This window comes from Actinosynnema sp. ALI-1.44 (assembly GCF_001984155.1).
Lineage (GTDB): Bacteria > Actinomycetota > Actinomycetes > Mycobacteriales > Pseudonocardiaceae > Kibdelosporangium.
In genome coordinates, this window is the sequence record NZ_MTQO01000049.1 from 519044 (window position 1) to 576714 (window position 57671).

Sequence of the window (57671 nt, forward strand, 5' to 3'; positions counted from 1 at the left end):
CGGGCCCGCACAGGCGGGTGGCACGATCTGCAGGGTGACGTTCGGCAGCTGCGCGCACTTGATCAGCTTCGCCAGCTGGTCATCGTCCACTCCGTGGCCCAGCACAGACTCATGTATCAAGGCGTGGAACTCCAGCACCGGTTCCGCGATGAGCCGCTCCTGTTGCCGCTTCAGGAACGCCACCCGCTTGGCCACCAGCGACGGGCACTGTTTCGCGATGGTGATGCGTGCGTAGGCCTCGGTGTGCAGAAGGGCCGGGAGCTGGCTGAGTTGATACTCGACCTTCCGGCTGGCGTAGTCCTCCAGCCGGATGTAGCGAACGTCGTCGAGGTTGAACTCGTGCCACCACGGCCGTTGCTTCGCCTGTTTCCACAACTCGGTGTACGGCGTGTAATCACAACTCGGAACCCCGTAAGCGTCCAACAAGATGATCAGCTCGTGATACGTCGGCAGCTGGCGCCGTTCGAGCCGACCGAGCTTCTTCGGGTCCAGGAATACACGCTCGCCCGCCTGGCCCTGGGTCAACCTGTTCTGCTCTCGCAGCTTCTTCAACACTCGCGCGAGCTTGCGGCCGTAGTAGTTCAACTCCAGATTGCCGCTCATACAAGCTCCCTGAGCGCAGGCGCCGGATATTCGGTGATAGGCATGATGTCGCGTTTCGTATCCGTAGTGGACAGTTGTGTCGCAGAGGGTTGGGTCGTGTCGGCGAGGTCGAGCACCGGCCGCTGCTGATCAGTAACGGGAAATATCCACGCGACCGCGAGCAAACAGCACTCCGGGCACAGACGGTGCGACGTGAGCGGCCGCTGCTCCCACACTTGCTCGACAGGAAGCCCACACAAGGAGGTCCACGGATACTCACGCGACACCGCATGCACCCGCCCGGCGTAGTACGCACTGCATTCCGGATTGGTCCCCCACCACACGACCCCGACGGCGCCCACGTGATCACCCGCCAACCGCCATCACCCGGGCCGATCGTTGACAGGCGTTCCACGTCCGCTGCCACAACTCCGACGAACATTGACCCAGCTGCCACAGGAAAGCTTGGAACGCCTCGCGCGGCGCCGACAGATTCACCCGCAGAACAACGTGCGGCTCGACCGCGTCCGGATCGTAGTACCAGCTGAACAGCTCACCGGGCAGCAACACGACACGCATGGAGTCGGAAACCACGCAGTGGTACTCCAGCAACGAAGTGAACACATCGAAGCTGCCGTCGACGGAGAACGGGAACAGCCGCTGATGGAAGCGTACGGTGGTATGCCACCCACCGTCCACATGACTCCCGATGCTCAGTCCCTCGAATCCACACTCGGCCGAGTTGAACCGGACAACAGCCTCACGCAGCAGCCGAAGGTTGTTCGCGGTGTGATCATTCGCTTCGTCGAACCAGCGCCGCGGTGTCAGGCACAACGCCGCCGCAGCCGCGAGGTCGTCCAGCGCGCAGGTGTTGGCGTGTCCGTAGGTGATGCTCCAGTCGTTCACCGCACCACGCAGCCACCGATTCCCTGTCACCGCGAACGCCACCCGCGAGGTCAGCAGAACCATGCGCGGTGACACCACATCCAACGTCCACGCACTCATCCCACCCAACGACGAGTCACCAACATCGACACCGGTGAGCGCGCCCATCGGGACGGTGTCGAACTCGATGACCTCGGTGTGACAACTCTCGATCCCGGACACGTCGGAGAACACGAACACCGGCCGGTCCGGGTGATCCCTGTTGTGCCGCAACACGACGCCAGCTAGATCGCGAGCACGTCGCTGGGTAAGTACCTGCCCGGTCAGCGGATTCACCACCGGCAGAACCACCGCACGCGCCCCATCACCATCACGACCGAGCCATTCGGCAAGTACCGGACCAGTCAACTCCTCGACAACATCAGTCACACAGCCATACCCGACGGCAGCGTCCAGCAATGCGCGGTCGATCCCCACCGGAGCGAGAAGAACCGCGCCGTCACTGGCAACGTCGTGCTGGCTGCCCACCGCTGACACGAACGACAGGAACAAGCCGTCAACACCCGCTCTATACGCCGCCACATCCATCGGTGTCGCAGGTACACCATGCTGCCGAAAGTACGCCGCAGCGAACGCACGCGCCTCCTCGTCACCAAAGATGCCGCCGTGCACGAGAAGTTCACGCTGTAGCAGACATGTCAGATAGCCGTCGTGTTCGGCATCCGCAGCCAGTACGTCGAACACCGCCTGTGTGGAAACGACCGGCGAGGCTTGCTCGTCAAACACGCTCAGGGCGTCACGGCTCGTGTCCTCGATACTCGACGATCCGTGCTCGATGGCATAAGCAAGCAGCCCTCGCCGACTCTGGTGCACCCACTGGATGAAGGCGGTCGGTTCGGCCGGAGCATCGCAGAACAGGTTGGCTTCGCCGTCGAGGCGCAGCACAGCATGTTGTGCGGCAACACGATGAATGGCGTTGTACACTGTGTCGCGCAACCTTCCTCGCGCAGACGTCATGATCCACTTCCTTTGCTTGGCGTTCATAGGGGAAACGATGGAGCCCGATCCGCACGGCCGCGGTGGTGGTTGCGGGCCACATCAGCCGTGCGGATCGGCGGGTTGACGCAGAGCAGGCGGTCTCAACGCGACAGACGTCGGCGAATCGTCCTGCGGAGCCACTACCTGCTCGACACAGCGCCTACCCCACCACGCGGCAGATATTCCTGCCGCCGCTGGCCGCCATCCTGAGGCAAGGGATGACGACCACGTTCATTCCACTCACCAGCAATCACGATCCGGACCGTTCCCGCCGCGTGCAAGCAGCACCCGGAGCAGACGGACGCGTTGCTTCATCCGGCGCTCGCGGCCTTCGCCGGATGTCGCACGCCCGATCCTGCACCTCAACAAGACGAACACGCGCCACTCGCCGTTCGACCACACGGCTGCGTGCCCAGGCAACTGCACCTGCAGCCACAAGGAACAGGACGAACACGACCGCCACAAGACCGACTGCTTCGCTCCACCGGTCGGCGGCAGCACCGATTGAGAATCTCGAATTCGGGAAACCCGACAGTGAGAGTTCGCCGATCCCGCTGAACACATTCGCTCCATCCGGACGCATGAATCGTGGGTGTTGCTACATACGACCAAAGGAATCGGCGCTCCGAAACGGGGCAACTCAGAATCTGAGGTAGTTGCACCCATCAGCCTTGCGGAACGGACTACCCATCAGTGTGCGCGAAACCAACAGGTCCGTCCAGGGTCGGCCCTCGCCACCTGACAACCGGGGCCCACCTGCAACGACGTCGATGTACAGGCTGATACACCGTTGCCTCGACCGGGTGTACCAGGAACACAACTAGCGCTCTTCGTCGACCAATGGACTATGGTGGCGACACCATCCTTCCGGAATATCTTCTATCCCGTAGCAGATTTGCGAGCAACGCAAGGAGAGCATGGTGAGCGCCGACGAAAGGACCGTCGCCACGAGTCCTGACTCTGCCGCAGAGCGTCTCGCATCCGAGATCCGCAGGCTGCGACGGAAATCCGGACTGAGCCAAGTCGACCTCGCAGCTGCGGCTGGCTACACCAGACAATACGTATCGCAAGCCGAGATACCCCGCAGGAACCTCCCCTCACTGGACTTGATTCGCACACTCGATGACGTCTTGACCGCCGAAGGACAACTGGTCGCCCTCCGCGAAGACGCACTGGTTGAGCGACAAGGACGGCGTGTTGTACTGCGCAAGCAACAGACAGCAGGATCCGGCGCTTCACCGGGCCCGACCATCGCCTCCAGCAGGGGCACGGCGACCGCAACGGAAACCGACTCCATCACGACGCGCAAGATGGTCCGGGCATCCGCGCAGGACGCACGGTGGATCAGCTCCTGGATGGCCGCCACGAACGCCGGTGCACACGCAATCCAGATGTACCGCGATTGCCTGAAAGCATCATCCGCCGACTTCCTGCACCGACCTGCTGCCGAGGTGTTCAGCGATCTGGACAACATCCGGCGAGAACTGTTCAGCGACATCGAGGCTCGCCGTCATCACCCCCGGCACGACCACGAACTGCTCATGCTGCTCGGCATGACCTCCGTTGTGCTCGCCCATGCCTCCCACCTGCTCGGACACCCGAACGAGGGCATGACGCAGACTCGCCTCGCCCTGCAGTGCGCTGAGCAGATCGACCACGTAGAACTCGGAGCATGGGCATACGGCACCCAAGCACTCATCGCCGAAGGCCGAGGTAACCTTCATGAGGCGATCAGTCATGTCCGCCGGGCCCGTCAACACCTGGCCAGGTCCCGGATACCGGGCAGCGCCACCACGCAGTGTTCCCTGGCGACGGTCGAGCAGGCACAGGAAGTTCTGCGGCAAACGAACGAAGTAGCAGACCTCGACGACATCGGCGGGATCCTCGAGTTCCCAGCACCCAAAGCCTCGATGTACGCCGGCCAAGTGCACACGCTGATCAACCAGCCTCAACTAGCCGAACAGCACGCCCAATCAGCCATCGACAGCTACCTCTCCGGCGAGCCCGAGTTGCGTTCGTACGGCGACATCGCGCTAGCCCGGATCGACATCGCCACGGCGCGACTCACAGCACGCGACCTGACCGGCGTCCACGACGCCCTCACCCCCGTCTTCAGCCTGCCCGTAGCCCTGCGCACCGAACACCTGCGGCCTTCACTCACTGCCTTGGCAACTGCCCTGACGTCAAAGTCAGGCAAAACCTCAGTCGGCGCCATCGAACTCCAGCAGAAGATCACGGCCTTCGCCGTCATGCCTTGCGTCGAATAGGTGCGAGCACGAAAATCGAGGCTTGTGGCCAACCCCATCAGGAACGCCAGCGCTACGACCGAGATGCGCAATCGCCTGCAAACAGCGTGCTCGCACACCGGCCTACCCGCGTCCGGTGCGCAACTGCTGCACCACTACGCCAACGCAGTGTGGTTGCTACCCGAACATCCCGCCATCATCCGGATCACCGACTCCGCATTCGCTCATCAGAAGGCGACCACGAACATCGCAGTCTGCCGATGGCTTGTCCAACACCAGCAGTTCCCGGCAACCGCACCGCTGACCACGGACGTGATCCCCTTGGACGAGCACGCGGTCGCCACAGTGTGGACCTATTATCCCCAGCCACCCGACCTGTCCCCCACATCCACCGACCTCGCCGGTCTGCTTCGTCAGTTGCATGCGCTACCGTCACCACCATTCGAACTGCCTCGGTGGACGGCTTTGACCAGCCTGGAAGGGGTACTCAGAGACACCACGCGCCCCATCGCAATCGACGACTCGGACCGCCGGTGGCTCCTACAACGCATCGATTATTTACGCGACGAGCTTGCCCGTCTGGACTGGCGTTTGGGCGACGGGCACATCCACGGCGACGCGTGGGCGGGAAATCTACTGTGGAACGACACGGCCAACCCGAGAACGGTCCTACTCGGCGACTGGGACTCGGTCTCTTGGGGCCCGCGGGAGGTTGACCTGATCCCCACTTGGCACGCGGCGACCCGATTCGGCCGCGGACAGCAGTGGTCCGACGACTTCGCAGCCGAGTACGGATACGACCTCGCCCAATGGTCCGGCCTCCCCACCCTGTTCGCCATCCGAGACCTCGTGCAGCTTGTGGCGCTGCTCCGTCAAGTGCCGCGCCGACCAGGACTGGCAGGCGCGCTACGGCAACGTCTTAGCGACATCAGGACAGCTCACGGAACCGCTGTATGGAAGTCTTTCTAACTAACCTATTCGTCAGCCCCGGCGAAATCGTCTGGAATAGACCTATGGCGACCGGCAAACCACACTAGTGGTCACGGCCGGTTCGACAGCTTGACGCGCCTACGCCACCACGTGGGCACGTGAACAACGCTTTACAGTAGCATCGCATGCAACGACCCAACAGAGTTAATCAAGGCAGAGGTATGCCCTCCTGGCAAGTGAATGGGCTATCGTTACGCAACAACTGATCTGAAGCAACCGCAGGCCGGTCACGGACTCGTGGAGACCTCTAGGAGCACGGCGTGGGTGGTAACGACAATCCCAGCACCCCGGAGCCGAACTCAGCGGCAGATCGCCTCGCAGCCGAGGTCAAAAGGCTACGACTGGGAGCTGGCTGGAGCCAAGTCGATCTCGCCGCCAGGGCTGGCTACACGCGGCAGTACGTGTCGCATGCCGAAGTAGCTCGCAGGAACCTTCCTTCGCTGGACTTGATACAGACACTCGACAATGTCCTGAACGCAAGCGGAAGCCTGCTCAAGCTCCGCGAGGAAGCATTGGTCGAGCAACGACAGCGCCGTGTAACGTCACACGACCGGTCGGCAGGAACATCGCGTCACCACAACACGACGATGGCGCAGGCCTTCACCAGTCCCGCCGTACGCGAGTTCATCCAGACCGCCATACGCCTCTCCGACAACTCATCGCCCCTCAACGACGGTAATGCCACCGAGGTACTCGGACCCGACATCGCCGAGAACGTTCGGCGAAGTCAGGAACAGTGGATTCGTGTGCGCCGCGCACCTGGCGCGCATGGGCGGGAACTGGCGGAACTCGCGGCGTGGCTGTACCCCAAAAGCCACTGGGCGCCCGGAGGCCACGCGCTGGTGGGGTCCGATTGGCTCCTGGACAAGCCAGTGGAACTGGACTCCGTCCGGCTGACGTTCACCGACGCCGGACATTCCACTCCGACGATCGAACCGAATGACCGGGTGCTGCCGTTGACGGCTCGTGGCAACCGCTACTCCAGCTACAGCAGGGCTGTCAGAGATCTCGTCCGTCCTCGCTTGCTGGAGAACCGGCTCAGTTACCGGCTCCTCGAGATATCGCAGCGGGGTGGGTTGTCGATGACGTTCGGCACTACCACGTTCTTCGAGGTGTTCGACGTCAAGGAATACCTCGCCCACGAGTTCAAAGCCGCCTGGCTGGCGTCCGGTGGATCGGTGCCGAGTTGGGACAGCCTGCCCTTGCGCCAATCCGTAAGTGACCCCTTCGATCCGGTCCGGCTGCTGATGTCGCCGGGAATCAGCACCTTGACCATCCGTAAGGATCGCCGCGGCGAGCACCGATTCGTCATGCACCAGCGCGACGGAAAAGCAGTGGCTGACGGCGGAAGCATGTGCACCGTCATGCCTTCCGGCGAATTTCAGCCTTCATCGCTCGCCACAGTGGACGTGCACAACGACTTCTCTCTGTGGCGCAACATCATGCGGGAGTACTCGGAAGAGTTCTACGGCAACCCGGAACACGACGGTAGTAGCGCCCGCTCGATCAACTACGCCGAGGAGGAGCCGTTTCGCAACTTCGAACAAGCACGTACCCAGGGCAGCTTCCAGCTATGGCACTATGGCCTTGTCATGGACGCTCTCACTCTCGGTGTGAACCAGCAAACCGTTGCAGTGATCGACGGTGACGTCTTTGACCAGCTGTTCGCCGGCCTTGTGCCGAGCAATGACGAGGGGCGCGTGATCGGCGAAGGCAGCCGCGCGGACTTGCCGTTCACCAGCGAAGCGATCGACCGGCTCAATCCTCGACTTTCGGCCAGTTCGCTGACGCTTCTCCGTCTGGCCTGGCGAGATCGACAGATTTTGCTGGCGCAGTGACATCAGCATGGGGTCGTGCCTGCTTGCCGAGTTCCCACCAACTGAACCTGTTGCAATCACTGCTGGCACAACGTGTTTCGCCTGCGGGGCCTGTTCGCCCGGTCGTCCTCGGACAGGGGCGCAGGCCTGTCGCCGGTGCCCTCGTGGGCAGGTCACCGGCGACAGGCAAGGATTCACAGTGCAGGCTTACAGGGCCGCGTTGGCGATCCGCCAGTGCCGTGCCCGCTCGTACTGGCGGCTGATGCGCGCGAACGTCCCGTCCGTACGCATCAGCTCCGCAGGCGTGCCGTGCTCGACAACGCGTCCCTCGTCCAGTGACACGACGTAGTCCGCAGCGGCCAAAGTGGCCGGTCGGTGCGCGATCACGATCACGGTGCGGTTGGGGTCGTCACCGAGGTTGGCGATGGCCTGCGTGACCGCGGCCTCGTTCTCCGGGTCGAGCGCGGAGCTGGCCTCGTCGACGAGCACGATGCGCGCCCGCTTGAGCATCGCGCGGGCGATCGCCACGCGCTGGCGCTCACCACCCGACAACTGGGCGCCCGCCTCGCCGACGCGTGTGCCCCAGCCGTCCGGCAGGCGCTGGATCACCTCGTCGAGCCGCGCCGACCTGGCCGCCTGCTCCATCTCGTCCCACGTCGCGTCCGGGTGCGCGAGGCGCAGGTTGTTCTCGATGGTGTCGTCGAACAGGTAGACGTCCTGGAAGACGATCGCGATCTCGTCGAGCAGGACGCTCGGGTCCAGGTCGCGCACGTCGACACCGCCGACCCTGACGTGACCCGACTCGACGTCGAAGAACCGGGCGATCAGCCGGGTCACCGTCGTCTTGCCTGACCCCGACGGCCCCACCAACGCGGTGGTGGTGCCCGGCTGGCAACGCATGACCACGCCACGCAGCGCCGGGTCTTCGCTGCCGGGATAGGTGAAGTCCACATTGGACAGCTCGACCACGGCCTCGTCGATCTTGCCGACCGGGTCTTCCCGCACCGGCAGCGCGGGAGTCTTCAGCAGGTCCTCGATGCGCGCGATCTTGTTCGTCATCGCGCGCAGTGCGCCGATGAGGTTGATGAGGTTGCCAAGCGGCTCAAGGAAACGCGCGGCCAGCACAAGCAGCGCGACCGCTTCGGCGGCACTGATGCTGTCAGTCAGCACGAGCTGCGCGACCAGCGCGAGCACCGCGATGAATCCGGCCATGACCACGGCGGTGTAGGTGAAGAACGGCCGCCGCGCACGGCGCATGCCGTCCCGGTAGGTCTCGCGATGATCCTCAAGCGCGGCTTGCATCCGCGGTGTGCCGTCGGCGTAGCCCGCGGCACGCAGGACCGGCTGGGCCTGGCCGAGTTCGATCGCCCGGCTGGCGACCCCGGCAGACGCTCGCTCCAGTTCGATCTCGGCGATCTCCGCGATGTACGCGGCGCGCCGCAGCGCCACGTACGCGACGAGCGCGATCACGCACAACAGCACCGCCATGCGCCAGTCGATGAAGAGCGTCACGGTGACGACCGTCGCGGGCAGCAGCGTCGAGGTGATCGCGGGCCCGGCGACCGTGACGGCCAGGTGCGCGGCGTCACCGACGTCCGCGGTCACGCCGCGAGCGAGCCGCGCCTTGTGCTCGGAGGTGAACCACCCGAGTGGCAGCGTCGCCACGTGGCGCATCAATGTTCGCCGCAGTTGTGCCGCGAGCACACCGGCCGCCTTGAATCCGATCGGGTCGGCGATGATGCTGAGCACCACGTACGCGACGGCGCCGATCACGCCGAGCACGAGCCACGGAGTGGCGGCGGCGATGTCGGGCTCGGGGCGCACGAGACAACCGAGGATCGGGACGAGCAGGCCGAGCAACAGTCCTTGCAGGACCGCCTGCGCCGCCGTGAGTGACCACAGGCCGGCCAGGATCTTCGGCTCCGGCCAGAGCCGGTACAACCGGCGGATCATGCGAGAATCCCTTCCTGTGCGGCCCACATCCGGGCGTACAACCCGCCGTGTGCCAGCAAATCATCGTGGTGGCCCTGCTCGACCAGCCGTCCGTTGTCGAGTACGAGGATCTGGTTGGCGCCCGCGATCGTGTGCAGCCGGTGGGCGATCACGATCACCGTCTTGCCGACAGCCAACGTGGCCAGCGCGTCCTGCACCGCCGCTTCGCTGTCGGGATCCAACGCGGCCGTCGCCTCGTCCAGTACGACGATCGGCGCCCCGGACAGGATCGCCCGCGCGATCGTCAGCCGCTGGCGCTCGCCCCCGGACAGACTTCCCCCGCCCGCGTCGAGCAGCGTGTCGTAACCGTGGGGCAGGCCCTCGATCACGTCGTGGATGTGTGCGGCCTTCGCCGCCTCGCGGACCTCCGCGTCGGTGGCGTCCGGCCTGCCGATGCGGATGTTCTCCACCACGCTGTCGCGCAGCAGCGCGACATCCTGGAACACCAGCGACATCGACGCCAGCAAGTTCTTCGACGGGATCGAGCGCACGTCGACACCGCCGATCCGGATGGCGCCGTCCGACACGTCGTAGAAGCGCGGCAGCAGGCTCGCGAGCGTCGTCTTGCCCGCCCCGGACGGCCCCACGATCGCGGTCACCTGACCCTGCGGACAGGTGGCCGTGATGTTCTCGACCGCGTTGTGCTCGCCGTCGTAGGAGAACGTGACGCGGTCGAACTCAACGCCGTGACTACTCGGCGTTTGCGGGCGCTCCGGCTCGGGCAGCGGCGCACGCGACAGCAGCCGTTCGATGTTGGCCGCGCCCATCCGGCCCTTGCGTACTCCCTGGAACGCTTGCACGGCAGGCATGACCGAGTTCGGCAGCCCGATCGCGACGACCAGGAAGGCGACCAGGTCCGCCACACCGAGCGACCCGTTCCGCAGGAAGATCAACCCGGCGACGGTCACGGTGACGAGGATGGCCATCTCCGAGCCGAGCACGCGTGTGACCGCCGAGCTGTAGCGCACCTCGGCGACCCACGCCGCGAACGCCTGGGTGTGCTCGTCCACGGCTTCGTCGAACCGGCGCAGCACCCGGCCCCCGGTGCCGAACGTCTTGACCACCTGGATCCCGTCGCCGTATTCGACGCTCGCGGCACTGATCCGTGTCTCAGCAGCGATCAAACGGTTCATGTGAACCGTCATCGACCGCATCGAGACGCGGTAGACGATCGCCATCAGGACCAGGACACCGAGCGTGACCAGCGCAAGGGGAACGTCGACGAACAGCAGGTAGCCCGCGCCGACCACTGTCACCGTGATCGCTCCGGTGAGCTGGCCCAGCGCGTGCGCGATCACCTCGTGCATCTCTTCGATGTCGCCCGTCATCGCCCGCTTGACCTTGCCGGACCCCACCGAGCGGAACCAGCCGAGAGGCAACGCGCCGAGGCAGCGCACGATCCGCGTCCGCAGTTCGTACGTGATCGCCGCGTCGGCGTAGTGCCCGACGCGAGAGGACTGCACGAACAACAACAGCCACACGCCCGCGGCCGCGGCACCGATGCCGACCCACGTCCAGATCCTCGCGGGCTCCGCCACCGGGCCTTCGAGCATGACCCGAGCGATCTCGGCGAAAGCGATGTAGGGCACGATCCCCGCCGCCGCGCTCAGGGTCGACAGGATCGCGCAGATCACTAGGTGGGTCCGGATCGGAGCGAGCAGGCGCGCCAACGCGCCCGGCCCTGCCAGCCCCGGCGCCTCCGGCGCTGCTGATGGTTTCATTAGGGTAGCCTAACACGCCGACTGAGGCTCATTCAATAACACCTGTGCGCCGTGGAACAGCGCATACATCGCAGGGTCTAAGACGGTTTGCATCGCCAGGTGGTAGCCCGTGCGGCACCGATCCGGCATCGTGAGATCACGAGACGCCGAAGCACGAGTCAGCTCGGTCGGACCACCCCGAACCTACTCGTATCCCCTTGCGCCCCAACGCTCTCCGTTGTCCATCCGACTGAACCCGGGAGGAGAACATTGTCCACCGACACCGACTGCCCCGTTGCCGACATCGACCTGTGGAGTGACAGCGCACTCGCCGACCCCTACCCGTTGTGGGCCGAACTGCGGGCGCTCGGCCCGATCGTGCGGCTCAATCCCTACGGCTTCTACGCCGCCCCTCGCTTCGCCTCTTCTCGCGCCGTCCTGGCCAGCTGGCAGGACTTCTCCTCGGCCAGCGGAGTCATGCTCAACGACGAGACCAACAAGGAGCAAGCAGGCGCCACGCTGCACAGCGACCCTCCGCAGCACACCCTGCTGCGCAAGATCATCAGCCGGCCGCTGACCCCGTCGTCGCTGAAGGCCGTCTGCGGCACGATCCACGACGAGGCGGAGGCACTCGCCGACCGCCTCGTGGGCCGCGTGCGCTTCGACGGAGTCGTGGATCTGGCCAGGTACCTGCCGATGACCGTCGTTTCCCGGCTGGTCGGGCTGCCGGAGTCCGGCAGGGAAAGCATGCTCGCGTGGGCCGCGGCGGCATTCGACTACTCGGGACCACCGAACGACCGGGCCCGAGCGGCGCTCCCGGTCGTGCGAGAGGCTTTCGAGTACTCGTTCGACCCGCGGCTGCGGGAACGACTGGATCCGGACGGGTGGAGTGCCCAACTCTGGCGTGCGGCCGAAGCGGGCGAGATCGACGACACCCAGTGCCACACGCTGCTGCTCGACTACTGGGGCCCGGCGCTGGACACCACGATCTCCGCGATCGCGGGCGCTGTCTGGCTGTTCGGCCGTTTCCCCGCACAATGGCGACTGCTGCGGGACGATCCGCGACTGCTCTCGCACGCGGTCAACGAGGTACTGCGCTACGAGTCGCCCACCCCGTACTTCTCCCGGGTGACCACTCGGGACGTCGAACTCGGCGACCAACGGATACCCGCCGGATCGCGGGTGCTGGTGATGTACGGCTCGGCCAACCGGGACGAGCGCAAGTGGGACCACCCCGAGGTCTTCGACATCCGGCGCAACCCGACCGATCACCTCGCCTTCGGCCACGGAGTCCACATGTGCGCGGGCATGCACCTGGGCAGGATGCAGCTCCTCGCTGTCCTCGGCGCACTGCTGCCCCGGGTCGAGCGGTTCGAAGTCCACTCGGCCGAAGTGCTGCGGAACAACATGATTCGCCAGCTCCGGCGCCTCGACGTGTCGGCTCACCCCGCATCGGGCCACCAGGCACAGAGGACTTCGACGTGAACAACCACGAACCACCGGCTCCCGCGCAGGCGGACCCGGCCGCCCTCCGCCTCCTCGATCTGATCTCGGGGTATTGGCGGGCAGGCGTGGTCAGCACCTTCGCGGAACTCGGTATCGCCGACTCCCTTGGCTCGGAGTGCCTGCCACCGGCAGAGGTCGCGCTGCGACTGGGGCTCGACGGCTCGACGTGCGCACGCTTCTGCCGGGCCGCGGCCGCCATCGGACTCCTGACCCGCACGCCTGAGGGTGCCGTCTCGTTGACCGACCTTGGTCGCGCGCTCATGACGGACGCGCCCGGCTCGGTGCGCGACGTCGCCCGCTGGTCCGGCTCGATCGCCGAGCGGGCGACGTGGACCCAGCTGGACGCGGCCGTACGCACCGGCCACTCACGTTTCTCCGCAGTCCACGGCCACGACATCTGGGACTTCTTCGACTCCCATCCCGCCGTGGGAGCGGTGTTCGACGCGGCGATGACGGACCTGTCGCGGACAGTCATCGCGGCGGTCGCGGACGTGCTGGATCTGGCTGGTGTCACCACTGTCACCGATGTCGGGGGTGGACGCGGTGGGCTGCTCGCGGCGATGCTCACCCGTGCCCCGCATGTGCGGGGTGTGCTTTTCGACCAGCCTGAGGTCGTCGCACTCGCACCCGAGGTCTTCCTGGCGGCAGGCGTCGAAGATCGGGTCACCATCACCGCGGGTTCCTTCTTCGACGCCATCCCGGCAGGCAGCGACCTGTTCGTCATCTCGAACGTCCTGCACAACTGGGACGACGACCGGACTCGAGCCATCCTGCGGTCCGTCGCATCGGCCATGAAGGCAGGCGACCAGCTTGCCATCGTCGAGGCACTGCCGGATGTCGACCCGCGCTTCGACGAGCTGGTCGCGCTGATGGACATGGACATGCTCGTGCTGTGCGCAGGCAAGCAGCGCACCATCGACGACTACCGCGCGTTGCTCGCCGAAGTGGACATCGAGATCACCGGTGTGGACCGGGCCGGGCTGGAGTCCGTCGTCCGCGCCACGAAGATCCACCCAGTCTTCGACTGAAGGAGAAACATGGACACGCTTTCGAGCCCGCGCGTCGCCGACGTCTTGACCGCGTTGTTCGACGACGCCGTCACCGCCGACCAGTCGATGGCGCAGAAGTCCGACGACGTACTGATCGACGACGACATGATGAGCTGGGCCATCGCCGAGGAGCGCCGGGACTACAAGGCGTTCTACCAGTCGTACCCCGGGAACTACTGGTGCATCGCCCCGGAGTTCGGCCGCCTGCTCTACGTGCTCGCACGGGCCTGCGGTGCGCGACGGATCGTCGAATTCGGTACGTCCTTCGGCGTCTCGACGATCCACCTCGCGAGCGCGTTGCGCGACGCCGGTGGCGGCGGCAAGGTGATCACCACGGAGATCGTGCCTGAGAAATCCGCGCGAGCACGACAGAACCTCGCCGCGGCAGGACTGGACGACCTCGTCGAGTTCCGGGTAGGTGACGCGCTCGAGACGCTGCAGGACGGCTTCGACGGCCCGGTGGACCTGCTGCTGCTCGATGGCGCGTTCAGCCTCTACCACCCGGTCCTGCGACTGGTCGAGCCGTACTTGCGGCCGGGCTCGCTGGTCCTCGGCGAGAACGCGCTGGAAACCGCAGGTCCCTTCCTGGACTACGTCCGCGACCCGGCGAACGGTTACGCCGGGCTCACGCTGCCGTTCGAGCCGTCGCGAGGCAACCACCTGGCAGTGCGCACCGGGTGAGCCCTGCGGCCGACACCGCGAACTCCCCCGACACGTCGGATCTTGCTGATGACGCGTGGCTTCGTTAGGGTAACCTAACAGCCTCGACTGAGGCTCATTCGACAATGCCGGTCGTCGCCACTTCGGTGCCACTGGACGACTGACCGTGAAAGGGGACCCGCTTCGTGCGCCAGGTGCACCCTGACCACCGGACACGAGGTCCGAACCGGCTCCTGGCCGCCACGCTCAGCGCACTCGCCCTCGCGGCAGCAGGATGCGCGGGTCAGGACGCCGGTTCGAGCCAGGCCGCCGGACCGGGCAGGATCAGCTTCACGTCCTGCGGCCAGACCATCACGCTCGACCGCGCCCCGCAACGCGTGGTGATCACCAACGACGCCATCGCCGACGCGCTGTTCGCACTGGGTGTCGGCGACCGGATCGTCGCCAAGACGCGGGGCGAGTCCGCCCCCTCCCCCGCGCTCAAGGCACGCCTGGAGTCCCTGCCCAACCTGGGAGTGCGCAACCCGAGCACAGAGGCGCTGATCGCCGCCAAGCCCGATCTGCTGATCACCGATCAGCTCGACAAGGTCTCCGGCAGCAACGGCGGCCCTACCGTCGACGAGCTGAAACAGCTGGGAGTCGCGACCTTCGTCGTCGGCGGCGACTGTGTCAGGGACATCGCCGAGGACAGCGCGGGGCTCGACGCGCTGGACGCCGACCTCGACCAGTTCGGCAAGGTCTTCGAGGTGCAGACGGCCGCACGCGCACTCGCGGACCAGTTGCGCGCCCGGCTCGACGACACCCGGCGACGCACCGCCCAGCAGCCCAAGGTCGGCATCGTCGAGGTGGCGCAGGTCGCGGGTCAGCTCTACGTCACCACCGGCGGCCTGTCGAACGACGTGATGCAGCGAGCGGGCGGCAAGAACCTGTTCGGCGAGCTGCCAGGGCAGTTCACGCCGATCAGCCCCGAACAGATCATCGCCCGCAACCCGCAGGCGATCATCATCGACGACTTCACTGCGTCGGCCGACGGACAGCGTGACTCGATCGCCTACCTGACCCGAACGTTCCCCACGACCGACGCCGTCAAACAGCAGCGCATCCTCGCGATCGACGCGGCAAGGACCGGCGCGCGTGGCAGCACCAGACCGGTGGACGGCGTCGTGGAACTCGCGCGCTTCCTGCACCCGAACGCCTTTCCCGCTCAGTAGACCTCCTCGATGCCGAACAAGACACTGCCCGTCGCCGGCCCCGACAAGCCGTCGCGTACGCGACTCTCCCTCCCGGTCACCGCGCCCGCTCTGCTGCTGGTGCTCATCGTCATGGTCTGCGTGGCTGTTTCGATCGGCTCAGTCGGCGTGCGGCTGGACACCGTCGCCATGGTCATCCGTGATCACCTGATCGGCGCCAAGCCCGCCGCCAGCGCCGTGGACGACCGGATCGTGTGGCACCTGCGGCTGCCCCGCGTCCTGCTGGCCGCCGTAGTCGGCGCGGGACTCGCCGCCGTGGGTGTCGCCCTGCAGGCGACGGTCCGCAACCCGCTCGCCGATCCGTACGTGCTCGGTGTCTCCGCGGGCGCCGGGTTGCTGGCCAGCGTCGCGATCACGCTCGGATCAGTGGCGGTGGCGGGGTTGTCGACGTCGGCAGCGGCCTTCGTCGGTGCGCTGGTCGCGACGATGGCGGTCCTGATGTTGTCACGCAGGGCCGGTCGTGTCGTGCCGGGTCGGCTGGTCCTCGCCGGGGTGACGCTGTCCTATCTGTTCAGCGGGGCCACCAGTTTCGTCATCTTCCGCAGTTCCGATCCGAACGCGGCGCACTCGGTGTTGTTCTGGCTGCTCGGTTCGCTGTCGGAGTCGTCGTGGAAGAACCTGACGCTGCCCGCCGCGGCCGTGGTGGTCAGCGGCGTCTACCTGATCCTGCAGGCCCGGACGCTCAACGCGCTCGCCGCGGGCGACGACGCGGCGCTGTCGCTCGGCGTTTCCGTGCACCGCACGCGGATCCAGCTGCTGGTCGCGGCGTCGCTGCTGACCGGTGTGCTCGTCGCGGTGTCCGGCGGGATCGGGTTCGTCGGGCTCATCGTCCCGCACGTCGTGCGGCTGGTCATCGGCCCCGACCACCGGCGGCTGCTGCCGACCGCGATGCTCGTCGGCGCGATCTACCTCGTCGCCGTCGACATGGTGTGCCGTATCGCCGTTCGCCCAGAGGAGCTGCCCATCGGGATCGTCACCGCCGTACTCGGCGCACCGGTGTTCCTGTGGCTGCTGCGCCGTTCGGAGGCATCGTGAGACTCTCGTTGTCCGGGGTGAGCGTCCAGCTCGGCGCCACCCCCGTCGTCTCCGACTGCGACCTGGCGGTCGGCGACGGCGAACGCGTCGGCCTCGTCGGCCCCAACGGAAGCGGCAAAACCTCGCTGTTGCGCACCATCCACCGCGCGATCGATCCGGTCGCGGGCAGTGTGGCACTGGACGGCGACGACGTGCGTGGCCTCGGTCAACGCCAGATCTCCCGGCGTGCGGCCCTCGTCGCGCAGGACAGCGCCCCGGACTTCGACTTCACCGTCGAGGAAGTCGTGGCCATGGGTCGCGGCCCGTGGCTGGGGCCGTTCGACCGGACTTCGGCACGCGACAAGGCCACGATCGTGGGCGCGCTGGAACGGGTCGAGCTGGCGAACCACCGCACAAGACGGCTGTCCACCTTGTCCGGTGGCGAGCGGCAACGGGCACTGGTCGCCCGTGCCCTCGCCCAGGAAAGCCCGCTGCTCCTGCTCGACGAGCCGACCAACCACCTCGACGTGTACGCCGCGCTCGAACTGCTCGAACTGGTCCGCGACCTCGGCCGGGCGACGCTGTGCGTGCTGCATGACCTGAACCTCGCGGCCACGTACTGCGACCGGATCTACGTCCTGCACCGCGGACGGCTCGTCGCCCATGGCCCGCCCGTGGAGGTGCTCAGCCCGGACCTGGTCCAGGAGGTCTTCGGCGTCACGTGCACGCACGTGACGCACCCGGTCACCGGCGGGCTGCTCCTCGCGTTCTCCCCGCGCAAGGTCGCCGACCTCTGAACGGATGCTGTGCAACCAATGTGGCCTTCGTTGCGTTTTTCGCAACGAAGGCCACATTGGTTGCCAAGAGTGGCGACGCCGTTCACCGGCGGTTTTCCTGCTGGTCCGCTCTGGACACCTGGGCGTTGTAGCTTCCTGCGGTGTCAAGGATTTCCGTGATCATCTGCAGTGTCGCCGCCGCCGCGCTGGTGCTCGGCGCGAGCCCGCCCACGGTTCAGGCGGCCAACACGGCCGACGTCGAAGGTGTCGTCTACGCCGACACCAACGGCAACGGCAAACAGGACGAAGGTGAGCGTGGGCTCGGCGGCGTCTCGATCAGCGACGGCGCCGCCTGGGCGACGACCGACAACGCGGGGCGCTACACCATCACCGTGGACGTCGCGCGGCGCGAGAGCGACCTGGTCTACGTCGTCTCCCCCGACGGGTACACGCCGCCGTTGCGGGAGGACTTCGTCCCCCGGTACTTCCGGCCGGTCGCGCCCACTGTCGACTTCCCCCTGGTGCCGGACGCCCGAGCGGCCGACCCGGCCGAGAAGTGGCAGATGGTGTCCGACACCGAGACCGACAACCGCAGCGACCAGTCCAGCGAGCACACCCTGGACCAGTGGACCAGCCAGGTGCGCGCGATGGCCGAAGACCCCGCTGCGAGCCTGACGATCGCCACCGGCGACCTCACTGTCACGGACTACACCACCGCGTCCCGCAGGCAGGGCAGTTACGACATCCTGCGCACCGGACTGGTCTCCGGCAAACTCGGCCACGCGTTCTACCCGGTCATGGGCAACCACGACTTCTCCGAAGGCGCGTACACCGCATCGGTCGAGTTGTTCCGGCGCAACCTCGGGCCGGAGTGGTACAGCTTCAACCGCAACGGCCGCCATCACGTGGTGCTGGAGAACAACTACGACACCGGCTCACTCGTTCCGCAGCTGGCGTGGTTGCGTGAGGACCTGCGCCGCAACGCAGTCGGCAAGCAGGTTTTCGTGTTCGCGCACCGCTCCCTGTTCACCCAGTGGGGACCGGGCTCGGCCATCCAGCCCATTGTGGACGAACTGGCCAAGTACGACGTGCGCATGTTCGCCGCGGGGCACAACCAGCAGGCGGAGTTCCGCCGAGGCGCCTTCCCCCGTTCGGTGGAGATCAACAACATCGGCGCGACCTACGGCATCGACGGCGTACGCCCGAGCTACAAGGTCCTCGACTTCACTGACCTCAACGACAGGTATGTGACCGGCCAGCACCACCAGTTCACCGTGCGCGACGACATGGCCGTGGTGAGCCCAGCGCAAGCAAGCGTGCACGAGCCGTTCGCCAAGATCCCGCTCGACGTGTACGCGGAAGACGACGGACGCATCCCGGCCAGGGCAAGCGTGCGGATCCGCAACGCATGGGGATGGACCGTGTGGCAACGCGATCTGACGTTCGGCTCCGCCAGCGAGCCGGGCGGAAAGGTGAACTGCTACACCCCACCGGGCGGGTCCCCGGAGCCGTGCCCGAAACCGCGTGACAACTGGACGATGGCCCGTTCGGAGATCGCAGGGCTGTTCCCGGGCACCTACCGGGTCGACGTGATCGCCCACGACACCGCAGGAAAATCGTGGCCCGCTGCGCGGAACACCTTCCGTGTCGCCCCGCCCTTCGCGTTGCACAAGCCGAAGGCGGGTGCGGACTGGGCCAGGCAGGGCGGCGACGAACAGGGCCGCTCGGCGGCGTCCAGCGACCCAGGTGCCGTCCTCGACCAACGCTGGTCGGCCAACACCGGCCAGAACTTCACCCTCAACGGCGCCGCGATCGCCGGCGGCAAGGCGATCGTGACCACCCAGGCGTTCGCGTCGCCGTACAACCAGGTGATCGCCTACGACCTGCGAACGGGCAAGACAGCGTGGCGCACCTATGTGGACGGTGACGCCGAATCGTTCCCGACCGTCCACGGCAACACGGTCTACCTGACCACGGGTGTCGGCCGGGTGTACGCACTCGACGCGAACGACGGTCACGTGACGTGGGAAAGCATTGAGAACGAACAGAAAATCGGCACCACGGTCCGCCGTTACGGCCGTGCGGGTGGCCCGGTGAGCGTGTTCGACACGTCAGCCGGACGAGTCGCCGTCTACCAACAGTGGAACCAGATCATCTGCCGCGACGCGACCACGGGTACCAAACGCGGCGCCTTCCGCGCCGACGAGGTGGGTTGGGGCGAGTTCCACAGCACAGCGGTCCGCGTCCCCGGCTCGGACAGCGCGTACCTCAACAGCGGGGCGGGCAACGCCCTCATCCGCATGAATCTCACCACCTGCGCACGGGAGTCGTCGGTATCCCTGTCCAAGGACATCTACGCCCACCCGTCGCCGGTGATCACGGGCAACACCGTGGTCTCGGTGTCCCAGCAAGGGGTGGTCGCCCACGACACAGCGGGCAAACAGCTGTGGTCGGCGACGGTCCCCACCACCAACTGCGAGCCGGGACCGCCGCCGATCACGACACCGGCGGTGTACGACAACATGGTGTACGTCGCCGGAATCGACGGGAAGGTCCGCGCGGTCAACCCGGCCGCACCGAACACGCCCGCGTGGGAGACAGCGGTCGGCTATCCTCCGGGCAGGAGCCCGATGGACGATCCGGCGCGTGCCAAGTATTGCTCGGCCCGTCCGGCAGGCGCCCCGGCGATGCACCCGTTGGCCACCGCCACGACGGTCTACGTGGGCACCTGGGACGGCCGCCTGATCGCCCTCGACCGCCGGACGGGAAAGATCCGCTCCGAGTACAAGCTCGGCGGCGGCCTCACGTCCGCGCTGTCGGTCTCCGGCGACTGGCTGATCGCGCTCACCACTGACGGAACCGTCCACGCGCTGGCGAGCCGCCGTACGCTCTATCCCTTGCCTCCATTGTAGGCAGGACGGGAACCCGGCGCGGTGCCGCGCCGGGTTCCGCCAGCGTCTGGCCAAGGTTGGATCGAGTCCCGGCTTCGGTAGCATGCGACAGATGGCCATCAAACTCGAGAACGTCGGCATCACCGTTCGCGACCTCGAAGCAGCGATTTCCTTTTTCACAGACCTCGGTCTCACCGTCGTCGGCCGTGACACGGTCAGCGGTGGGTGGACCGAGACTGCCGTCGGCCTTGATGGCAACCACGCCAACATCGCGATGCTCCAGACGCCGGACGGTCAGGGTCGCCTTGAGCTCTTCGAGTACATCCACCCCGAAGCGATCGAGTCGGAGCCCACTCGTCCCAACGAGATCGGCATGCACCGCGTCGCCTTCTCCGTCGATGACATCGACAAAGCCCTTGAGACAGCCGCGAAACACGGATGCCGTCCGCTTCGCGGCGTGGCCACCTATGAGGACATCTACAAGCTCACGTACGTCCAAGGTCCCAGCGGCATCATCGTGATGCTCGCCGAGGAGCTGAAGAACTGACGTCCGATCGGATCACGTGACGATCAGCGGAAGTCTCGGCTCGATGTCGGCAGCCACTTCGGCGGCGGCAGCGCAGGCGGGCTCGACGTTGTTCGCCCCCAGTACCTGGCTCCTGACGTGGACGGATGTCGCCGTGGTGACTTCGAGGCGGTACTCGCAGTCGCTGATCGTGGACACCCCGGACTTGTCGGGCCGTTTCTCGTACGCGTTGCGCTCGTTCACCACGCGCACGGCCGATGTCTCCCCGTTCTGGCCCTTCGCCCCGGAGGTCCAGAGGGACACGGAGACGAACTCAAGGCTGCCGGGGGTCGTGGTCCCGGTGCTGTACCGACAGGACCGCACCACCTCGGTGGACGGGTTGCCCTCACCGAGGCGCATCGACGCCTTGCGGTCCGTGCTGATCAGGGCGCATGGGTCAAGCGCGCGCACGTCGACCGGCCGGTCACGGTCGGCGCGTACGGGCGCTGGATCCGGAGCGGGCAGTTTGGCTGCCAACTGGCGGGTCAGGTCGGGAAAGGCACAGTCCTTGCTCTCGGGTTTCGTCACGGGCGCGACTTCCAGCGAGGACGTCGCGTTCACCTGGAAGAACACCCTGCACCCGATCAGCTGCACCGGGCCGACCTGGTAGACCTCCCTGCCGTCGACGTTGGTCGTGACGAGGTTGGCCGACCTCTCCCGCTGGAAGCTCTCGGCGATCCGCTTGGCGTCGGCGACCCGGTTCGGTGCGGCGCTGTCGCGCAAGACGAGTTCCAGGGATCCCATCCGGACCCCGCTGGAGTCGTCGAGCAGTCTCGTCGTGAGCAACGTGCACGAACGCCGGTGGCCGTCCTTGGTCTCCTTGTCCACTTTGAGGCGAAGGTCGGCCTTCTCCTGGTCGGTGAGCAGGTCGCACGGGTTGATCGCGGCGACGTTCGCCGGTCTCGCCGGTGCCTCAGGCGTGCCGGATGTGCCGGAGCACCCTGCTGTCAACACGAGGACCATCGCCGCACCCACCAGGCGCCTCATCGGTGTCACCACGTCCTTAGTCGAGTTCGGCGCCCACCATGGCAGCTCCGGGGCCCACGGGGCGAGGGTTGAACGACCGTCATCGGATAACGCGCGAGCATAGGGAACTGGCAGTGGCAGACCCCGGCGGGGTCCACTGAGACTGACCGGGCCCTGTCCCGGACCCGAGAGGTTTCCCCATGGCTGTGCGGATTCGACGAACGTTCTCGTCGGTCACCCTGCTGCTGTGCGGCCTGTCCTTGTGCCCAGCCGTCGCCCACGCAGCCGACACCGTCGACACCGACACGATCGGCACCGACGGATACGTGCACGTCGCGCCCAACGGCGTCGTGCTCGGCGTCGACCCCTACTACCCCACGGACGGCAACGGCGGGTACAACGTCGCCGACTACGCGGTGAACCTGACGTACGACCCGGCTGACCGCTTCCTCAACGCCCGGACCGTCGTCACGGCCACCACGACCCAGCGTCTCACCCGGTTCAACCTCGACCTGCGCGGCCTCACCGTGAGCTCGGTGAAGGTCGGCGGCGTTCCCGCGTCCTTCACCCGCGCCAAGGAGCACGAGCTGGTGATCACCCCGGCCACCGGGCTCGCCGCGGACACCGCCTTCACCGTGGAGATCGTGTACTGCGGCCGCCCGCAGCCCGAACACACCCCGAGGCGGGGCGCGACCGGTTGGCGCACGTCGTTGTCCGGCGGGGTGTTCGCGGCAGGCGCGCCTCACTCGGCGACGACGTGGTTCCCCGTCAACGACACCTCGGCGGACAAAGCCACCTTCCACGTGAAGGCCACTGTTCCCGACGGCTGGGCCGTGGTGTCCAACGGGGTGCGCCAGTCCGTCCACAACGGACAATACACGTGGGCGGAGGAAACCCCGATCACCCCGTCCGCCACGATGATCGGCATCGACCGGTACACCGTGCGCGAAACCACCCTGCCGGACGGCACTCCCGTCCTCGACGCGTTCGCACCCGGCACCGGCACCGCCCTCGCCAGGTCCCTGCCCAAGGTCATGGCCTTCCTGACGGCCAAGCTCGGGCCATACCCGACACCTTCCGCAGGCGGACTGTACGTGCCGGACTGGATCGCCTACACGCATCCGTCACAGGGCCGCCCGGTGTACGGCTCCGGCGCGGACCAGTCGGCGCTGGCCCAGGCTGTGGCCGCGCAGTGGTGGGGCAACCAGCTCGCCATCAAGATGTGGAGGGACCAGCCGCTGGTCGACTCGTACGCCCGCTACCTGGTGTGGCTGTGGGACGAGGCGAACGGTGGCCCGGATGTCGAGCGGCGCTACCAGGACGCGCTGCGCCGGGCAGGCACGGACGCCCGGTTCTGGGGACGTCAGCTGGCCGATCCGGGTGTCGGCAGGGAGTTCTCCGTCACCGACAAGGGTGTGCTGATGGTGCACGCCCTGCGCAAACACATCGGTGACGAGAAGTTCTTCGTGGTTCTGCGTGAATTCCCGCAGATCGCCGTGCTGCTCAACCAGGGCTGGCACGACTGGGAGCTCTACACGGCGGCGGTGGCCGACATGGACCTCAGCGCGTTCCACAACGCCTGGGTGCACGGCACCACCCCGCCACCGGCGGAGTTCCGCTGACCAGCGCGGACGCGGGTGTCCTCCAGGAGGACACCCGCCCGGTCAAGCCAGGTAGCGCGAGTACACCGGCGATTCCTCGCACTCCAGCCGGTACGCCAGCGCGGCGTCCGCGACGACCTGCCGCGCGCAGTCGGCGAACTCGCCTTCCCTGTGCCACACCAGCAAGAACCGCCGCGACAGCGCTCCGTCCGCGAGCAGCCGTGCGGCGACCTGCTGGTGCCCCTCGCACGCCGCCTGCGACAACCCGACGGCACCGTTGCGCACCGCCGCCACAACCATCCCGTAGGACTCCGAGACGTACCGCACCCGAGGCGTGAACCCCGTGCGACGACAGGTTGTATGGAAGTACTCGTGGAACCGCGACGAGTCCGGTGTGGGCAGCACCCACTCCTCCCCCGCCAGCTGGTCCAGCCGGATCACCTTGTGCCGGGCCAACGGGTGGTCCTCGCGCAGCAGCACGAGCGTCTGGTCGTGCGTCACCACCGCTGTTTCCACCGACGCGGGCGCGACCGTCTCGTACCCGGGGTAGTCCTTGACCACGCCCACTTCCAACCGCCGCTGGGCGACCAGGTTCACCACGAGGTCCCGGCAGTCGCTGTCGAACAGCGACGCGCCGGGACCGCTCGGCCCGTGTTCGCCCACGATCGCGGGCAGGTGGCCGAGGATCGGCGAGCACACCCCGCCGACCCGGACCACCCCGGACGGTCCGGTGCGGGTCTCGATGTCCCGCACCAGGCCCTCCATCAACGGCAGCACCGCGCTGATCCGGTCGAGCAGCAGTTCTCCCGTCGGCGTCGGCGCGACGGAATGGGTGTGGTTTCCCCGGTCGAACAACCTTTGCCCGAGCGTGTTCTCCAGGCGCTTGAGCTTTCCGCTGACCGCGGGCTGGCTGATGCCGAGCAGCACCGCCGCCTCCGACAGGCTGCCCGTCGCGCCGATCGCCTGCACCAGCCGCAGGTGGTGGACATCAAGTTCCATGCCGTCACCTCCGGCGTTCAGCGGTGCGTGTCGACCCCGGACCCGGACAGCGGCCGCGTGATCCCGACCGTTTTGCCGATCACAGCGTACAGCGCGAACGCGGCCACGACGGAGTTGATCGTCGGGATGCCGACCGGGACCAGGAACCCCACGGCCGCGCCCACCACCCAGCACACCAGCGACGCGGGCACCCAGTCCGGCGGGTCGTCCGGCAGTTTGCCTGCCGCGCGTGTTTCTTCGAGCTGCGCACGCCAGGTGCGCACCACGAAGTACTCGGCGATCACGATGCCCGCGACCGGTGGGGTGACCACCCCGATCCAGGTCAGGAACACGGTGAAGTGGTCGAGGATCCCCCACGCGGACAGCCCGGTGCCGAGCGCGCCCAGCCACAGCGTCGCCCGGGCGCGGCTGATCTGTCTGCGCAGCAACATGTCCACCGTGTTCACCAGGCCAAGCGACGCCGAGTACAGGTTCCAGTCGTTGATCTTCATGATCGCCGCGACCATGATCAGCGTGCCGATCACACCGGAGTTGGACATGATCACCGCGACCACGTCCGCGCTGCGCGCGGCGTGCGCGAGCAGCACCCCGGTCAGGCCGATCAGGTACTCGCCGAGGGTGACGCTGATCAGGGTCTGCTTCACCACGTCCCCGACCCGCCGGTTGAACCGGGTCATGTCGGGTGTCATCACCGCACCCATGATGAACGCGCCCGCGACCAGCGTGGTGCCCTGCGCGAGGCTCAACGCGGGGCCGGGAGCAGGCATCCCGACCAGCTGAGCCAGATCGTGCCTGCTCAGCTCGGACACGATCGTCCACCCGGTGAGCAGCAGGAACGCGGGAACGGTCAGGTACGCCGTCCACGCCATGGTGTGGAAGCCCGCGACCACGACCGCGGTCACCGCCATGCCTCCGACGACCGCCCACACCCAGACGGGCGGACCGCCCATGAGCGCGTGCAGGCCGTGCGCGAACACGTCGTTCTGCACACCGAACCACCCCGCGAGGCTCAGCGTCACCAGCAGGCCCACCAACGCGGAACCCCGCCCGCCGAACCCGGCCCAGCGCGCCAGCACGGACGTGGAGAGACTCTCCCGCATTCCCGCGACGCCCATCAGGATCGTGACGATCTCCAGCATCACCGACCCGAGGGTGATCGCGAGCACCGCGTCCCAGAACGTCATCCCGAGGCCGAGTGTGGCGCCGAGCAGGAACTGGTGGAACGCGGACACCTGGCCGAAGCGCTGCACGGCGACGGAGAACCACGACGTGCGGGCCTCGTCGGGCAGCCTGCGCAGCGAATAGTCGTCGTGTGCCATCGTCACGCCGCCTCGTCTTCGGCGCACAGCACGACGAACCCCTGACCCGGGTGCGGCTGCCAGGTCAGTTCCCGCGCGTAGAGCCGTTCCAGGAATGCGACGCGCTGGTGGTAGGCGAACACCGAGCTGTCGACCCCGGCGATCGCCGGGGTGTCGATGAACATCGGCAGTTCGGCCAGGAAGTACAGAACGGCACACCGCAGCTGCGCGTCGGTCGGCGTTCGGCCAGGTGGCAGACGGCGGTCGAGCACCCAGTGGGTGGCGTCCAGGCAGTGCGCACCGAACTTCTCGTCGGTGGCGAACCTGTCGTGCGCGTCGCGTAGGAGGCCCTGGTAGTGGGCGTTGTAGGCGAGCGCGGCGCCGTCGAGCACGTGCTCGCACGGGTCGTTCACGCCCACGTCCCGCAACGCGCGGCAGATCTTGTTGAGCACGTACTGGCCTTGGCGGCTGGCCTTCCGCCGGGCGCGGGCGGGTTCGTAACCGAGTGCCTCCAAGGTGTGCACGGCCGCGCGGTCGGGCACGAAGAAATGGAAACGCTCGAATTCCCGTGACGCCCAGTGGGCGAGCGCGGCGATGCGTTCGGGCGTGAAGTAGCTGTTGAACGGGCTCACACCGATACACACGTGCCTGCCACTTCGAAGCGGGGCGGCGCAGTGTTCGGTCAGCGGAGTTGTCAGCAACACCGTCGACTCCGAAATGTATTTCACAGGGGCAGGGAAGATCCGGATTCGACCACTATCGGCAGGAACCCGCGCACCAGGTACTGCCGAAAAGTCATGCCGCCGTCTTATACGCCATGGGAACTTCTGGGGCGTCCGATGCCGGTGAGGTGGCCTTCACGGCACGCCATGGCTCTAATGAGTGGCATGGAGCTTCAGGTTCGGCATCTGCGGGTGCTGGTCGCCATCGCCAGGGCAGGCAGCCTCAACCGGGCGGCGGGCCAACTCCGGCTGGCACAGCCCGCCCTCAGCCACCAGCTGCGCAGGATCGAACAACTGGTGGGCGACAAGCTGTTCGACCGCGGCCCGCGCGGCGTGCGACCCACCCGGATCGGGCAGCTCGTGCTGGCCCGCGCGGCGGCCATCATCCCGGCGTTCGACGAGCTGGATCGGGATTTCCGCGGGCAGCAGCTGGCGCAGGGCGACGTCCGGATCGGCTGGAACGACAGCGCGCTCGCGTCCGACGTCTTCCACAGCGTCCGGCACCTGGTTCCGGGCGCCGAACTCACCACCCGCTCGGATCTGTCGAACAGTCGGCTGGTGACCCAGGTCGCGGGCGGGTGCGTGGATCTCGCGCTGGCGATGATCTGCGGCCCGCGGTCGCTTTCCGCGCCGGACGGGGTGCGCGTCGAACGGGTGGCGACCGAGCCGTCGTTCGTGGCGATGCCGTCGACGCACCCGCTGGCCGCCGCGCCGGTCGTCGACCTGGCGGAGTTGGCGCAGGAGCGGTGGATCGTGTCCAGCTGCGGCGACGGCTGCCGGATCGTGTTCCGCGAGATGTGCCTGGCGCACGGGTTCGCCCCGCGCATCGCGCACGACGTGGACACGCTGCGGTTCAACCTGGTCCGCGGCGGGCACGGCGTGTGCCTGGTGCAGCCGACCACCCCGGAGATGCCCGGCATGGCGATCCGTCCGCTGGCCGGCGATCCGATGACCGTGCAGCACCTCCTGGTGTGGCGGGCGGATCATCCGTTCGCCGAACGGTTCGACGCGGTGCGCCGGGCGGGTGTCGAGGCGTACGACCGGCTCGCCGCCGAGAACGACCGCTATCGCCGGTGGCTGGATAACGGCGTGGCATAGCCGTCTGGCAGTGGGCGCGAAGTCCTCGCCCGGCCACACTCGGAATTGGCGTGAAACACCACGCCGATCGGGCCGGAAAGGGATTCCACGATGCTGCCGCTGATCACGCGTGACGAACTCCGAAAAGGTCTCGAAGCCGGCACGCTGGTGGTGGTCGACACCATGCCCGCGGCTTATTTCGAACAGGAACACCTGCCCGGTGCGGTGAACATTCCCGGGTTCCCCTACGAGCAGGCGGCCGAGTTCACCGACCGGTACGCGCCGGAGGCCCTGCCGGACAAGACCGCCGAAATAGTCGTCTACTGCGCGAACGTGCCCTGCCGCAACAGCGAGTTCGTCGGCGCACGGCTGCGCGAACTCGGCTATTCGAACGTGCGCAAGTACCGCGAGGGCATCGAGGACTGGGTCGCCGCCGGTCTGGCGACCACCTCCGGCTGACCCGCACACACGCACTTTTCCCTGCACATCAAGGAGCTCCCATGTCCCTGCTCAAGAACTGGCTGCGCGCGGGCACTGTCGCCGCGGCCGTGGTGGCCTCGGCGCTGCTGTCCGCCCCCGCCCAGGCCGCGCCGGTCTCCGCCCCGAACGCGGTGATCAGCGCGGAGAACGTCGTCACCGTGACGTCCGCGAACTACAACCAGGTGATGGAGACCTCCCGCACCAAGCTGGTGATCCTGGACTTCGGCGCCACGTGGTGCCCGCCGTGCCGCCAGCTCAAGCCGGTCATCGAGAAGCTGGCCGGGCAGTACGGCGGCCGGTTCCTGCTCGGCGAGGTCGACGCGGACACCAGCCGCGACCTGGTGTCCCGCTACCGCATCCAGTACCTGCCGACCCTGGTGCCGGTGCGCAACGCGGCTGAGCTGCCGAATTCCCGAATGATCGGGTTCAAGGGTGAGTCCGCATTGCGGACGTGGATCGACGCCCAGTTGGCCAAGGGCTGATCCAATCCCCCGCGCCCCGGCACGGCCAGCCCACCGTGCCGGGGCGTTTCCGCTCGGGAAGGAAACCCTGTGCCAGTGGACAGACTGCCGCTGCGGGCGTTGCTCGCGTTCACGTTGACCGTGCTGCTCGGCTGCCTCACGGAGGTGTTGCCCGCGGGCCTGCTGCTGGGGATGTCCGAGGACCTCGGGGTGTCGCCGTCCACGACGGGACAACTGGTCACGGTGTACGCCGTCACCACCGCCGTGACCGCGATTCCGTTGACGGCGTTGACGTCCCGGCTGCCGCGCAAGCGGGTTCTGGTGGCGCTCGTGCTCGGGTTCGTCGTGACCAACCTCGTGATCGCCGTGTCCCCTTGGTATTCCGTGATCATGGGTGCACGGGTGGTGTCCGGGGCGGTGACCGGTGTGATGTGGTCGCTGGTCGCGGTGTACGCGATGCGGATCGCGCCGCCCGCGCTGGCCGGACGGGCGCTGGCCGTGGCGATGGCGGGGACGCCCGTCGGGTTCGCGGCCGGCGTGCCCGCCGCGACAGCGCTCGGCGAACTCGTCGGCTGGCGTTGGTCGTTCGCGGCCATGGCCCTGATCGCAGTGCCGTTGCTGTTCTGGATTCTCGTTGTGGTGCCGCCGATCCAGGTCACCACCGCCGGGTCCGGCCGGACAACACCGGCTTCCTCGCCGTGGGCCGGAATGCGACCGGTGCTGCTGATCGTGTTCGCGTACTCGTTGGGGCACAACGTGCTCTACACCTACCTCGGTCCGGCACTGGCTCGGCTGGGCCGCGAAAACCTGGTGAGCACCGCCCTTCTGGCGTTCGGCGCGGCGGCGGTGTGCGGGATCGTCGTGGTCGGCTCCGCGCTGGACCGGTATCCCCGTGCCGTGCTTGCCTGGTGTCCCGCGTTGACCGCCGCCGGGATCGTCTCGCTGGCGTTGTCCGACGACGCTGGCCCGATCCTGCTGGCGTCCGCCCTGTGGGGTTTGGCTTTCGGTGGCGCTCCCACAGCGTTCCAGGCCGTCACCGCTCTGGTCGCGGGCAGAAGCGCCGACCGGGCCCAGTCGTTGACCATCGCCGCGTGGAACGGCGCCGTGGCCGCCGGCGCGGCGCTGGGCGGCGTGGTGTTGAACCACGCCGCCCCCGCTCTACCGTGGACCGCCGCCGTGCTGCTGGCGGTGCCGATTCTCACGGCGGTCCGGCTACCGCTGTCAGCGCGTGGAACTGACCACGCGCTCGTCAGCGAATGAGACCTTTCACGCTCCCGCCAGCAGATCGATCAGTTCACTCAGGGAGTCGCGCAGAGCGTCGGCGAACGCGTGCATCTGCTCCGCGACCGGTTGGGGCGTGCTCAGGTACACGTTGAGGCGACCGGGCAACAGGACGTAGGCGACGCCGATGCAGCGACTGCTGGTCGAACCGAACCCGAAGTACTGGATGTTGTGCGACGGGGCCGAACTCGTGCTCAGGTAGTCGTCGCGCATGATCTGCCAGCCCGGGGACTCGTACAGCGCCAACGGCTCGGTCGCGCCGAGTTCGGCGCCGCGGCGCCGCTGGATCATCTGCAGCTCCCACAGGTGCTGTTCCGGCGCCTGCCCGGCCTGGCACTGCTTGGCCCTGGCCACGTGCTTCGCCCCGGCTTCGGCCAACGCCGCCCGACGGGTCGCCGCGTCCGCGTCGGGATCCTGCATGGCCTGCACGAACCGCACCATTTCCGGTGTCACGACGCGCATCGCCTCGGTGCGGCCGTTCTGGAACTGCCGTGTGGCGATCGACTCGTACGTGGCGCCGGTCAGCCCCTTGGCGCGGTAGTGGGCCAACTGGTACGCGGCCTGGACGAAAGCGTCCGGCGACATGCCGAGCTGCTTGATCCGATCGGTCCCGATGTCCGCGAAGGACAGTTCGGTCGTCGCGGTGGCCGCCGCGTAGTTCGCGAACGCCTGACCCGCGGCCTCGACGTCGACTCGCAGCGCGTCGCCGAGGACGAACCGGATCGGTTCCACCTTCGGGATGCCGCTGCCCGGTGTGCCCGGGTCCACCGGCGTGCCGACGACCTTGTCGACGAACGCGAGGATCGTGGTGCCGTCGAGCAGGCAGTGCTCCACGTTGATTCCGGCCTGGCCGTCGGCGAACACGACGAACGTCACCGCTTTGTCGAACCACCGGTTGGCGCTGTCGCCGTGCAGCAGGGCATCACAGGCAGCCAGCTTGTCCGCGGGCGCGTCGCTCTCCAGAGACACGCAGAACAACGCGGTTTCGACCACGTCCAACGCCTCGGCGTTCGCCGGGTCCTCGGCGATCAGGGCCTCGCGGCTGGCCGCCCACGCCGCCCTGGCCTTGGTCGTGAGGTGCCCGACGGGACTGTAGTGGGCTTCCTCACCGGCCAGGACGCTGCGCAGGCCGTCGGCGAGTTCGCTGGTCGCGTACGGCTTGCCCTGCTCGTCGAGTACGTCCATCCGGAACATCCGCCCGCGGTGGAAGACGACGATGTGCCGGGCAGGCGAAGGGCCCGGCCATTCGTCGCCGTAGGGGGCGCGCACGGTGTCCTGGTCGGCGCCGGGGATCCGGGTGGCCGAGAACAGGTACTTGTGCTGCAGCATCGACTGGGCCTGGCCGCGCAGCACCACCGGTGGCAGTTGCTCCGCGTCCACCAACGCCTTGTACGCCAACGACGACGCGATCAACCCGGTCGCCCGGTCCACCTGATCGGCGCCCCGGGCGTCCTGGAACAGGAAGAAGAAGTTGGCGTTGAGGGCGATCCGGTCCCGGCGGCCGAGGTACCGCGTCCGCCAGAAGTCGTCCAACCAGCTGAGCACACCCGGGCTGTCGTTGTAGCGCTCCAGGTCGGCGTGCAGGACGTGGGCGGGACTGTCCGGTGCCAGGAACGCGGCCACCGCGGCCTCCGTCGTGGCCAACTCGTCCGCGGTGAGCAGCGGCGCGCACCACTCCAGCAACAGCGAACAGCTGTCATCGAGTGTGGGCAGCGGCACGCGGGGCAGCAGGCCTTCGTTGCTGAAGGTGGTGGTCAAGTCCCTCATCCTCGTGGTTGGTGCTGACCTGCCACTCCGTCCGCGGCAGGGGTGGAACCGGCGCTGCCGGGAGGTCGGCAGACACGCAGCTGGGCGTACAGCCAACCAGTGTCCTCCAGCCCGCGCGGATCGATGCCCCGTGAGTGCAGCGTGTCCAGGACCTGGTCGCGCTCCTCGTCGGAGACGAACCGCCGCTGCCGGAACACCCCGTCGACCAGTTCGATGTCATACCCCATCGCGCGCAGGCACTCCTCGATGGGGTCGAACGGCACCATCCGCAGCACGAAGTGGGCCATCCACGGCCGGTGGTCGCCGTCGACTGTGGCCAGTCGGGTGATGGTGCGGGCACCGACGTACCCGATGCAGCCGGTGGAGATCACCAGGTCGGTGCCGGACAGCCGGGCACGCTGGGATTCGGTGAGGTCGCCGGTTTCCAGGTCGGCGCAGACAGTCTCGTCCAGCAGCCCGGACGCGTACGCGTAGTCCAGCGCGGGCCGAGACGAGTCGAAACCGACAATCCGGGCGCGCGACTGACCGTCCGCGAACCGCTTCCGGTCGCGAGCCAGCACCTCTTCGCGGTCCATGGCGCCGACGATCGGGTCGGTATACCACTCGTACAGTTCGTCCATGGTGGCGCCGCCGTTCAGCAACGCCGCGTTGATGCCGTATGAACACCCGACATCAAGCACCCGCACAGTCCGGCCGAGTCGCGTCTGCCGCTGCCGGATCAAATCGGCGAAGTACGGCGCCGCGAGTTGGGGTATGCAGTACTCGAACTCGCGCAAAGTCGTGAAGTAAGCGCGTGGATCGGCCTGCGTGTAGATGTGGTCGAGGGAGACTTTTCCGGTGGTGTCATAAGGCACGCGCCGCACTCCTCTGAGGTCAGTCGAGCAGGCGGTCCCCACGGACCGCGCGGAACTCGGCCGCGGTGTGCTCCGGTAGCACGCGGCCGAACAGCTGCCTGGTGCGTTCGACACTACCCATGACGCCTGGTCGCTCGCTGTAGGCGAAGATCGCCGTGTGTCGTGCGGTGCCGCCGGTGACCTCGGTGACGCGGTGCAGGGAATACCGGCCCTTGAACAGTTGGAGATCACCAGGGGCCAACGTCAGCCGTCGTGGCAGGTCGGGTCGCGTGCCTGCCAGCACGCCCGCGACGTCCTCGAAGTTCTCCGCGTCGGCCGACCGGATGTTCGGACAGTACTCGAAGTCGCCGCCCTCCGCCGATTCCTGCGTGAGCATGCTGACTGTGTACTCGTTGGTGTCGAAATGCCACGGGTGTGCGCGTCCGGGCGCGATGACGTTGAGGCAGAGACCGGACAGCGGATCAGCCAGTTCGTACAAGGCAGGCAACCGGAAACAATCCGCGACGAAGCGCTGGAACAACGTGCTCGTGTACAGCTGTTGTAGGACGGAGTCGGCCGGGATCTGGTCACGGGCCACGAAGGCGTTGCCGCGTTCCATCGTGACCCTGCCGGGGTGGCCGTCGGGCAACGGCGTGCCGACCGCGATGTTGTAGGCGTTCACCACTTCGACCTGGCCATGGGCCAGCGGGGCGACCCCGGCGCACTCCCGCTGGACGGTGTCGCGCAGCTCGGGCCGGATGAAGTCGGACAGCACGCAGCAGCCCACGCGATCCAGTTCGCGCCGCGCGTGATCGACAGCCGCGCGCCACGCCGCACTGCCGGGATCCGACAGGGGGTAACGATCCGTGTCGACTACCTTTCCCGGTGCCGCGACGACCGGTCGTTTCATGCGTGGGATCCCTTTCCCTGGTTGCCGTCCTGCGATCGCAGTCAAGCTTCCCGGCTGCGCACCCCGCACGGCTGCCTTTTTGTGATCTGCTCCACCAAAGTCTGGCAGACCCAGGTGCCTGCGCCTGCTGTTCCTTGTTACCCCACAACGCCTCGGCAGCACCAGGGCTCATCCGTCATCGACGAGAGCCATCACGGTCGGCAGCCGGTGTGCCGGTGACAGGGAAGCCGTCGACCGCCGGTGCCGGGGTGGCAGTGTCGGCACTGTCCTCAAGCAACTGGGCGACGGCCTGGTTTCCCGCGTAGGTGATGAGTTCGAGCAATGAGCCGTCGGGGTCACGGAAGTACAGGCTCGTACCCGCGCCCCGCGCTCCGGGCCTGGTAACCGGGCCGAGTTCCACGGCCACGTCGTGGCGCGCGAGGTGCGCCGCGGCGTCGGCCACCGTTCCGGTCCAACGGAAACACAGGTCCGACCCGCCTGGTGTCACAGGAACGCGTGCGACGGGCACAGGGGCCATCCCGGGACCGTGCACGTTGAGATGCTGGGCACCGAACCGGTAGACGAACCCTTGCCCTGTGGCTATGACAGTGGCCCCGAGGACATCGCTGTAGAAGGTGTTGGAGCGGTCCCAGTCGGTGACACTGATGACACAGTGGTCCATGGCCACCATCACCTTGCCGGGTGTCCGGCCGGGTGCCAGTGCCAGATCGAGCGCGGCCTCGCAGTGCAGTGCGGTGGTTGCGAAAACCGGGACATCGAGGTGCTCCTGGCTGACGCTGAGTTCGAGTTCGGCGCAGCCGAGGACGACGCCTCCGGCCCCGGCGTCGACGAGGGACCGGGCGATGCCGAGCAGCCGGTCACGCGATGCGGGGTCGACCCGTCCGACGCAGAGCTCGTCGTAGATGATCCGCTGAACCGCCTGCCGGTCCGCCTCGTCCGGGACCAGCGTCCGGATGCCGTGCGCTTCGAGCCGGTCGCGGTAGAAGGATTGCTCCATTGTGTACTTCGTGGCGAGCAACCCCACCGTGGTCACGCCGGACGCGGTGACCGCATCGGCGGTGACGTCCCCGAGGTGCAGTACCGGGATCGTGACGGCGGCTGCGACCTCGTCGTACACCTTGTGCATCGTGTTCGTCGCGATGAGCACGAACGACGCACCCGCTGCCTCCAGTGACCGCGCCTCCTGAGCGAGCACGGCTGCCGCCGCGGCCCAGTCGCCCTCCTCCTGCATCCGCGCGATCGGCGCGAAGTCGACGGTCGCCACCCGCAACCGGGCGGAGTGCAGTCCGCCGAGGCGGGCCCTGGTCCCCTCGTTCAACCGGCGCAGGTACTCCGCCGTCGATTCCCAGCTCATGCCGCCGATGACGCCGATCAGTTCCATGACGTCCAGACTCCGCGATCGACTAGGAAAGTAAAAGCGGAAGTCGGTGACGTCACCTGGTTCAGAGATCCGGGAGCACGTCACCGGCGTCCGGGTAGCGACCCTGTTCCAGGCGGAAGATGTAGCCCCGGAGGTCCGCCCTCAGGTCACCCGCCAGGTACGTGAGGAACTCGCGCGCCCCTTCAGCGGCGTCGCGGTCGTAGCGGTCGACCTCGCCGCTCCACTCGCTGAGCAACGCCGTGACATGCTCCTCGACCCGGTCTCGCTGCTCCCACCAGGCGCGGACGGCGTCCGGTGTCCACCGGGAGTCGCCGTCGCAGGCGTAGCCCTGGAAGGGATCCGCTTCGGCGGCGGCCAGCAGGCAGTCGACCTCCGTCGGGGTCTTGGGCTGGCGGAAGACGAACTCGTTGTAGTACTCGCCGCCGTAAAGGACGTGGTGTGGCGCATGCAGCCGTCCGGTCCAGCAGTTGTCGGTACTACCCGTGTAGAAGGGGCCTGGCACGTTCAGCCAGTGCTTCTCCGCCCATTTCTTGCCGTCGTCGGGCGGGAAGAAGCCTGGCGGAACGTGCGAGGTCGGATCCCATGGCGCGGGCGTGTCAGTCACAGCACCAGCATCCCGCAGCACCTACGGGCGCCGCCACCTCCGGCGATCCACCTGCTCAGGAAGCTCGTTCCGCCCGCAGCAGGATGTAGTCCTGAGAGCTGACGAACAGGCCGGTGTAGAGGGCCGCGCTCTGCGTCGCGCCCGCCAGGCCTTCCTCGCCCGCGACCGCGAGCAGGTCGTCGCGTCGCTCCTGCACCACGTCGACCAGCATGGGAGCACTGGGGCGGATGTCGTCGGCCAGCGAGCGGATCGTCACCTCGCGGAACCCGTTCTGCTCCGCCGCCTTTCCGGCCTCCTGCGCGGTGACCAACGGGACCGCGCACAGCGCCTTCACGGACAGCTCGATGTCGTCGTCGGACATCGGCGTGCCCAGCGCGTAGTCCGCGACCACCAGGACCCCGCCTGGCTTGAGCACCCGCGCGATCTCCGCGAAGGCCGCTGCCTTGTCGGCCACGTGGAACAGGATCGATTCGATCGCGTAGGCCGCGTCGAACGAGTTGTCGGGGAACGGCATGTCGACGATGTCGCCGACCGCGAAGTCCACTGCGGACACCCCGGCCCGTTCGGCCGCGTCGGTGGCCGCCGCGACCTGCTGGGGGCTGAGGTTGATCCCCGTGACGCTCACCTGGTGACGGCGTGCCGCCAGCATCGCCGGGCCGCCGACGCCGCAGCCGAGGTCCAGCACCTTCTGGCCCGGCCGCAACCCGCAGGCGTCCAGTACTTCCTCGTTCATGTGGGCCTGTGCCTCGACGATCGTGGTGGCGCCTCGACCGCAGTAGCCTGCGTGCACGGAGCCGTCGAACAACGCCGAGAACGGCTCGGTGACGGCGTCGTAGAACCCGGCGACCGCCGCGGCGTTCCCGTTCGATCCGGGCTTGTCGTCTACTATGGACATAAGTGGTTCACCTCGTGACGGGGATCTGGGCAGTTCGCTGCGAATACATCCGTCCACCTCGGCCGACGCTACCCAGGTCGGCTCTCAGTGCGGTCTCGCCGCCTCCGGGCCGTACAGCCGCCGCATTTGCGGTGAGGTGTCGAGAAGTTCGAGCAGGGTGCCTCGTGCGACCACACTGCCGCTGTCGAGCAGCACGATCTGGTCCGCCCGCTCCAGCACCGCCCGTCGGTGCGACACCGCCAGAACCGTCACACCGGCGCTGAACACCATCCGCCAGAGTTCCCGTTCGGTCTCCACGTCCAAAGCGCTGGACAGGTCGTCCATGACCAGCAGTTCGGGGTCGCGGGCGAACATCCGGGCCGCTGCCGTGCGTTGGATCTGCCCGCCGGACAGGCGAACACCGCGGACGCCGATCTCGGTGTCGAGCCCGTCCGGCATGCTCGCCACATCGGGGCCGAGCACCGCGCGACGGACCGCGTCGGTCACCACGCCGCCATCGTCAGGCAGACCGAGCAGGATGTTCTCGCGCAACGTCCCGGACACCAGCGTGGGTGTCTGCGCGGTGTACGCGACCCGCGGCGGAACCAGGAAATCGCCGGGATCGGCCACCGCCCTCCCGTTCCAGTCGATCTCACCGCCCTGCCGGTCCAACAGGCCGAGCAGTGCGCGCAGCGTGGTGGTCTTCCCGGCGCCCATCGGTCCGGCGACGACGGTGACGCTCCCCCGCTCCACCCGCAGCGACACGTCATCGATGCCCCGCTCCGATCCGGGGAACCGGTAGGTCAGCCCGGTGGCGTTCAGCACATCGAGCGGCTCGTCGGCCCGCCGCGGCGGTACGTCGACCGGCGCGTCCGACTTCAGGTACAGCGGATGGTGCTTCACCACGTCCATCGGCGGCGCCCCTTGCATCAACTCCACCGACCGGTCCAGCGACACACGCACCTGCTGGAACGTCCTGACCAGATAGCCGATGAAGCCGGTGTACGACGCGACCTGCATCAGATACGTGGCGAACAGGACGAAATCGCCGATGGTGAAGTCACCGCTGCGCATCGCGCCCGCGGCCGTCAGCAGGATCAGCCCGGCGCCCAGGCTGGCGGTGCTGTTGAAGACGGCGTCCAGCGCGTAGCTCTGCGTCTTGTCACGGACCATCGCGTGCCTGCGCTCGTCGCCTTGCCGCGCCAGGTGCGCGACCACGTTGTCCTGCGTGCCTGCCGCCTGGATCGCCCGCACCGCGACCACGATCTCGCCGATGGTGCCGGTGACCTGCGCGGTCGCCGCACGGCTTCGCTCCCGCAGTGTGTGCGCCCGCGCCTTGGCCAGTTGGGCCAGCGCGATCACGCAGATCATCGGGACCATGACCAGCAGCGTCACCCGGGCGTCCACGCTGATCAGGATGGCGAGCCCGGTGGACGCGAAGATCACCGCCGACAGCGCGTCGAACCCCCAGTCCCCCATCAGCGAGATGGCCTCGGAATCGTCACGGAGGGTGGAGATCCCCGCACCGACGTTGCCCGGCATCGCCCGCGCACCCGGCCGTTCGAACAGGCGCGCGAGCAGGTTGCGCTGTACGAGCCCCCGAGTGCGCACGTGCCAGCCCGCCACGGCGACGGTGGCGCCGAAGATCGACGCCATCCTGGCCAGGCCCGCCGCGACCAGGATCGCGACGATGGTCGTGAGGTTCAGTTCGGCCTCGGTACCGCCTTCGAGCGTGTCGAACAACGCCTTGCCGAGCACACCGGGCAACAGCGGCCACAGGTGGAAGATCATCCAGCCGACCGCCGAAGCCGCGTACAGCCCGCGGTGGAACGCCATCACCCGCAGGATGGTCCGCAGGGTGAACCACTTTCCCTTGCCCCCGCGTGTCTTCACTCCAGCACCTCCCCGGCCCGGCAGAGCTCGGCCAGCCGTGAGGCGGGTTCGCCGAGCAGGTCACGTGTGGCGCCGTGTTCGGTGACGCGTCCGCCGTCGATGACGGCCACGGTGTCCGCCCGTCGAATCGTGTCCAACCGGTGCGCGATCACCACGCACGTGCGGTTCTCCAGCAGCCGGTCGAGCGCTCGTTCGAGCAGGTGCCCGGTTCCCGGATCGAGGCGGCTCGACGGCTCGTCCAGGATGACCAGCCCGGGGTCCTTGATGAACACCCTGGCCAGCGCGATCAGCTGGGCCTGCCCAGCCGACACGCTGGAGCCGGAGATCCGGGTGTCCATGCCGTCGGGCAGTGCGGTCAGCCATGGCCGCAGGCCCAGTGTGTGCAGGATGTCGAGCAGACGGGCGTCGTCCACCCCGGTGTCGAAGAACGTGAGGTTGTCGCGGACGGTCGCGTCGAAGATGTGCACGTCCTGGGTGACGAACCCGATCCGCGACCGCAGGGACTTCAGGTCCGCGTCCTTGACGTCGACTCCGCCGAGGCGGACCTGGCCGTGCCGTGGGTCGTACATGCGGAACAGCAGGTGGGCCATGGTGGTCTTGCCCGCACCGGTGCGCCCGACCAGCCCCAGAGTGGCGCCGGGTTCGATGCTCAGAGTGAGGTCGCGCAGCACCTTGCTGCCGGGATCACGCTCATAGGAGAACGTCACGTCACGGAACTCCACCGACAGAGGACCGGACGGCAGCGGCTTCGTCCCGTTGCGGAGCTTGGAGGAAACGGCGAGCAGTTCCGACACGCGCCACATGGCGGCGGTCGCGCGTTGCAGGTGCTGCAGTTGCTCCCGGATCACTTCCATGGGCGTGGCGAGCATGACCGAGTACGTCACCACCAGGTACACGTCGCTCAGTGGCACGGCACCGGCTTGGAAAAGGCCGCCGCCCAGCCCGAACGACACCGCGGCCAGTGCGACGAAGACCATCGAGACGACGATCCAGATCAGACTGCCCCACGCCTCCGCACGGACCTTCACCGGCAGCCACGTGCGCAACTGGCGGTGGAAACGTGCCATCGCGTAGGAAACCGCCGACGAGGAACGGATGTCCTCTGTGGCACGCAACGCCTCGCTCACATAGCCGAAGAACAGCGCGCTCTGTTCCCTGTCTGCCTGCCATCGTGGGCCTGCCATCCGGGAAACCCGTTGCAGCAGGAGCATGCCGACGACGACGACGCCCGTGCAGGCGGCGCCGATCCGCCAGTCGATCACGAAGAGGGAAACCAGGATGAACACCAGCAGCAGCATGTTGCCGAGCAGGCGGACGATCAGGGTGGAGAAGAACTGGGCGATCTCGTTGACGTCGCCGTCGATCCGTTCGATCAGCTCGCCGGGCGAGCGCGATTCGTGGAAGGTCAGATCGAGGTTCAGCACGTGTGCGGTGAGATCGGCGCGCAGGGCGTTCGTGGCTGTCCAGGCGACGCGTTCGCTGGCGAAGGACGCCAGCACGTGCATCACCTGGCGGGCCAGCGCGGCGCCGAGGAAGACGAGCGCGATCCGCAGCAAGGTCTCCTCGCTCGCACCGAGCTGCACGGATTCGATGAAGTAGCTGACGATTCTCGGTTCCGCGACCTCGACGACGATGCTGCCGAGCAGTAGCGCGACCATGAGGATCACGCTGGTGCGCTGTGGTCTCAAGTACTTGCGCAGAAAGACCCAGTTGCTGTCCGAAGTCCTTGGCATTCGCCGCCCCTGAGGTGTCGTCGGCCGCAGCCAAAGCTATGCGATGGCGATATCAGTCCACTCTCACCACTCGCTCCAGCTGTCCGGTGTGCGGCCGTCGATGTCGGTGAAGCCGTACTCCGCGGCCATCTGGGCGGAGGTCACCGACTCCTGGTTCCACCTGGCGCGTTCGGGATCCGCGGCCAACGCGGCGACCGCGCGGCCCACGTAACGCGGTGACTCCGAGGATCCGAAGCCGGACGGCGCGGTGGGCAGGTCACCGGCGCGGTCCTCCTTCAGCGCGTCGCGCCAGTTCTCCTCGCTGACCCCGAAGCTGTCCAGCATCATCTCCGAGCGCAGCCAGCCGGGGGTGATGGCGACGGCTGTCGCCTTGTGCTGCGCCAGCTCGTGGCCCTGGGAGAACGCCAGCCGGTTCACCGCGACCTTGACCAGGTCGTAGAACACCGAGATCCGGTAGTTCGTCTCGTTGTGCGCCTTGGTGCCGTCGGTCACTTCGACGAGCAGACCACCCGGCCGGTCGATCATCAGCGGCAGCAGGTGGTGCGACGTGATCAGGTGGGTGTCCAGGCCCAGCCGGACGATGCGCAGGCCGCGGTCGAGATCGTGGTCCCAGATCGGCGTGTTCCACTCCGGGGGCGCGCCTTTGAGCCGCTCGGCTCCCCAGATGTCGTTGACGAGAACGTCGATGTGCCCGTGGTCGGCCCGGATACGCTCGGCCAGCCGCTTGACCTGCTCCGGGTCGAGGTGGTCGACCGGGATCGCGATTCCGGTGCCGCCGAGCTCGGTGACCAGTTCGGCCGTCTCCTCGATCGTCTCGGGCCGGTCGTAGTCCGATCTGATGTTTCGGGTGGCACTGCTGCGCCCCGTGCAGATGACCGTCGCACCTGCTTCGCCCAGTGCGGCGGCGATACCACGCCCGGCGCCGCGCGTCGCACCGGCGACGACGGCGACACGTCCGGACAACGCGTGCTGATCCGGTGACCAAACCATCGTCCGAGCATCGCAAAGCCGTGGCGAACCGGCAAATCGAGCGTTCTGGTCAGCGAATTCGCCGTTGTCGCGGGAAACTGACGGCATGGCAGCAGACCCGCTCGACCGTCTCCGGGCGATTTGTCTTGAATTGCCCGAGGTCACCGAGAAACTGAACCACGGCATGCCGTCGTGGGTGCGCTCCCGAAACACCGTTGTGCAGTTCTACGACGGCCCGCGACGCGGCGAGGACCTGATCGGGATGTGGGCCCCCGCCCCGCCCGGAGTCAGGGAGGATCTCGTCACCCAGGAACCCGACCGGTTCTACGTGCCGCCCTACGGCGGTGACGACTGGGTTGGAGTGCGGCTGGACCGCGACCCGGACTGGGACGAGGTGGCCGCGATCGTGCGGGAGGCGTACCGGTTGGTGGCGCCCAGGCGGCTGGTGGCTCAACTGGACGACGAGTGACGAGCCCTGAGTTCGAGTAGCTGGAACTCCACTGTGGTGCGCTGATCCACCTGCCGGCGTTCGGAGCGGTACGTGCACAGTTCGAGGCCCACGTCCGCGCACAGTTCGGTGAGCAACGCGGTGTTGCCGATGTTGCTGAACCCCAGCATCAGCCGTCCGCCAGGCGACAGGTATCGAGGCGCCTGTGCGACGAACTCGCTGTGCGCGCGGTAGCTGGGGTCGAAGAAAGCGTGGTGCAGGTCGGTCTCGTTGGCGAAGTCCGCGGGGGCTTCGGCGAAGTTCGAGTTCCAGTAGATCAGGTCGAACTCCTCCCCCGGTTCCAGTTCCGAGAACAGGTCGCTGCGCAGCACCCGCACCCGGTCTTCGACGCCGTGTCGTGCCACGTTAAGCCGCGTGTTCTCGACCGCAGCCATGCTGATGTCGAGCGCGGTGACCGCACGGCAACCGGATTGGGCCGCGACGACGGCCGTGACGCCCGCGCCCGACCCGATCTCGAGGAAGGTCCCACCCGGCGGATACGGCAACCATGTCGAGAACAGGGCCGTGACCGGTGTGTACACCGGGCTGAACACCCCGTCCAGCAAGTCCCATTCCCGGCCGAGCAGGCTGAACGTGTCGGGCCGCCGGTCGTCGGTCAGGTGCCGGTTGAGCAGGGCGTTTCCGCGCTGGAATCCCGTGTCGTCCATGTCCTCACCTGTCCGATCCGCGGTCGACCAGGGCGAGCACCCTGGCCGGGCTGCCGGACCCGTGCACGATCGGCAGTGGACTCGCGATCAGCACGGCCCCTGTCGGCGGCAACTGCCCGAGGTTGCGCAGCTGCGTGAGGCCGTATTTCCCGGCGCCGTGCAGGTACCAGTGGCACGGGTACGGGCGGTCCTCGAACTCGCCGGCCAGTCCCGCGTCCGTTCCCACGGTCTCCACGCCGAGGCCGATCAGGGGCGTCTCCTCGGCGAGCCAGCGCGCGCAGTCCGGTGCGACGCCAGGGGTGTGCTTGTCGTTGAGGAACTGCCGCGCGTCACCTTGGCGGGCGTCCCATCCGGTCCGGTAGAGCAGCCAGCCGTCTTCGGGCAGGTCGCCGTGCTCGGCCTGCCATTTCTCGACGTGGTCACGCCGTAGCAGGAAATCCGGGTCGTGCGCGGCCTGCTCGGACGCGTCCAGCACAGCCGCCGGTCCGACGAGCCGGGCTGGGGGCACCTGCGAGACATCGTGCGACTGCTTGCCCGACAGCCAGTGCACGGGCGCGTCGAAGTGGGTGCCGGTGTGCTCGGACAACCGGATGTTGTTCCAGTACACCGTGGGACCGGCGTCGTCGTAGTCGCTGATGACCTCACGGGAGAATGCCCATGGCTGGCCTCGCTCGGGCGGCAGCTCGATGATCGGCGTCTGCTCGGACAGCGGCGTCGTGAGGTCGACGACCTCCACGAAGTCGTCGTGCAGCGCGTTCAGCAGCTCGGTGAGAACGGTCATCGGGACGTCACCTTCCCGCGGTCGACGGTTGCCGGTGGGCCTGACTGGTCGGGATACCGATCGACTCCCGCAGTGCACGGGCGAAATCCGCGCCGTCCTCTCCCCTGGCGGCGAGATGACCGTCCGGCCGCGCCAGCCACCACACCGGACCGGACAGCGCTCCATATGTCGTCGCGAGCTGGTCGTCCTCAGCGACGGCGACGGTCACCCCCAGTGGTGGCTCGTTGGTGGGCGCGCCTGGCGGTAGTACCAGGACCAGTCCGGGTAGGACGTTCCACGGGTTCGAACGGGCGGCCTCGACGATCTCCACCCCATCCGCCGCGAAGAACAACCCGACGAACTGGGCGCCGAGCAGCTGACGCAACCGGGTACGGGTACCGTTCACGCGCACCCAGCCGTCCGGCGCGAACGCCCCGAGCAGTGGATGTCCTGTTTGGACAATCGGGGAGTCGGTGTACGTGTACGGCTCGGCCATCCGGCCGCTGTTGACGTACTTGCGGGCGAGCCCGAACAGGTGCGACAGCTTCAGCAGGACCGCACGGCTCCACCGGCGCACCCGGTTGGGCGGGACCATGAACCGCAGGGTCGCCTCGGTGACCCGCAGGTTCTCCACAGCCGCCGCGTGCCGCTCGGTGTGGTACGTCTCCAGCAGGTCCTCGTCGGCCTGACCGGCCAGCACCACGGCGATCTTCCAGGCGAGGTTGTCGGCGTCCTGGATGCCGCTGTTCATCCCGCGCGAACCGTAGGGCGGCAGGGCGTGCGCGGCGTCTCCGGCCAGCAGCACGCGGCCCACCCGGAACCGGTCGACCACCCGCTGGTGGAACCGGTACGTGCTGACCCAGTCGATCTCGTAGGGAATGTCACCGATGACCGCCTTGACCCGCTGGTCGAACCGGCCGTCGGCGCGCTCGGCGTCGATGTCGGCGTCCGGCGGCAGCTGCCAGTCGATCCGCCAGATGTCGTCGGGCTGCGGGTGCATGACCAGTTGGCGGCCCGGGTTGAACGAAGGGTCGTAGTGGAAGTGGCGTTCCCGCGCGAGCGGCAGTTTCGCGCGGATGTCGGTGATCAGGAACCGGTCGCCGTGCGTGTAGCCGGTCCACTCGGCGCCGACCATCTCCCTGAGTCCACTTCGGACCCCGTCGCAGCCGACCAGGTAGGCGAAGCGGAACTCCCGTTCGCCGTCGGCGGTCGCCGCCCGGACCAGGACCGAGTCGGCGTCCTGCGTGACAGCGGTGACCCGATGTCCCCAGCGCAGGTCGCAGCGCAGGTGTGCCGCCACCGCCTCGGCAAGCACCTGCTCGATGCGGTACTGGGAGATGTTGACGAACGGGCCGAAACCCAGGCCGCCCTCGTAGGCCGCTGCGCGGATCTCCGTGTTGCGCACGTAGGTCCGGGCGACCGTCCACGTCACGCCCTCGGCGGCGACTGTGCTCGCACAGCCCACCTTGTCCAGGATCTCCAGGACGTCCCCCTGGATCAGGCATGCCTTGGAGCCCTGTTTGACCAGCCGCGGATCCGCTTCCAGCAGCACACTGGGCACTCCGAGCCCGGCCAGCCGCAGCGCGGTGATCAGGCCGACCGGTCCGGCCCCGACGATTCCCACGGGCAATGAGGTGGATGTCATCGTGTCCTCGCGGTCTGGTTGTTCACCCGGACCGTGCGGAACACCGGGATGTCGCGCACAGCCTTGAGGTACGGGGTGCCTTCGGTGTAACCGGTGCCGGTCTTCTCGCCGAGCATCCGCACGGCCAGCCGGTAGTGGGTCTGCCGCCAGCGCATCAACGCACGGGCGAACCCCCGCATCGCCGTGTTGAGCCGTCGCTGTCCGCGCTCGTCGACGCAGCCCGTCTCGCAGGCGTGGCCGTAGGCTTCCTCCAGCGTGGCCTGGCCCAGCAGTATGCGTAGACGCACGTCCGGCGTCGAGTAGTAGGCGGCCGAGTCGACGCGCTCGCGATCCGGCCTGCGGCACAACGACTCGACGAGTTTGTAGTTGCGGGACTGGATCGCGCTGGCGCCCTCGGTGTACTGGCGGAAGGTCTGGAACGCCTCGACCTGCATGGTGGCCAGCATCGAGAACAGCGGGGCGGATTCGCGCAACGCCGTCTGTCCGCTGTTGAGGAAGCGCTCGGCCTGGTCGACGTCACCCCTTGGCAACGCCGCGATGACTCCGCGCAAACTCACCGCCAGCAACGAGAACGTTGTTTCGAACGCCTGGAGGACACGTAAGAACAGATACTCGTCGTGCGCGGTGTACACGGGCAGCATGCTCAGCTCGAGCGCCCGGCGCTCGGCCACGGACATGTCCTCACGCACCGCCGTACAGGCTTGCTGTGCGAGATCCGCCGGGTCCGACGCGGTCAGGTCGCCGTCCAGCGACATCCGGGCAAGCCTGGGCCGCAGCACGCGCATGCCGTGCTTGTACCGCTTTCGGATCAGCTCTTCCGGCGGGCACATCCGCGGCAGCATGACGGTCCGTCCCGCGTGCGTGTCCAGCTCGAACGCCAGTGCGTCGGACACGATCTGGGTGGTGAGCCGGTCGCACCGGGCCCGCGCGAACGGCGCCTGTTCCACCGGGTCGTCCGCGCCGGGCAGTTGCAGCAGCGGCAGCGCGGTGTAACTGGAGTAGTCGTAGCGTTCGTCCGGCTTGTCCAGCAGAGTATCCAAAAAGGACATCAAGGTGCGCAACCGCGGCCACGGCCCGCGCATCGACGGCAGCTCGGCCCGAACTTCGGCGAGCAGGTCGAGCAACCGGGGCGACACGAAGTGCTTCCCGACGCAGTGGTACTCGGTGATGACGGCCTCGTAGGGGAACGTCGTGAGATCGGGTTCCCGCAGCCAGGACTTCAACTCTGCAATGGACACTGGACGACCTACCACTCGACTCGTGATCGGTTGGTTGTGCCCGCGCGGCGGTATGCGCTGACGGTGTCACACAGCGCGGTCACATCCTCGGCGTTGTTGTAGTAGTGGAAAGACATCCGCACCACGTCACCGCGCGGGCTGACGCCGATGCCGCGCCTGCCGAGACGACGCGCCAACGCGGCCGGATCGGGATCGGCCAGCCCGATGTGGGCGCCGCGCTGCCCGGGCGGCGGAGCGGCGATCCGCTCCCCCTGCTCGGTGAGGCGTTCGGCGGCCAGTTCGCCCAGGCTCAGCACATGAGTGCGGACAGCGGCCAGGTCGATCTGTTCGACCAGGCGCAGACCGGTGTTCGCCGCGTAGCAGGCCGCGACCGCGGGCGTACCGGTCTGGTACCTGGCCGCGGTGGGAGGGAAGTCCAGGATCGTCGGATCGAACGCGAACGGGTCGCGCCTGCCGAACCACCCGGTCAGCTCGGGGGCGCGGTCGACCAGTTCCGGCGACCGCACGTACAGGAACGCCGCGCCGGGCAGACCAAGCAGGTACTTCATCGTGCCCGCAACCAGGAAGTCGCAGTCCAGCTCGTCGACGTTCACCGGTTGCACGCCGACCGCCTGGTAGGCGTCGACGAACACGTGTGCGCCGCGCTCGTGCGCGGCACGGGCAAGCTCTGCCACCGGTAACCGGCTCGCGTGCTGGTAGGTGACCAGCGGCACGGAGACCACCTTGGTCCGCGAGTCCAGCAGATCGAGGTACTCGCCCTGGTTCGCGGCATGCACGACTTCGGCTCCCCGTTGCCGCTGGGCCAGCCACACCTGAGCGATCGAGGGGAACTCCATCGTGGTCGTGACCACCCGCGGCCGCCGTGACCAGTCCATTGTGGAGGCGATCTGGTACGCGCCGACCGACGCGTTGGGCATCAGCGCGACCTGCCCCGGGTCGGCCCCGACGAGTGCGGCGAACCGCCGTCTGGCCTGCTCCGCCTGGTCCTCGAACAACTCCCAGGCACGCGGGCCGCCGGTCATGTCCTCCAGCATCTGTCCCATCGCGGCGTCCAACTCGGTCGAGCGGGCACCGAGGCTGCAGCTGCACAGGTGGACGCGGTCCGCGAGGGCGGGAAAGTGCCCCCGGAACTCGTCCGGTGCCATCGCCGGTGTCGTCCCCGGGGTCATGCGGCCCCCGTTCCCATCGGACCGGTGTCGGTCAACTCGCTGCGGGCGCGCCACAGATCGGGCAGGAACTGGTGCTTGATGAGCTTGGTCAGTGCGTCGACCGCCATTCCCTGGGTACCGACGGACCCGTGGCCGAGGATCCGGGTGGCCATCTTGTAGTGCGAAGCCCGCCACAACGCGACGCGTTCGTCCCACTCGATCAGGGCCTCCGCCAGTCGCTGCTCGACGCTGTCGAGCTTGCTGCGGTAGAGCTCGGCGAGATCGATCCCGCGCTGCGCGACCAGGTCACCGAAGGCGCTGCTGATCTTCCTGCCGTGCTTCCGCACCGCGCGCCAGCCCGGCGAATCGGCACCGGAACCGTGGCCGAGAACCGTCCTGATCGTCTGGAAATCCCACGGTGAGAGGTGCTTCATCATGTCGAGCTGACCGGTGACCAGTTCGATGCCGAGACTGGACCGGCCGATCAGGCGGGTGGCGGTCTCCAGTTCACCCGCCTTGATCCGTTCGGTCGCCTCGTCCAGTTCGGCACAGGCCAGTTTGAGCCACAACTCGGTCGACTGGTGCACGACCTGGAACAGCAACTCGTCCCGGTGCACCACCTCGTCCGGCCGCCGTTGCAGTGCCAGCAACGTGTCCGTGCGCATGTACCGCGCGTAGTCGTCCGCGCCCTCGCCGGGCAGCACCTGCTGGGAATAATCCGTCATGGCAACGACTCTCCGGCATCCCGTCGTGGACAGTCACACCGGAAAACCTATCCGGGCCGGCTATCACCCCGGCTATCAAGCGGGTCTCAGCGATTTCTCACTCCCCTACCGCCGGGTTGCTTGTCTCGCACCACATCGGCAGCATGGGCCGCACGGCGGATGACCGTTTTCGCCGATGTCCCACTACCGAGAAGAACACGCGGAGAGGAGGACTGGTGTCGGCTGTCCGAAAATTCCTTGATGTGTTCGCCGTGGCGGCGATGTCGCTTGTTCCGACCGCCACCGGCGCGATGGCGCAGCAGCCGCGGCCCGCGGGATCCGCGCAGGAAGTCTCGTTCCCGAGCAACGGGGAAACCCTGCACGGCATGGTGTTCACGCCGCCGGGAACCGGGCAGCGCCGTCCGGGCATGGTCCTGGTGTCCGGATCCGGACCGGAGCCGTCGGCCGAGCAGGTGCGCGCCTTCATGGAGCCACTGACGCGGACCGGTGTCGTGTCGCTCGTCTACAAGCGCCGCACAGCCGGTTACTCAGTGACCGAACGGTCCTACTCCCAGCTGGCCGACGACGCACTCGCTGCCGTGAAAGCGTTGCGTGCCAGGGATGACGTCGATCCGGAGCGGGTTGGGCTGTGGGGCGCCAGCGAGGGCGCGTGGGTCGCACCGCTGGCCGCGTCCCGTTCCGCCGACGTGCGCTTCCTGGTGCTGATCTCCGCCAGTGGCGTACCACCGGCCCGGCAGACCGCGTGGCAGCTGACGAACTCCGTGCACCGGTCCGGGGCCGCCGGTTCGATCCCCGATTCCCTGCCGCTCAAGGGAGTCCGGCTGGTCGCCGGGCTCGGCCAGTTCCCCGAGGCCGACTACGACACGGTTCCCGTCCTCGAACGGACCCGTGCGCCGGTACTGGCGGTGTGGGGCAGCGAGGACCACACGGTGCCGCCCGCCGAGTCGATGACGACTGTGCGGCGTGCACTGGACCGCGCGGGCAACGACGACTACACATTGAAGGTGTTCCCCGGCGTCGGCCATGCGCTGTCGCGCTCCAGTGACGACTTCTCCGGTGCCGCCGCGATCATCCCGGAGTTCTTCGATCTCGTCGGCCAGTGGGTCGGGAGCCTGCCTGACCAGGCCCGGCAAGCCAGCGTGGACCCGATGCCCCAGCAGGATCGCGTGAGCGCACCGGTCACGCCCCAGAGCTGGTACGAGTCGACCGGGTTCCAACTGGTAGCGCTCTCGGTGTTTGTGGTGGCGTTCGCGGGGTACTTCTGTGTCGCCGCTGTGCGCAAGATCCGTCGGCGCGCCGGAAAGCCGGTGCTGCGCCGTCCTGCCCGGCTGCTCGCGATCACGGGCCTGCTGGCCCCACTGGCCCTGCTCGGGTACGTGGTCACGTTGTTGCTGAGCCGCTCGCCCGGCACCGTCGTCGGCGGTTTCGCCCTGCCGTTCCTGGTCGTCCGGATCCTGACCCTGGTCGCCTTGGCCGCGACGGTCGCCCTGGCGGTCATGTGGTGGCGTCGTCGCGGGGAAGTCCATGGTGGCGAACGAATCCGGCTCGGCCTGCTGCTCTTCGGCGGCGTGGTCCTCGTGCCGTGGTCGCTGTACTGGGGACTGGTCTTCGCCTGAGTTGGTCAAATCCATTGGGAGGAAAAGTGACGACAACGGAAGTTCCGACCGGGGTCGGCCGTACCGCGATCATGGTGTCCTGGATCCGCTCCGCCGAGGCCGAACGGCCGGACGCGTTGTTCCGCGACCAGTTCGCCGACGAGGTGCTCAGCGAACTGGGCGAGGCACCGGAAACCGCCGAACTGGTGGCCGCGCTGCGTGACGGCGGCCCGCTGGCCGACCAGCTGCGCAGCCCGCGGTTCTCGTTCATCGCGGTGCGGACCCGCTACATCGACGACCGGCTGACCACCGCGATGCACCGCGGCATCCGGCAGGTGGTGAGCCTCGCGGCCGGTCTCGACGGCCGGACAACCCGGTTGCACTGCCCACCGGGAACCCGGTGGTACGAGGTGGATCTGCCGGTGATGACGGCGTTCAAGCAGCACCTGCTGGATCGTTCCGCGCTGCCGCCGACCTGTGCCAGGCAGGGCGTCGCCGCCGACCTGACCGGCGACTGGGCGCAACGGCTGCGGGACACCGACTTCGACCCGTCGGTGCCGACCGCGTTCCTGATCGAAGGGCTGCTGATGTACCTGTCGCCGCAAGCCGGTGACAAGCTGCTGGCCGAGGTGAGCGAGGTGTCCGCGCCCGGCAGTGAACTGCTGCTCGAGCACCTGTCCGACCGCTCGCTCACGTCGACCGACACACCGCTGCGCGACGTGGTCGAATCGCAGGGCGCGCGGTGGCTTTCCGCTCAGGACGACCTCACCGGCTGGCTGGGCCGGCACGGGTGGCGCGCCGAGGTGCACGCCAACAACGATCCCGCGGTCAGCTGCGGCCGTGTACCGGAAGGCGGGGAAACCTGGCTCTGGCTGGCACACGCGGTTCGGTAACCGGTCGTCCGTTCACGAGCCTCTGGTGGATCACGAAGGATCCGCCAGAGGCTCTTCGCTGTGCGGGGTCTAGGACGCGGGCCGCATGGCCATGTCGCGGTCCGGGCCACAGCACCGCTCGACCCACTTCAGCGCGGGCTGCTCGGCCCGCAGCCAGCTCACCGGTTTCGCCAGGACCTCGTCCACGATGTCGTGGCCGACGGCGGGGTTCGGCACGGGCGGACGGGTGGGACCGTCCGCGGGCTCGAGCGCTCCCTGTGCCTGTTGGGACAGCCACAGCCAAGTGTCGAGTGCCCGGCGCAGTGCCGAGTCCCGTGTGGACGCCGAGAGCACCTCGCCGGCTTTGTCCTGCGCGTACAGCCTGGTCAGTTCGTCCATCCGGTACCGCACGCCACCGAGGACGTCCTCGCCCGCGACCTCCAGCACCTGCCGGTAGACGAGCTCGTCCAGCAACTTCTCCGACACGGACGTCTTCAGGTCCAGCAACGGCGCGCCGACCCACGACGGGAAGTCGGGCACCCCGAGCAGGCTGAGCCGGTACCAGAGTGCTTTGGCCGCGTCGCCGAGCCGGTACTCGCTGCCTGCCAGCCGGGCCCGCAGGTCCAGCGAACCGTGGGTCAGCTCGTCCAACCGGGATGCCGGGCTGCGCAGCCGTTCGGCGAGGTAGGTCAGCCGCAGCTGGGGCCGGGCGCGCAGCCGGGCACCGGCCGCCCGGATGGTCAGCGGCAGGCCACCGCTGGCCGCGACGATCTCCTGGGCCGCGGCCTCCCCCGTGTCACCGGCCGGACCCGCGATCCCGCGGAGCAGTTCCAGTGCTTCGCTGGTGCGCAACGGACCCAGCTCGACCAGGTGGGCGCCGGGCAGCTCGGTCAGGTTGGACCTGCTGGTGATCACCACCGCGCTCGACCCGGTTCCCGGCAGCAGCGGCCGGACCTGCTCCGCGCCTTCGGCGTCGTCCAGCAGCACCAGCATCCGGCGGGTGGCGAGCAGACTGCGGTAGACCGAGGCGAGCTCACGGAAGTCGTGCGGGATGGCCTGTTGCGGGATTCCCAGCGCGTGCAGGAACTGGTGCAGGATCTCGGTCGGTGTGGCGGGCTCGGCCCGCGTCCCGCCGAGGTCGGCGTAGAGCTGTCCGTCCGGGAACGCCTGACGGGCCTGGTGCGCGGCACGCACGGCGAGAGCGGTCTTGCCGACGCCGCATTTGCCGACCACGACCGTGATTCGGGGCGCACCTTGCCGACTGGGCGCTTGTTCAGCGCTTTCGAGGTCGTCGACCATTTCGGCCACGAGACCCGACCGTCCGGTGAAATCGCTGGTGTCGGCGGTCAATTGGGCCGGGGCGCGGACGAAAACGGCGGCGTCGACCGTCGGCGCACTCGCCCTTTCCTTGCCTGCGAGGACTTCCCGGTGCACTTCCTGCAGGCGCTGGCCCGGTTCCAGGCCGAGTTGCTCGACCAGGGCCTTGCGTCCCTCGCGGAAGACCGACAGAGCCTCGGCCCGACGGCCGCATCCGTGCAGCGCCGTCATCAGCAGGCACCGCAGGCCCTCGCGCAGCGGGAACCGGCCGACCAGCCCGCGTAACTTGCCGACGACCTCGCGGTACTTCTCCTGCTTGAGTTCCAGCTCGATGACCTCCTCGATCGTGGCGAGGCGGCGTTCCTCCCACTGCGCGGCGATCGCGGCGACGGACGGGCTGGTGAGCTCGCCCAGCACCGGTCCGCGGAACAGGTTCAACGAAGCCGTGTAATCGTTGATCGCCTTCGCGTAGTCCCCGGTGGCCGCGACCGACCTCGCCCGCACGACGAGGCGCTCGAACTCGGCGATGTCGGTCTGGGACTCGTCGATCCGCAACCGGTATCCCACGGCCGTCGTCTCGATGACGTTGTCCGGTGCGCCCGCGGCGCGTAATGCCTTGCGCAGGCGCCAGATCAGCGTTTGGACCTGCTCCTCGGCGGTCTGCGGTGACGTACCCGACCAGACCGCCTCGACCAGGCTGCGCGCCGAGACGGCTTGCCCGGCCGCCAGGGCGAGGCAGGCCATGACCGTCAGCTGGCGGTTGCGGCCGATCGGCAGCGGCTCGCCGTCGACGAGTATTTCCAGCGGACCAAGGAGTCGACAGAACATGCACATCCCCCTTACCACGGAGAATCCGGCAGTAGACGGAACGTCCGTAACAGTGAAATTGTTTACGGCCCGTTCACTAATCGTCCAGGAATCCCAGAAGACTAACGTTTTGAGAGGATGCTAACACCACTCACACAGGCCCGCTCGGTGCGTGCACGACTGGAGAATTTCCACAGTCGAACACCTTCGGACACATTGTTCGACAGCCAACCAGACCGCCCGGAGATCTTGCATAGCAAGGAATCCCCCAGGCCGCACGACGAGACTTCACAAACCCCGCGACCCGCCCGAACCGGACACCCAGCCAGGGGCATAGCCCGTGGAGAGGGCATTGAGAGGGCTCGCAGGGAATACGGGGTTAAATTACCTGCGACACAAAGGATCGACCTCCAGCGTACTTCTCGAGCCCCCAGTGAGTACCTGGCAACCGAGCACCGGTCGACCGAGGGGCTCCACTCCGATAACGAGGAGCACAGCAATGTCCACCGTGGAAGAAATAGTGCGCACGCAGCGCGCGCATCCCGAGGCCAGGGACGCCGACGTGCGTGACCCGCTGGCCGGCGACGCGGCGATGATCGGAATGCCCGCATTCCTCGCCTCCTCGCTGGCGATGGCACTGACCCTCATCGGCTACGTGCCCTACAGCGCCGTCGCCGCTCCGGTGCCGATCCTCACCATCGGCGGAATCGTGCAGCTGATCGCCGCCAACCGCGCGGCGAAGCGCGGGCAGCACCTGCTCGCGGGTGCGTTCGCGATCTTCAGCGTCTTCTGGCTGAGCTACGCCTTCACGACACTCGGCCTGGCCAACAAGTGGTTCGGGATGGGACCCGACGGCACCATCCCGACCCAGGAGATGTTCCTGATCTGCTGGTTCACCATGCTCGTGCTGTTCACCCTGCCCACGCTGCGGATGCCGATCGCGATCACCGGGCTGTTCGCGATGATCGACGTCGCGTTGCTGATGGTGTTGCTCGGCACGCTCAACCACGGGCACAACATGTCCATCGGACTGGGCCGCGCGCTGCAGTTCATCGGCGGGGTGACGATGTTCGGGTTCATCGCCATCGGCGCGTACCTGCTCGTGCACGTCACCTCCGTGGCCACCGGGGGAAAGGGCCTGCCGCTGGGCAGGCCGATCCTGCGGCGGTGAGGCACCAGTCCGCACGAGGTTCACTCCGGTCGGGTCCGGCGGGCAACCGCCGGACCCGACCGCGTTTCCGGCGCGACCCCGTTCGTCCATAGTAGACACTCGGAGTGCGTGGCGGAATATGTCACGGTCATCGCCATATCGGCCACCGGTGACAGATCCAGGAAAATGTCATCGCACTCCAACCGGCCCGGCCGATCGTATAACGGAGTTATTTTGACGACGCTGAGTGACTGCGGAAAGTCTCCGTTTGACAGCGGCCGGTAGCCATCCTATGGTCTGTACAGGTACTAATTAACTGGGCTAATTCAATACGGGGGCAAGTGCTACTTCAGCGCGCAATCACGGCGCACTTCGCCTGATTGCCACCTGCGTCCGCGATTCCACGAGTCGTCGGCAAACTTTCGACTCCGTGTCGATTCCGCGGCACGAGGCCGCTCCCGCGATCGCCACCGGTGCGGTCCAGGGACGTTGCGCCCTGCAGCGTCACCGCGAATTGCTCCATGAAAGGAACAGGGGGAAGGGGACACATGAAGTCCGCCGACACGACTCCAGGCGAAGTGGTCGACGGAACCCGCACCCGGCCCTTATCCCCGGAGCCCGGACAGCAGTCCCCCACCAGCCCCTGCATCCGCATCGCGGTCGACCAGTTGCTTCCGTCGGACTCACCACGAGTGCACGCGGTCAGCCTGGAGCACGCGCGGGCGCTGGCCGAGTCCGACGCGCACTTACCCCCGATCGTCGTGCACCGCAGGACACATCGCATCATCGACGGCATGCACCGGGTGCAGGCGGCCAAGTTGAACGGCGTCGAGGAGATCGAAGCGGTGTTCTTCGACGGCGACGACGACGAGGCGTTCGTCCTCGCCGTCGAATCGAACATCGAGCACGGCCTGCCGCTGTCGCTGGCCGAACGCAGCGGCGCCGCCGAACGCATCGTGCGCTCCCATCCTGAGTGGTCGGACCGCGCCGTCGCACTCAGCACGGGCATCTCCGCCAAGACGGTGAGCGCCATCCGAACCAGGATCGCCCGCGACATCCCGGCAGCCCCGAACCGGCTCGGCAGGGACGGGCGGGTCCGTCCACTGGACACCTCCGCCGGGCGCAGGACGGCTGCCGAGTTGCTGGCGTCGAACCCCTCCATGTCGTTGCGGCAGATCGCCAGGCAGTCCGGGGTGTCCGCGACCACTGTCCAGGATGTCCGCAAGCGCCTCGGCCGGGGCGAGAACCCGGTACCAGCCGCCGCACACCGCGTCGCCGCGAAGCAGTCCGGCGGCGAAGACCTGCAACGGGAAGACCGGCAACGGGTGGAACAAACCCAGCCGGACGGCTGCCTGGACGTCAAGGACGCTCTGGGGAAGTTGCGGTCCGACCCGGCGCTGCGTTTCAACGCACGCGGCCGGATGCTGCTTCGGTTGCTGGATCCCCACTTCATCAGCGCCGACTGCCACGACCGGCTGCTGGCGGCGATACCGCCCTACTGGGCGGGCGAACTGGCCGAGATCGCGCGCGCCTACGCATCGGCATGGCAGCACTTCGCCTGCGAACTGGAAGACAAGCAGCCGTGATGTGCCGTGAAAGGTGCCCGTTCCAGGCCTGATGGTCACGCGGTGCGCACCACCAGGCCCGTCCCCTGCCGCGGCGCCAGGACTGCCTCCCGGAAATTGGCCAAGGTCAACGACAACGTGCGCTCGACGTCGGACTCCAGCACCAAGTCGTCCCCGACCACACGGATCTGCTCACGCAACAAGCAGTAGCCACGCACGACATGCCGCGCGCCGAGCGAACTCAGGACGGGCCCGAGGGCGTAGTCCAACGCCAGGACGTGTGCGCGACTGCCGACGACGGCCAACGGCAGCACAGCTTTGCCAGCCAGTGCGTGCTTCGGCAGCAGGTCCAGGAAGAGCTTGAGCAGGCCCGAGTAGGACCCGTGATGGGTCGGCGTCACCACCAGAACACCGTCAGCCCTGTCGACACAGGCCAGCGCGCGGCTGACAGCCCCATCCGTGGGGTCGGCCCGCACCAGCGCCTCGGCGGGCAGGTCGCGTACCCGGATGTGCCGCACCGCGGTCCCGCCGCTGGTCAGCCTGCTGAGGCTGAGGTCGGCGACGCGGCTCGTCGTGGACTTGCCGTAGGGGCTCGCCGAGATCGCGACCACAGAGGACATCGTCAGGAACACTTCCCATCGATGATCTCGTCCTCCAGCCGGCACGCCTCGCCGACGATCAGTCCGGCCAGCGCGCGCATGAAGTCCGGACTGAGGTCGAGCTGCCTGCCGCGGTCGGCGTACGAGTCGGCCACGCCCGCCACCCGGTGGGGTTGCATCATCGGGATGCCTTCGGCCCGTTTGAGTTCCGCGACCCGCTGGCACACCTTGAGCCGGGCCGCGAGCAGTTCGGCGATCCTGGCGTCCAGCCCGTCGAGCTCCGCCCGGTACGGCTGGAGCATCGCATCGGCGTCGGTGTTCATCCCGCATTCCGCCTTCCGTCGTCCTCATCCGGGTCCACGCGCGACTCCGGCCTGCCGAACAGCCGCGCGCACCGGGCCGCGAGGTCCGGCCCACGTGGACCGAGCTTGTGGTTGATCTCCGCCAGCGCGTCGGCGAAGCCGCGCCGGTCGCCGGAAACGACCACGGTGGACAGGTGGTCGAGCCCGTCGCGCAGCGCTTGCCTCGCCCAGTCGGCGCGGGCGTTGCCTGCCTGGATGTCCCAGTAGACCTCGGGGCTGCCGCTCACCACCCTGGCCAGCAGGCTGAGCATCGTCAGGTGCGGCGGCGGTGCCAGCCGCACGAGTTTCTCCACGTCACAGTCCTCATGCACCAGGACCCGCCCGAACGCCAGCACGCTGGCGTGTGTCGCGGCCTGCATCACCGCGGTGAGCCGGTCGTGTTCGACCGCGGTCACGGGAACAAGCCGCATACCGGCTCGCACCAGGAGGTCCTCGACCAACCGCACCCGAGATCCACTACGGACAGTCACGAACGCGACGGGGCGTCCGCTCGGGTCGAGGCCCGGCGCGAACATCGGATTCACGCTGCACGCCTGGAGACTGTGACGGTCGGCGGCGTCGGCGAGCAACGTCGTCACCGTCTCCTTGACCGAACACGTGTCGGCCAGCAACGCACCCGGCTTCATCTCGCGCGCGACCGCCGCGACAGCCGCTTCACAGGTGGCTTCCGGCAACGCCAGCAGTACCACGTCGGCCGCCGAGATCTCCGCGCGGACGTCCGGGGCGGGCCGCGTCACGTCGCCGCGGACGCTCCGTGGCCCAGCCGGTCGCGCGTCGACAGCCACGACCTCGCCCACAGGCGCGAACACCTGGCCGAACAGGCTTCCCACGCTCCCGGCCCCACCACACACCAGAAACCGCGTCATCGCGCGGTCCCCCCGGCCGGCCGGTACAGCTCGACCGGACTGTGGTCGTCGGCCAGCCGACGGTGGAGGAACAGCAGGTCCAGTTTGTGGTCGACCGCCATGCTCGACCAGGTCACGAGCACGCGGTAGCCAAGGCGTTCACCGAGGTTGACGAAGTCGAGCGGATCGACCCCGGTCTCGCCGCGCCGCTTGCCGTCGCGGGCCGTCGCCAGCAGCCACTTGTCCGGCACGCCCACCACACGGACCCTGGCCAGCCCCGGACCGCCGAGCACGCTCGTCAGCCCGGCAAGGTCGACGACCTCCCGGTTCCAGCGCAACGTCGGCACACCGGTCAACGGCAGCGGGTCAGCCGGTTCTTTGTGCAGGACGGCGTAGTAGCGGTCACGGGTCAGCGGGTTCTGCAGGCTGGCCTTGGCCAGTCGCACATCCACCGCGCCCAGGACACGCATGCCGTCGCGCAGCCCGGCGAAGAAGGCGGGTTCGATCGGCGACTCCCCGACCGTCGTGGTGCCGCGGGTAACCGCGTCGCGGTAGGCCAGCAGCCGGGGATTGCGCAAGGACTCGATGTAGACCGCGCCACGGACGGCCAGCTTGGGCATGACCGCACGCAGGAGGCGCAACACCTCGTCCTCAGTCGACAGCGGCAAGGCGGCGCCGTTGACCAGTATGCCGTCGAAGTGTTCGAACGGCAGATCGTCCAGCGCGAAGGCGTGGTGTGCACGCAGTTCCACCCGACCGGCCAGGTCCGGGTCCCGGTGCAGCCACGAGCGCACCGCGGCGATCGTGTCGGCCGACGGGTCCACTCCCCAGAACTCGTCGCACGACGGCGCGAGCGCGCAGGCGGCCACGCCTGATCCCACCCCGATCTGCAGGACTCGATGGGGCCGCAGGTCCAGGACGTGATCCAGGACGGCAGCCGGCCGAGACGGCGCGGCGACTGGGTTCGTGCCCACCGGGAGCCCACCTCCTCATAGCCGGGAACGAGTGCGGTCAAGCAGGTGTTGCAGCAGTTGGTCGACCTGCCCCGGCGCCAGGTCGTCCACCGTGGCCTTCTTGC

The 57671-nt window shown here is 67.7% G+C and carries 50 protein-coding genes (2 of these 50 running past the window's edge); 21 read left to right on the forward strand and 29 right to left on the reverse strand.

Annotated features, from left to right (window positions below):
• Together ALI144C_RS32170 and ALI144C_RS32180 are read right to left on the reverse strand one after the other, a co-directional pair.
• Window positions 1–603: the 5' portion of a helix-turn-helix domain-containing protein gene (locus tag ALI144C_RS32170; RefSeq protein ID WP_076990914.1), read on the reverse strand. The gene continues 210 nt to the left of window position 1, outside the view; only the first 603 of its 813 coding nucleotides appear in the window; the start codon lies at window positions 601–603; the stop codon falls past the left edge of the window.
• A 345-nt stretch (window positions 604–948) separates the two neighbouring features.
• On the reverse strand, window positions 949–2511 hold the full coding sequence (locus ALI144C_RS32180; RefSeq protein WP_143230997.1) for a hypothetical protein: 1563 nt from the start codon (window positions 2509–2511) through the stop codon (window positions 949–951).
• 914 nt (window positions 2512–3425) lie between these two features.
• On the opposite strand from ALI144C_RS32180, the gene ALI144C_RS32190 reads away from it, so the two are divergent.
• From ALI144C_RS32190 to ALI144C_RS32205, 3 genes are all read left to right on the forward strand, one after another.
• The gene (locus ALI144C_RS32190) at window positions 3426–4772 is read left to right on the forward strand and encodes a helix-turn-helix domain-containing protein (protein ID WP_168211393.1); all 1347 of its coding nucleotides are present in this window, start codon (window positions 3426–3428) and stop codon (window positions 4770–4772) included.
• Between the two features lie 24 nt (window positions 4773–4796).
• Window positions 4797–5720: an aminoglycoside phosphotransferase family protein gene (locus tag ALI144C_RS32195; RefSeq protein WP_076990919.1), complete on the forward strand. Its 924-nt coding sequence runs from the start codon at window positions 4797–4799 to the stop codon at window positions 5718–5720.
• 281 nt (window positions 5721–6001) lie between these two features.
• The gene (locus ALI144C_RS32205) at window positions 6002–7579 is read left to right on the forward strand and encodes a helix-turn-helix domain-containing protein (protein ID WP_083753571.1); all 1578 of its coding nucleotides are present in this window, start codon (window positions 6002–6004) and stop codon (window positions 7577–7579) included.
• A 186-nt stretch (window positions 7580–7765) separates the two neighbouring features.
• Here the strand turns inward: ALI144C_RS32205 and ALI144C_RS32210 are convergent, their stop codons facing one another.
• Both ALI144C_RS32210 and ALI144C_RS32215 read right to left on the reverse strand, forming a co-directional pair.
• Window positions 7766–9511 (reverse strand): ABC transporter ATP-binding protein, encoded by a 1746-nt coding sequence (locus ALI144C_RS32210; protein ID WP_076990920.1) that lies wholly within the window; start codon window positions 9509–9511, stop codon window positions 7766–7768.
• A complete protein-coding gene (locus ALI144C_RS32215; protein ID WP_076990921.1) occupies window positions 9508–11271 on the reverse strand; it encodes an ABC transporter ATP-binding protein in 1764 nt (587 codons plus the stop codon). Before ALI144C_RS32215 ends, ALI144C_RS32210 begins: the two co-directional genes overlap by 4 nt.
• Before the next feature lie 249 nt (window positions 11272–11520).
• Between ALI144C_RS32215 and ALI144C_RS32220 the strand changes: the two genes are divergently transcribed.
• The 8 genes from ALI144C_RS32220 to ALI144C_RS32255 all read left to right on the forward strand — a co-directional run bounded on the left by ALI144C_RS32220 (window position 11521) and on the right by ALI144C_RS32255 (window position 20943).
• Window positions 11521–12735 carry a cytochrome P450 gene (locus tag ALI144C_RS32220; RefSeq protein WP_076990922.1) on the forward strand — a complete coding sequence of 405 codons (1215 nt, stop codon included), beginning with the start codon at window positions 11521–11523 and terminating at the stop codon, window positions 12733–12735.
• Window positions 12732–13784 carry a methyltransferase gene (locus tag ALI144C_RS32225; RefSeq protein ID WP_076990923.1) on the forward strand — a complete coding sequence of 351 codons (1053 nt, stop codon included), beginning with the start codon at window positions 12732–12734 and terminating at the stop codon, window positions 13782–13784. The genes ALI144C_RS32220 and ALI144C_RS32225 overlap by 4 nt, the downstream gene beginning before the upstream one ends.
• A 9-nt stretch (window positions 13785–13793) precedes the next feature.
• Window positions 13794–14486, forward strand: coding sequence for an O-methyltransferase (locus ALI144C_RS32230; RefSeq protein WP_076990924.1), 693 nt, complete (start codon window positions 13794–13796; stop codon window positions 14484–14486).
• A 164-nt stretch (window positions 14487–14650) separates the two neighbouring features.
• Window positions 14651–15676, forward strand: a complete 1026-nt coding sequence (locus ALI144C_RS32235; RefSeq protein ID WP_076990925.1) for an ABC transporter substrate-binding protein — start codon at window positions 14651–14653, stop codon at window positions 15674–15676.
• 9 nt (window positions 15677–15685) lie between these two features.
• On the forward strand, window positions 15686–16750 hold the full coding sequence (locus tag ALI144C_RS32240) for a FecCD family ABC transporter permease (RefSeq protein ID WP_076990926.1): 1065 nt from the start codon (window positions 15686–15688) through the stop codon (window positions 16748–16750).
• The gene (locus tag ALI144C_RS32245; RefSeq protein ID WP_076991028.1) at window positions 16747–17526 is read left to right on the forward strand and encodes an ABC transporter ATP-binding protein; all 780 of its coding nucleotides are present in this window, start codon (window positions 16747–16749) and stop codon (window positions 17524–17526) included. The genes ALI144C_RS32240 and ALI144C_RS32245 overlap by 4 nt, the downstream gene beginning before the upstream one ends.
• A gap of 140 nt (window positions 17527–17666) precedes the next feature.
• Window positions 17667–20417, forward strand: a complete 2751-nt coding sequence (locus ALI144C_RS32250; RefSeq protein WP_083753572.1) for an outer membrane protein assembly factor BamB family protein — start codon at window positions 17667–17669, stop codon at window positions 20415–20417.
• 91 nt (window positions 20418–20508) lie between these two features.
• Entirely contained in the window at window positions 20509–20943 is a 435-nt protein-coding gene (locus ALI144C_RS32255) for a VOC family protein (protein WP_076990928.1), read from the forward strand.
• Between the two features lie 12 nt (window positions 20944–20955).
• Here ALI144C_RS32255 and ALI144C_RS32260 read toward each other — a convergent pair whose 3' ends face one another.
• Window positions 20956–21948 (reverse strand): DUF3558 domain-containing protein, encoded by a 993-nt coding sequence (locus ALI144C_RS32260; RefSeq protein ID WP_076990929.1) that lies wholly within the window; start codon window positions 21946–21948, stop codon window positions 20956–20958.
• Between the two features lie 179 nt (window positions 21949–22127).
• Between ALI144C_RS32260 and ALI144C_RS32265 the strand changes: the two genes are divergently transcribed.
• Window positions 22128–23549 carry a hypothetical protein gene (locus ALI144C_RS32265; RefSeq protein WP_076990930.1) on the forward strand — a complete coding sequence of 474 codons (1422 nt, stop codon included), beginning with the start codon at window positions 22128–22130 and terminating at the stop codon, window positions 23547–23549.
• 42 nt (window positions 23550–23591) lie between these two features.
• Here the strand turns inward: ALI144C_RS32265 and ALI144C_RS32270 are convergent, their stop codons facing one another.
• The 3 genes from ALI144C_RS32270 to ALI144C_RS32280 are packed head-to-tail and all read right to left on the reverse strand — an operon-like array spanning window position 23592 to window position 26553.
• Window positions 23592–24527 (reverse strand): LysR family transcriptional regulator, encoded by a 936-nt coding sequence (locus ALI144C_RS32270; protein WP_076990931.1) that lies wholly within the window; start codon window positions 24525–24527, stop codon window positions 23592–23594.
• A 17-nt stretch (window positions 24528–24544) separates the two neighbouring features.
• Window positions 24545–25846, reverse strand: coding sequence for a purine-cytosine permease family protein (locus tag ALI144C_RS32275; protein ID WP_076990932.1), 1302 nt, complete (start codon window positions 25844–25846; stop codon window positions 24545–24547).
• A 2-nt stretch (window positions 25847–25848) separates the two neighbouring features.
• Window positions 25849–26553 carry a tRNA-dependent cyclodipeptide synthase gene (locus tag ALI144C_RS32280; protein ID WP_237774414.1) on the reverse strand — a complete coding sequence of 235 codons (705 nt, stop codon included), beginning with the start codon at window positions 26551–26553 and terminating at the stop codon, window positions 25849–25851.
• Between the two features lie 159 nt (window positions 26554–26712).
• On the opposite strand from ALI144C_RS32280, the gene ALI144C_RS32285 reads away from it, so the two are divergent.
• The 4 genes from ALI144C_RS32285 (at window position 26713) to ALI144C_RS32300 (ending at window position 29825) form a co-directional block, all read left to right on the forward strand.
• Entirely contained in the window at window positions 26713–27645 is a 933-nt protein-coding gene (locus tag ALI144C_RS32285; RefSeq protein ID WP_076990933.1) for a LysR family transcriptional regulator, read from the forward strand.
• A gap of 90 nt (window positions 27646–27735) precedes the next feature.
• A complete protein-coding gene (locus ALI144C_RS32290) occupies window positions 27736–28083 on the forward strand; it encodes a rhodanese-like domain-containing protein (protein WP_076990934.1) in 348 nt (115 codons plus the stop codon).
• A gap of 41 nt (window positions 28084–28124) precedes the next feature.
• Window positions 28125–28586 carry a thioredoxin family protein gene (locus tag ALI144C_RS32295; protein WP_076990935.1) on the forward strand — a complete coding sequence of 154 codons (462 nt, stop codon included), beginning with the start codon at window positions 28125–28127 and terminating at the stop codon, window positions 28584–28586.
• A 69-nt stretch (window positions 28587–28655) separates the two neighbouring features.
• On the forward strand, window positions 28656–29825 hold the full coding sequence (locus ALI144C_RS32300) for an MFS transporter (protein ID WP_237774415.1): 1170 nt from the start codon (window positions 28656–28658) through the stop codon (window positions 29823–29825).
• Window positions 29826–29831: 6 nt separating this feature from the next.
• Here ALI144C_RS32300 and ALI144C_RS32305 read toward each other — a convergent pair whose 3' ends face one another.
• The 9 genes from ALI144C_RS32305 to ALI144C_RS32345 form a co-directional block, all read right to left on the reverse strand.
• The gene (locus ALI144C_RS32305; protein WP_076990936.1) at window positions 29832–31613 is read right to left on the reverse strand and encodes a choline/carnitine O-acyltransferase; all 1782 of its coding nucleotides are present in this window, start codon (window positions 31611–31613) and stop codon (window positions 29832–29834) included.
• Entirely contained in the window at window positions 31610–32467 is an 858-nt protein-coding gene (locus ALI144C_RS32310) for a hypothetical protein (RefSeq protein WP_076990937.1), read from the reverse strand. The genes ALI144C_RS32305 and ALI144C_RS32310 overlap by 4 nt, the downstream gene beginning before the upstream one ends.
• Before the next feature lie 19 nt (window positions 32468–32486).
• Complete coding sequence (locus tag ALI144C_RS32315) at window positions 32487–33356, reverse strand: HalD/BesD family halogenase (protein WP_076990938.1); 870 nt, start codon at window positions 33354–33356, stop codon at window positions 32487–32489.
• A 175-nt stretch (window positions 33357–33531) separates the two neighbouring features.
• Window positions 33532–34737, reverse strand: a complete 1206-nt coding sequence (locus ALI144C_RS58740; RefSeq protein WP_076990939.1) for an amino acid racemase — start codon at window positions 34735–34737, stop codon at window positions 33532–33534.
• 61 nt (window positions 34738–34798) lie between these two features.
• Window positions 34799–35341: a ferredoxin gene (locus ALI144C_RS32325; protein WP_076990940.1), complete on the reverse strand. Its 543-nt coding sequence runs from the start codon at window positions 35339–35341 to the stop codon at window positions 34799–34801.
• A 55-nt stretch (window positions 35342–35396) separates the two neighbouring features.
• Complete coding sequence (locus ALI144C_RS32330) at window positions 35397–36236, reverse strand: SAM-dependent methyltransferase (protein ID WP_076990941.1); 840 nt, start codon at window positions 36234–36236, stop codon at window positions 35397–35399.
• Between the two features lie 84 nt (window positions 36237–36320).
• Window positions 36321–38108, reverse strand: coding sequence for an ABC transporter ATP-binding protein (locus ALI144C_RS32335; RefSeq protein WP_083753573.1), 1788 nt, complete (start codon window positions 38106–38108; stop codon window positions 36321–36323).
• Window positions 38105–39841 carry an ABC transporter ATP-binding protein gene (locus tag ALI144C_RS32340; RefSeq protein ID WP_076990942.1) on the reverse strand — a complete coding sequence of 579 codons (1737 nt, stop codon included), beginning with the start codon at window positions 39839–39841 and terminating at the stop codon, window positions 38105–38107. Before ALI144C_RS32340 ends, ALI144C_RS32335 begins: the two co-directional genes overlap by 4 nt.
• Before the next feature lie 63 nt (window positions 39842–39904).
• On the reverse strand, window positions 39905–40831 hold the full coding sequence (locus ALI144C_RS32345) for an SDR family oxidoreductase (protein WP_076990943.1): 927 nt from the start codon (window positions 40829–40831) through the stop codon (window positions 39905–39907).
• Between the two features lie 85 nt (window positions 40832–40916).
• Between ALI144C_RS32345 and ALI144C_RS32350 the strand changes: the two genes are divergently transcribed.
• Complete coding sequence (locus tag ALI144C_RS32350; protein WP_076990944.1) at window positions 40917–41279, forward strand: MmcQ/YjbR family DNA-binding protein; 363 nt, start codon at window positions 40917–40919, stop codon at window positions 41277–41279.
• Here the strand turns inward: ALI144C_RS32350 and ALI144C_RS32355 are convergent.
• The 6 genes from ALI144C_RS32355 to ALI144C_RS32380 are packed head-to-tail and all read right to left on the reverse strand — an operon-like array spanning window position 41261 to window position 47481.
• Window positions 41261–41965, reverse strand: a complete 705-nt coding sequence (locus tag ALI144C_RS32355; RefSeq protein WP_076990945.1) for a methyltransferase — start codon at window positions 41963–41965, stop codon at window positions 41261–41263. The two genes, ALI144C_RS32350 and ALI144C_RS32355, sit on opposite strands and share 19 nt — an antisense overlap.
• A 4-nt stretch (window positions 41966–41969) precedes the next feature.
• Window positions 41970–42746: a cyclase family protein gene (locus ALI144C_RS32360; RefSeq protein WP_076990946.1), complete on the reverse strand. Its 777-nt coding sequence runs from the start codon at window positions 42744–42746 to the stop codon at window positions 41970–41972.
• A 7-nt stretch (window positions 42747–42753) separates the two neighbouring features.
• On the reverse strand, window positions 42754–44370 hold the full coding sequence (locus tag ALI144C_RS32365; protein WP_083753574.1) for an FAD-dependent monooxygenase: 1617 nt from the start codon (window positions 44368–44370) through the stop codon (window positions 42754–42756).
• Window positions 44367–45608 (reverse strand): tryptophan 2,3-dioxygenase family protein, encoded by a 1242-nt coding sequence (locus tag ALI144C_RS32370; RefSeq protein ID WP_076990948.1) that lies wholly within the window; start codon window positions 45606–45608, stop codon window positions 44367–44369. Before ALI144C_RS32370 ends, ALI144C_RS32365 begins: the two co-directional genes overlap by 4 nt.
• Window positions 45609–45616: 8 nt before the next feature.
• Entirely contained in the window at window positions 45617–46777 is a 1161-nt protein-coding gene (locus ALI144C_RS32375) for an aminotransferase class V-fold PLP-dependent enzyme (protein ID WP_076990949.1), read from the reverse strand.
• Window positions 46774–47481 carry a tryptophan 2,3-dioxygenase family protein gene (locus tag ALI144C_RS32380; RefSeq protein WP_076990950.1) on the reverse strand — a complete coding sequence of 236 codons (708 nt, stop codon included), beginning with the start codon at window positions 47479–47481 and terminating at the stop codon, window positions 46774–46776. Before ALI144C_RS32380 ends, ALI144C_RS32375 begins: the two co-directional genes overlap by 4 nt.
• A gap of 215 nt (window positions 47482–47696) precedes the next feature.
• Here ALI144C_RS32380 and ALI144C_RS32385 point away from each other — a divergent pair, with 215 nt between their 5' ends.
• Together ALI144C_RS32385 and ALI144C_RS32390 are read left to right on the forward strand one after the other, a co-directional pair.
• Window positions 47697–49097: an alpha/beta hydrolase family protein gene (locus ALI144C_RS32385; protein WP_237774416.1), complete on the forward strand. Its 1401-nt coding sequence runs from the start codon at window positions 47697–47699 to the stop codon at window positions 49095–49097.
• A 26-nt stretch (window positions 49098–49123) separates the two neighbouring features.
• Entirely contained in the window at window positions 49124–49969 is an 846-nt protein-coding gene (locus ALI144C_RS32390) for an SAM-dependent methyltransferase (protein ID WP_076990951.1), read from the forward strand.
• Between the two features lie 69 nt (window positions 49970–50038).
• Here ALI144C_RS32390 and ALI144C_RS32395 read toward each other — a convergent pair whose 3' ends face one another.
• On the reverse strand, window positions 50039–52093 hold the full coding sequence (locus tag ALI144C_RS32395) for an AfsR/SARP family transcriptional regulator (protein ID WP_168211394.1): 2055 nt from the start codon (window positions 52091–52093) through the stop codon (window positions 50039–50041).
• A gap of 478 nt (window positions 52094–52571) precedes the next feature.
• On the opposite strand from ALI144C_RS32395, the gene ALI144C_RS32400 reads away from it, so the two are divergent.
• A complete protein-coding gene (locus ALI144C_RS32400; RefSeq protein WP_076990953.1) occupies window positions 52572–53243 on the forward strand; it encodes a GPR1/FUN34/YaaH family transporter in 672 nt (223 codons plus the stop codon).
• A gap of 527 nt (window positions 53244–53770) precedes the next feature.
• A complete protein-coding gene (locus tag ALI144C_RS32405) occupies window positions 53771–54808 on the forward strand; it encodes a ParB/RepB/Spo0J family partition protein (RefSeq protein WP_083753575.1) in 1038 nt (345 codons plus the stop codon).
• Between the two features lie 35 nt (window positions 54809–54843).
• On the opposite strand, the gene ALI144C_RS32410 is transcribed toward ALI144C_RS32405, so the two are convergent.
• The 5 genes in view from ALI144C_RS32410 to ALI144C_RS32430 are tightly spaced (at most 32 nt apart) and all read right to left on the reverse strand, a layout consistent with a single transcriptional unit that may run on beyond the window.
• Window positions 54844–55407, reverse strand: a complete 564-nt coding sequence (locus ALI144C_RS32410; protein WP_076991033.1) for an NAD(P)H-dependent oxidoreductase — start codon at window positions 55405–55407, stop codon at window positions 54844–54846.
• A 2-nt stretch (window positions 55408–55409) separates the two neighbouring features.
• Window positions 55410–55709 carry a chorismate mutase gene (locus ALI144C_RS32415; RefSeq protein ID WP_076990954.1) on the reverse strand — a complete coding sequence of 100 codons (300 nt, stop codon included), beginning with the start codon at window positions 55707–55709 and terminating at the stop codon, window positions 55410–55412.
• A complete protein-coding gene (locus ALI144C_RS32420; RefSeq protein WP_168211395.1) occupies window positions 55706–56578 on the reverse strand; it encodes a prephenate dehydrogenase/arogenate dehydrogenase family protein in 873 nt (290 codons plus the stop codon). The genes ALI144C_RS32415 and ALI144C_RS32420 overlap by 4 nt, the downstream gene beginning before the upstream one ends.
• A gap of 32 nt (window positions 56579–56610) precedes the next feature.
• Window positions 56611–57567, reverse strand: a complete 957-nt coding sequence (locus ALI144C_RS32425) for a class I SAM-dependent methyltransferase (protein ID WP_076990956.1) — start codon at window positions 57565–57567, stop codon at window positions 56611–56613.
• A gap of 15 nt (window positions 57568–57582) precedes the next feature.
• On the reverse strand, window positions 57583–57671 hold the end of the coding sequence (locus ALI144C_RS32430) for a non-ribosomal peptide synthetase (protein ID WP_143230999.1). The gene runs 2428 nt beyond the window's last position; 89 of the gene's 2517 nt are visible here — the last part of the coding sequence; its start codon lies off the right edge, out of view; it ends in the stop codon at window positions 57583–57585.

Coding starts and splice junctions, on each gene's coding strand:
- ALI144C_RS32180 (WP_143230997.1), bottom strand. CDS start 2,511: ATGAACGCCAAGCAAAGGAAGTGGATCATGACGTCTGCGCGAGGAAGG.
- ALI144C_RS32210 (WP_076990920.1), bottom strand. CDS start 9,511: ATGATCCGCCGGTTGTACCGGCTCTGGCCGGAGCCGAAGATCCTGGCC.
- ALI144C_RS32215 (WP_076990921.1), bottom strand. CDS start 11,271: ATGAAACCATCAGCAGCGCCGGAGGCGCCGGGGCTGGCAGGGCCGGGC.
- ALI144C_RS32230 (WP_076990924.1), top strand. CDS start 13,794: ATGGACACGCTTTCGAGCCCGCGCGTCGCCGACGTCTTGACCGCGTTG.
- ALI144C_RS32240 (WP_076990926.1), top strand. CDS start 15,686: ATGCCGAACAAGACACTGCCCGTCGCCGGCCCCGACAAGCCGTCGCGT.
- ALI144C_RS32255 (WP_076990928.1), top strand. CDS start 20,509: ATGGCCATCAAACTCGAGAACGTCGGCATCACCGTTCGCGACCTCGAA.
- ALI144C_RS32260 (WP_076990929.1), bottom strand. CDS start 21,948: ATGAGGCGCCTGGTGGGTGCGGCGATGGTCCTCGTGTTGACAGCAGGG.
- ALI144C_RS32265 (WP_076990930.1), top strand. CDS start 22,128: ATGGCTGTGCGGATTCGACGAACGTTCTCGTCGGTCACCCTGCTGCTG.
- ALI144C_RS32270 (WP_076990931.1), bottom strand. CDS start 24,527: ATGGAACTTGATGTCCACCACCTGCGGCTGGTGCAGGCGATCGGCGCG.
- ALI144C_RS32275 (WP_076990932.1), bottom strand. CDS start 25,846: ATGGCACACGACGACTATTCGCTGCGCAGGCTGCCCGACGAGGCCCGC.
- ALI144C_RS32285 (WP_076990933.1), top strand. CDS start 26,713: ATGGAGCTTCAGGTTCGGCATCTGCGGGTGCTGGTCGCCATCGCCAGG.
- ALI144C_RS32290 (WP_076990934.1), top strand. CDS start 27,736: ATGCTGCCGCTGATCACGCGTGACGAACTCCGAAAAGGTCTCGAAGCC.
- ALI144C_RS32295 (WP_076990935.1), top strand. CDS start 28,125: ATGTCCCTGCTCAAGAACTGGCTGCGCGCGGGCACTGTCGCCGCGGCC.
- ALI144C_RS32305 (WP_076990936.1), bottom strand. CDS start 31,613: ATGAGGGACTTGACCACCACCTTCAGCAACGAAGGCCTGCTGCCCCGC.
- ALI144C_RS32315 (WP_076990938.1), bottom strand. CDS start 33,356: ATGAAACGACCGGTCGTCGCGGCACCGGGAAAGGTAGTCGACACGGAT.
- ALI144C_RS58740 (WP_076990939.1), bottom strand. CDS start 34,737: ATGGAACTGATCGGCGTCATCGGCGGCATGAGCTGGGAATCGACGGCG.
- ALI144C_RS32330 (WP_076990941.1), bottom strand. CDS start 36,236: ATGTCCATAGTAGACGACAAGCCCGGATCGAACGGGAACGCCGCGGCG.
- ALI144C_RS32340 (WP_076990942.1), bottom strand. CDS start 39,841: ATGCCAAGGACTTCGGACAGCAACTGGGTCTTTCTGCGCAAGTACTTG.
- ALI144C_RS32345 (WP_076990943.1), bottom strand. CDS start 40,831: ATGGTTTGGTCACCGGATCAGCACGCGTTGTCCGGACGTGTCGCCGTC.
- ALI144C_RS32350 (WP_076990944.1), top strand. CDS start 40,917: ATGGCAGCAGACCCGCTCGACCGTCTCCGGGCGATTTGTCTTGAATTG.
- ALI144C_RS32355 (WP_076990945.1), bottom strand. CDS start 41,965: ATGGACGACACGGGATTCCAGCGCGGAAACGCCCTGCTCAACCGGCAC.
- ALI144C_RS32360 (WP_076990946.1), bottom strand. CDS start 42,746: ATGACCGTTCTCACCGAGCTGCTGAACGCGCTGCACGACGACTTCGTG.
- ALI144C_RS32365 (WP_083753574.1), bottom strand. CDS start 44,370: ATGACATCCACCTCATTGCCCGTGGGAATCGTCGGGGCCGGACCGGTC.
- ALI144C_RS32375 (WP_076990949.1), bottom strand. CDS start 46,777: ATGACCCCGGGGACGACACCGGCGATGGCACCGGACGAGTTCCGGGGG.
- ALI144C_RS32380 (WP_076990950.1), bottom strand. CDS start 47,481: ATGACGGATTATTCCCAGCAGGTGCTGCCCGGCGAGGGCGCGGACGAC.
- ALI144C_RS32395 (WP_168211394.1), bottom strand. CDS start 52,093: ATGTTCTGTCGACTCCTTGGTCCGCTGGAAATACTCGTCGACGGCGAG.
- ALI144C_RS32400 (WP_076990953.1), top strand. CDS start 52,572: ATGTCCACCGTGGAAGAAATAGTGCGCACGCAGCGCGCGCATCCCGAG.
- ALI144C_RS32405 (WP_083753575.1), top strand. CDS start 53,771: ATGAAGTCCGCCGACACGACTCCAGGCGAAGTGGTCGACGGAACCCGC.
- ALI144C_RS32410 (WP_076991033.1), bottom strand. CDS start 55,407: ATGTCCTCTGTGGTCGCGATCTCGGCGAGCCCCTACGGCAAGTCCACG.
- ALI144C_RS32415 (WP_076990954.1), bottom strand. CDS start 55,709: ATGAACACCGACGCCGATGCGATGCTCCAGCCGTACCGGGCGGAGCTC.